The sequence below is a fragment of the Undibacterium paludis genome, assembly GCF_022568815.1.
In the GTDB taxonomy this organism is placed as follows: Bacteria; Pseudomonadota; Gammaproteobacteria; order Burkholderiales; family Burkholderiaceae_D; genus Undibacterium.
The window spans coordinates 1-57671 of the sequence record NZ_JAKZHX010000018.1; the positions used below are offsets into that span (position 1 = coordinate 1).

The 57671-nt window shown below is 53.9% G+C and carries 50 protein-coding genes (1 of these 50 running past the window's edge); 31 read left to right on the plus strand and 19 right to left on the minus strand.

Annotated elements, in window-relative coordinates:
* Positions 1 to 390: 390 nt before the first annotated feature.
* Together LZ463_RS24840 and LZ463_RS24845 are read right to left on the minus strand one after the other, a co-directional pair.
* Positions 391 to 969 (minus strand): NAD(P)H-dependent oxidoreductase, encoded by a 579-nt coding sequence (locus LZ463_RS24840; protein WP_241459003.1) that lies wholly within the window; start codon positions 967 to 969, stop codon positions 391 to 393.
* A gap of 71 nt (positions 970 to 1040) precedes the next feature.
* The gene (locus LZ463_RS24845) at positions 1041 to 1592 is read right to left on the minus strand and encodes a Crp/Fnr family transcriptional regulator (protein WP_241459004.1); all 552 of its coding nucleotides are present in this window, start codon (positions 1590 to 1592) and stop codon (positions 1041 to 1043) included.
* Between the two features lie 217 nt (positions 1593 to 1809).
* Here LZ463_RS24845 and LZ463_RS24850 point away from each other — a divergent pair, with 217 nt between their 5' ends.
* Genes LZ463_RS24850 through LZ463_RS24860 form a run of 3 tightly spaced genes read left to right on the plus strand, consistent with a single transcriptional unit; the run spans position 1810 to position 3035 of the window.
* Positions 1810 to 2316 (plus strand): hypothetical protein, encoded by a 507-nt coding sequence (locus LZ463_RS24850; protein WP_241459005.1) that lies wholly within the window; start codon positions 1810 to 1812, stop codon positions 2314 to 2316.
* 37 nt (positions 2317 to 2353) lie between these two features.
* Positions 2354 to 2677 (plus strand): hypothetical protein, encoded by a 324-nt coding sequence (locus LZ463_RS24855; RefSeq protein ID WP_241459006.1) that lies wholly within the window; start codon positions 2354 to 2356, stop codon positions 2675 to 2677.
* On the plus strand, positions 2637 to 3035 hold the full coding sequence (locus tag LZ463_RS24860) for a hypothetical protein (RefSeq protein ID WP_241459007.1): 399 nt from the start codon (positions 2637 to 2639) through the stop codon (positions 3033 to 3035). Before LZ463_RS24855 ends, LZ463_RS24860 begins: the two co-directional genes overlap by 41 nt.
* A gap of 18 nt (positions 3036 to 3053) precedes the next feature.
* On the opposite strand, the gene LZ463_RS24865 is transcribed toward LZ463_RS24860, so the two are convergent.
* Positions 3054 to 3938 carry a LysR family transcriptional regulator gene (locus LZ463_RS24865; RefSeq protein ID WP_241459008.1) on the minus strand — a complete coding sequence of 295 codons (885 nt, stop codon included), beginning with the start codon at positions 3936 to 3938 and terminating at the stop codon, positions 3054 to 3056.
* Positions 3939 to 4093: 155 nt separating this feature from the next.
* Here LZ463_RS24865 and LZ463_RS24870 point away from each other — a divergent pair, with 155 nt between their 5' ends.
* The 3 genes from LZ463_RS24870 to LZ463_RS24880 all read left to right on the plus strand — a co-directional run bounded on the left by LZ463_RS24870 (position 4094) and on the right by LZ463_RS24880 (position 5959).
* Entirely contained in the window at positions 4094 to 4381 is a 288-nt protein-coding gene (locus tag LZ463_RS24870; RefSeq protein ID WP_241459009.1) for a DUF1330 domain-containing protein, read from the plus strand.
* Positions 4382 to 4666: 285 nt separating this feature from the next.
* Positions 4667 to 5362, plus strand: coding sequence for an ATP-dependent Clp protease proteolytic subunit (locus LZ463_RS24875; protein WP_241459010.1), 696 nt, complete (start codon positions 4667 to 4669; stop codon positions 5360 to 5362).
* 48 nt (positions 5363 to 5410) lie between these two features.
* Positions 5411 to 5959: an STM3941 family protein gene (locus tag LZ463_RS24880; protein WP_241459011.1), complete on the plus strand. Its 549-nt coding sequence runs from the start codon at positions 5411 to 5413 to the stop codon at positions 5957 to 5959.
* Between the two features lie 9 nt (positions 5960 to 5968).
* On the opposite strand, the gene LZ463_RS24885 is transcribed toward LZ463_RS24880, so the two are convergent.
* The 3 genes from LZ463_RS24885 to LZ463_RS24895 form a co-directional block, all read right to left on the minus strand.
* A complete protein-coding gene (locus LZ463_RS24885) occupies positions 5969 to 6685 on the minus strand; it encodes a phosphodiester glycosidase family protein (protein WP_241459012.1) in 717 nt (238 codons plus the stop codon).
* Between the two features lie 122 nt (positions 6686 to 6807).
* Positions 6808 to 8718, minus strand: a complete 1911-nt coding sequence (locus LZ463_RS24890; RefSeq protein ID WP_241459013.1) for an ABC transporter substrate-binding protein — start codon at positions 8716 to 8718, stop codon at positions 6808 to 6810.
* Positions 8719 to 9041: 323 nt separating this feature from the next.
* Positions 9042 to 12023 carry a hypothetical protein gene (locus LZ463_RS24895; RefSeq protein ID WP_241459014.1) on the minus strand — a complete coding sequence of 994 codons (2982 nt, stop codon included), beginning with the start codon at positions 12021 to 12023 and terminating at the stop codon, positions 9042 to 9044.
* Positions 12024 to 12154: 131 nt separating this feature from the next.
* On the opposite strand from LZ463_RS24895, the gene LZ463_RS24900 reads away from it, so the two are divergent.
* The 3 genes from LZ463_RS24900 (at position 12155) to LZ463_RS24910 (ending at position 16822) form a co-directional block, all read left to right on the plus strand.
* Positions 12155 to 12838 (plus strand): hypothetical protein, encoded by a 684-nt coding sequence (locus tag LZ463_RS24900; RefSeq protein ID WP_241459015.1) that lies wholly within the window; start codon positions 12155 to 12157, stop codon positions 12836 to 12838.
* 456 nt (positions 12839 to 13294) lie between these two features.
* On the plus strand, positions 13295 to 15697 hold the full coding sequence (locus LZ463_RS24905; protein WP_241459016.1) for a TonB-dependent receptor: 2403 nt from the start codon (positions 13295 to 13297) through the stop codon (positions 15695 to 15697).
* Between the two features lie 12 nt (positions 15698 to 15709).
* Positions 15710 to 16822 carry a glycerophosphodiester phosphodiesterase gene (locus LZ463_RS24910; protein ID WP_489686152.1) on the plus strand — a complete coding sequence of 371 codons (1113 nt, stop codon included), beginning with the start codon at positions 15710 to 15712 and terminating at the stop codon, positions 16820 to 16822.
* A 220-nt stretch (positions 16823 to 17042) separates the two neighbouring features.
* Here the strand turns inward: LZ463_RS24910 and LZ463_RS24915 are convergent, their stop codons facing one another.
* Positions 17043 to 17432 (minus strand): RidA family protein, encoded by a 390-nt coding sequence (locus tag LZ463_RS24915; RefSeq protein ID WP_241459018.1) that lies wholly within the window; start codon positions 17430 to 17432, stop codon positions 17043 to 17045.
* 108 nt (positions 17433 to 17540) lie between these two features.
* Between LZ463_RS24915 and LZ463_RS24920 the strand changes: the two genes are divergently transcribed.
* Both LZ463_RS24920 and sodC read left to right on the plus strand, forming a co-directional pair.
* Positions 17541 to 18320, plus strand: coding sequence for an ArsR/SmtB family transcription factor (locus tag LZ463_RS24920; RefSeq protein ID WP_241459019.1), 780 nt, complete (start codon positions 17541 to 17543; stop codon positions 18318 to 18320).
* A gap of 93 nt (positions 18321 to 18413) precedes the next feature.
* Positions 18414 to 18926: a superoxide dismutase [Cu-Zn] SodC gene (gene sodC / locus LZ463_RS24925; protein ID WP_241459020.1), complete on the plus strand. Its 513-nt coding sequence runs from the start codon at positions 18414 to 18416 to the stop codon at positions 18924 to 18926.
* A gap of 66 nt (positions 18927 to 18992) precedes the next feature.
* On the opposite strand, the gene LZ463_RS24930 is transcribed toward sodC, so the two are convergent.
* The gene (locus tag LZ463_RS24930) at positions 18993 to 20303 is read right to left on the minus strand and encodes a GNAT family N-acetyltransferase (protein ID WP_241459021.1); all 1311 of its coding nucleotides are present in this window, start codon (positions 20301 to 20303) and stop codon (positions 18993 to 18995) included.
* Positions 20304 to 20434: 131 nt separating this feature from the next.
* On the opposite strand from LZ463_RS24930, the gene LZ463_RS24935 reads away from it, so the two are divergent.
* A complete protein-coding gene (locus tag LZ463_RS24935) occupies positions 20435 to 21406 on the plus strand; it encodes a ribonuclease Z (protein ID WP_241459022.1) in 972 nt (323 codons plus the stop codon).
* A gap of 126 nt (positions 21407 to 21532) precedes the next feature.
* Positions 21533 to 21892, plus strand: a complete 360-nt coding sequence (locus LZ463_RS24940) for a hypothetical protein (protein ID WP_241459023.1) — start codon at positions 21533 to 21535, stop codon at positions 21890 to 21892.
* 34 nt (positions 21893 to 21926) lie between these two features.
* Here LZ463_RS24940 and LZ463_RS24945 read toward each other — a convergent pair whose 3' ends face one another.
* From LZ463_RS24945 to LZ463_RS24955, 3 genes are all read right to left on the minus strand, one after another.
* Positions 21927 to 23090, minus strand: coding sequence for a serine hydrolase domain-containing protein (locus LZ463_RS24945; protein ID WP_241459024.1), 1164 nt, complete (start codon positions 23088 to 23090; stop codon positions 21927 to 21929).
* A 242-nt stretch (positions 23091 to 23332) separates the two neighbouring features.
* Positions 23333 to 23785 (minus strand): GNAT family N-acetyltransferase, encoded by a 453-nt coding sequence (locus LZ463_RS24950; protein ID WP_241459025.1) that lies wholly within the window; start codon positions 23783 to 23785, stop codon positions 23333 to 23335.
* 145 nt (positions 23786 to 23930) lie between these two features.
* Positions 23931 to 24488: a hypothetical protein gene (locus LZ463_RS24955; RefSeq protein ID WP_241459026.1), complete on the minus strand. Its 558-nt coding sequence runs from the start codon at positions 24486 to 24488 to the stop codon at positions 23931 to 23933.
* A gap of 103 nt (positions 24489 to 24591) precedes the next feature.
* Between LZ463_RS24955 and LZ463_RS24960 the strand changes: the two genes are divergently transcribed.
* The 5 genes from LZ463_RS24960 (at position 24592) to LZ463_RS24980 (ending at position 34566) form a co-directional block, all read left to right on the plus strand.
* Positions 24592 to 28824, plus strand: coding sequence for a hypothetical protein (locus LZ463_RS24960; protein WP_241459027.1), 4233 nt, complete (start codon positions 24592 to 24594; stop codon positions 28822 to 28824).
* 148 nt (positions 28825 to 28972) lie between these two features.
* A complete protein-coding gene (locus tag LZ463_RS24965) occupies positions 28973 to 29752 on the plus strand; it encodes a hypothetical protein (protein ID WP_241459028.1) in 780 nt (259 codons plus the stop codon).
* A gap of 99 nt (positions 29753 to 29851) precedes the next feature.
* The gene (locus LZ463_RS24970; RefSeq protein WP_241459029.1) at positions 29852 to 30373 is read left to right on the plus strand and encodes an alpha-ketoglutarate-dependent dioxygenase AlkB; all 522 of its coding nucleotides are present in this window, start codon (positions 29852 to 29854) and stop codon (positions 30371 to 30373) included.
* Between the two features lie 419 nt (positions 30374 to 30792).
* Positions 30793 to 32574 (plus strand): RICIN domain-containing protein, encoded by a 1782-nt coding sequence (locus LZ463_RS24975; RefSeq protein ID WP_241459030.1) that lies wholly within the window; start codon positions 30793 to 30795, stop codon positions 32572 to 32574.
* A gap of 486 nt (positions 32575 to 33060) precedes the next feature.
* Positions 33061 to 34566: an FAD-binding oxidoreductase gene (locus tag LZ463_RS24980; protein ID WP_241459031.1), complete on the plus strand. Its 1506-nt coding sequence runs from the start codon at positions 33061 to 33063 to the stop codon at positions 34564 to 34566.
* Between the two features lie 82 nt (positions 34567 to 34648).
* On the opposite strand, the gene LZ463_RS24985 is transcribed toward LZ463_RS24980, so the two are convergent.
* The 4 genes from LZ463_RS24985 to kynB all read right to left on the minus strand — a co-directional run bounded on the left by LZ463_RS24985 (position 34649) and on the right by kynB (position 38173).
* Positions 34649 to 34867: an adenine nucleotide alpha hydrolase family protein gene (locus LZ463_RS24985; RefSeq protein ID WP_241459032.1), complete on the minus strand. Its 219-nt coding sequence runs from the start codon at positions 34865 to 34867 to the stop codon at positions 34649 to 34651.
* A gap of 372 nt (positions 34868 to 35239) precedes the next feature.
* Positions 35240 to 36091 carry a tryptophan 2,3-dioxygenase gene (gene kynA, locus LZ463_RS24990; protein ID WP_241459033.1) on the minus strand — a complete coding sequence of 284 codons (852 nt, stop codon included), beginning with the start codon at positions 36089 to 36091 and terminating at the stop codon, positions 35240 to 35242.
* Positions 36092 to 36276: 185 nt separating this feature from the next.
* Entirely contained in the window at positions 36277 to 37518 is a 1242-nt protein-coding gene (gene kynU, locus LZ463_RS24995) for a kynureninase (RefSeq protein WP_489686153.1), read from the minus strand.
* 19 nt (positions 37519 to 37537) lie between these two features.
* Positions 37538 to 38173, minus strand: coding sequence for an arylformamidase (kynB, locus tag LZ463_RS25000; protein ID WP_241459035.1), 636 nt, complete (start codon positions 38171 to 38173; stop codon positions 37538 to 37540).
* Positions 38174 to 38439: 266 nt separating this feature from the next.
* Between kynB and LZ463_RS25005 the strand changes: the two genes are divergently transcribed.
* From LZ463_RS25005 to LZ463_RS25015, 3 genes are all read left to right on the plus strand, one after another.
* Positions 38440 to 38922, plus strand: a complete 483-nt coding sequence (locus tag LZ463_RS25005) for an Lrp/AsnC family transcriptional regulator (RefSeq protein ID WP_241459036.1) — start codon at positions 38440 to 38442, stop codon at positions 38920 to 38922.
* A gap of 28 nt (positions 38923 to 38950) precedes the next feature.
* Positions 38951 to 39427 (plus strand): NUDIX hydrolase, encoded by a 477-nt coding sequence (locus tag LZ463_RS25010; protein WP_241459037.1) that lies wholly within the window; start codon positions 38951 to 38953, stop codon positions 39425 to 39427.
* A 65-nt stretch (positions 39428 to 39492) separates the two neighbouring features.
* Positions 39493 to 40461, plus strand: coding sequence for an MBL fold metallo-hydrolase (locus tag LZ463_RS25015; protein ID WP_241459038.1), 969 nt, complete (start codon positions 39493 to 39495; stop codon positions 40459 to 40461).
* 43 nt (positions 40462 to 40504) lie between these two features.
* Here the strand turns inward: LZ463_RS25015 and LZ463_RS25020 are convergent, their stop codons facing one another.
* Positions 40505 to 41506 (minus strand): type II secretion system F family protein, encoded by a 1002-nt coding sequence (locus tag LZ463_RS25020; RefSeq protein WP_241459039.1) that lies wholly within the window; start codon positions 41504 to 41506, stop codon positions 40505 to 40507.
* 57 nt (positions 41507 to 41563) lie between these two features.
* On the opposite strand from LZ463_RS25020, the gene LZ463_RS25025 reads away from it, so the two are divergent.
* From LZ463_RS25025 to LZ463_RS25035, 3 genes are all read left to right on the plus strand, one after another.
* Positions 41564 to 42079 (plus strand): hypothetical protein, encoded by a 516-nt coding sequence (locus tag LZ463_RS25025; RefSeq protein ID WP_241459040.1) that lies wholly within the window; start codon positions 41564 to 41566, stop codon positions 42077 to 42079.
* 56 nt (positions 42080 to 42135) lie between these two features.
* Positions 42136 to 42813 (plus strand): hypothetical protein, encoded by a 678-nt coding sequence (locus tag LZ463_RS25030; RefSeq protein WP_241459041.1) that lies wholly within the window; start codon positions 42136 to 42138, stop codon positions 42811 to 42813.
* Positions 42814 to 42930: 117 nt separating this feature from the next.
* Positions 42931 to 43512 (plus strand): glycine zipper 2TM domain-containing protein, encoded by a 582-nt coding sequence (locus tag LZ463_RS25035; RefSeq protein ID WP_241459042.1) that lies wholly within the window; start codon positions 42931 to 42933, stop codon positions 43510 to 43512.
* Between the two features lie 217 nt (positions 43513 to 43729).
* Here the strand turns inward: LZ463_RS25035 and LZ463_RS25040 are convergent, their stop codons facing one another.
* Entirely contained in the window at positions 43730 to 44806 is a 1077-nt protein-coding gene (locus LZ463_RS25040) for a serine hydrolase domain-containing protein (protein ID WP_241459043.1), read from the minus strand.
* Between the two features lie 101 nt (positions 44807 to 44907).
* Here LZ463_RS25040 and murJ point away from each other — a divergent pair, with 101 nt between their 5' ends.
* From murJ to LZ463_RS25070, 6 genes are all read left to right on the plus strand, one after another.
* Positions 44908 to 46461: a murein biosynthesis integral membrane protein MurJ gene (murJ, locus tag LZ463_RS25045; protein ID WP_241459044.1), complete on the plus strand. Its 1554-nt coding sequence runs from the start codon at positions 44908 to 44910 to the stop codon at positions 46459 to 46461.
* A gap of 776 nt (positions 46462 to 47237) precedes the next feature.
* Positions 47238 to 48029, plus strand: a complete 792-nt coding sequence (locus tag LZ463_RS25050; RefSeq protein ID WP_241459109.1) for an ABC transporter permease — start codon at positions 47238 to 47240, stop codon at positions 48027 to 48029.
* A complete protein-coding gene (locus tag LZ463_RS25055) occupies positions 48019 to 49467 on the plus strand; it encodes an ABC transporter ATP-binding protein (protein ID WP_241459045.1) in 1449 nt (482 codons plus the stop codon). Before LZ463_RS25050 ends, LZ463_RS25055 begins: the two co-directional genes overlap by 11 nt.
* Entirely contained in the window at positions 49467 to 52670 is a 3204-nt protein-coding gene (locus LZ463_RS25060) for a glycosyltransferase (RefSeq protein ID WP_241459046.1), read from the plus strand. Before LZ463_RS25055 ends, LZ463_RS25060 begins: the two co-directional genes overlap by 1 nt.
* On the plus strand, positions 52667 to 53707 hold the full coding sequence (locus LZ463_RS25065) for an acyltransferase family protein (protein WP_241459047.1): 1041 nt from the start codon (positions 52667 to 52669) through the stop codon (positions 53705 to 53707). The genes LZ463_RS25060 and LZ463_RS25065 overlap by 4 nt, the downstream gene beginning before the upstream one ends.
* Positions 53704 to 54660 (plus strand): glycosyltransferase family 2 protein, encoded by a 957-nt coding sequence (locus tag LZ463_RS25070; protein ID WP_241459048.1) that lies wholly within the window; start codon positions 53704 to 53706, stop codon positions 54658 to 54660. The genes LZ463_RS25065 and LZ463_RS25070 overlap by 4 nt, the downstream gene beginning before the upstream one ends.
* A gap of 34 nt (positions 54661 to 54694) precedes the next feature.
* Here LZ463_RS25070 and LZ463_RS25075 read toward each other — a convergent pair whose 3' ends face one another.
* Positions 54695 to 55102 carry a tautomerase family protein gene (locus LZ463_RS25075; protein WP_241459049.1) on the minus strand — a complete coding sequence of 136 codons (408 nt, stop codon included), beginning with the start codon at positions 55100 to 55102 and terminating at the stop codon, positions 54695 to 54697.
* Between the two features lie 122 nt (positions 55103 to 55224).
* Here LZ463_RS25075 and LZ463_RS25080 point away from each other — a divergent pair, with 122 nt between their 5' ends.
* Positions 55225 to 56124, plus strand: a complete 900-nt coding sequence (locus LZ463_RS25080) for a LysR substrate-binding domain-containing protein (RefSeq protein WP_241459050.1) — start codon at positions 55225 to 55227, stop codon at positions 56122 to 56124.
* Between the two features lie 331 nt (positions 56125 to 56455).
* Here the strand turns inward: LZ463_RS25080 and LZ463_RS25085 are convergent, their stop codons facing one another.
* Positions 56456 to 57671, minus strand: partial view of a DUF4382 domain-containing protein gene (locus LZ463_RS25085; RefSeq protein WP_241459051.1) — the 3' portion only. The gene runs 50 nt beyond the window's last position; 1216 of the gene's 1266 nt are visible here — the last part of the coding sequence; its start codon lies off the right edge, out of view; its stop codon occupies positions 56456 to 56458.

Sequence of the window (57671 nt, forward strand, 5' to 3'; positions counted from 1 at the left end):
TAGGCTGTATGTATTCAGCATCATTCAATCGCCCCGTTAAACCTTCTTTCACTAAGCTCATTTAGCCAGACTTCATAGATCGGTAAACATCTCGCCCAAAAGTCGCGTCTCGTCATACGGAATCTCAGCTTCACTTGCCACAACCCTGTCCTGTAACCCATATTGCTACCTCGTGCGATACAGGCTACTTGGCCATAGAAACCTACTTCCAACCCGTTCTGTCTGCCCTTGCTTTGAGGTGGGCATTGACGCTCAGTTTGCTGAACATGCTGACTTTTTACTTTTTTGCTCGGGATATTTCTGCGTAGCTCGTGCGGTGCGTGGGGCGTGCCGTTTTGGCTTCGCCGTCGCCGAGTCTGGAAAAACAGTGGGGATATAAAAGAACCATCGTCACTCTGAAAACATCGCCCCCACCTGGTCCAGCCAGGTTTTGCGCTTGGCATCAGTGGCGTGGCTGACGGGTGACAGGGCTAGCCACTTTACCTTGCGTACGCCGCACTTGAGCAACGTGCCACGTACCAGTGCTCGTTGAACGGCGTTGCCATACAGCCAGCGATAAGCCCATTTGGGGGTGTTCATGGTTGTCACGATGACTGCCCGCTGGATATGGGTCAGGTGCCCCTTTAAACCTATCCTGGCTGGCTCGTAGGCCCAGCCCTTGGTGAATACCTTGTCGATAAAACCCTTGAGCAGGGCTGGCATGACTTCCCACCAGATGGGGAAAATGAATACCAGTTGCTGGGCAGCGTCGATGCGGGCCTGGTAGGCTGCAACGGCCGGGTCTGCGCTTTTTCCGCCAGCGTATACGGCCAGGTCGTGGCCGCGCATGATGGGGTCAAAATCTTCCTTATCCAGATGCAGACGGTCCACGGTATGGCCTGCTTGTTCGAGTTGCTGTACTACGCGGTCGTACAGGGCATGGCAATAACTCCTGGAATAGGGGTGGGCCAGAATGACTAATGTTTGCATGTTTTCGCTCCTTCAAAATTTGTGATGGAGCGATGATGTATCCCGGGGGACACATCGTCATTAACATATGTTCAGGCGGTGCTGTCAGGCGGTATATTTTTTAGCTTGCGGCGGATTCGGCTCAGGTGTACGGCGCTCACGCCCAAATAAGAGGCAAGAATGTGTTGGGGGATGCGTTCCAGCTGGTGTGAGTGCGTAGCCTGTAGGTTGAGGTAGCGCTGGGTGGGGGAATCTGCAATGGCGCTGGTGTAGAGCTTGACGTAATGAAAAAGCCGCTGCTGTGTCAATGCCAGCAGGTCGGCTTGCAGGGTTGACTCATTCTTGATGCGCGCCTTAATGATGCTTCCCTCCAGTACGTGCACATGACAGGCTTCCATGGTGATCAGGTGCATGGCACTGGGATTGCCGGACATCAGACTTTCCAGTGAACTGACGACATCACCTTCAAAGAAGAATTGTGTCGTGGTCTCGCGCCCTTGTGAATCAATGACGTAGAGCCGCGCGGCGCCTTGTTCTATCAGGTATAGTCGCTGCGCCACTTCACCGGCGCGTAACAGTAGCTGTTGCGCCTCGTAATGACGACGCGTGCCAAGTTCAAGGAAGCAGGTTTGCAGGGCATTCATGGTGAATCACCGCATTATTTTTAGCGGTGTGAGGTTGATTGGACAGATTTATGACCGGATAGATAATGATAATATAAGGTAAAAATCAATTGTTTTTCCAGCTTCGCAGTTCATGGTCATTTCTGGTCTTTTTCACGATCAGTTGAATCGCGCAAAGCTGATTGCTCAGGGTCATTATTCTCATTAATAAACCAATGCGCTCAGGCGCTGTCAATTTATGTCTATCATATTTCATGGACCACTGAAGGTCCATTTCGGTCAGTTCTATGTCTTGCCTACGGGTTCATGTGGTGTGGAACTGGATGATGCGTTTCGCGGGCAAGCCAATGGATTGTGCGGCGCGGCTGTGCCGGGGTCACTTTTTCTCATCACGGGGCTGCATACCGGTGAAGTCGAGTTTACCCTAGAAGTCCTGGATGCTGAGCCGCCTATTGACGACAGATGGGAAGAAATTGTCGAAGTATCTCTGGATGTTGCTGAACTGCCGGTGCTATTGGAGAGTTGGGGTGGTGATGTGATATGTGAGACTCCTGTTGGCAAGGGATGTTATCGCGTACGCTACTGTGCTCTTGCTATGGATGAAGGCCATGAATCACTGGGCGAGGATGGAATCGTCGATTTTTATCGCTTGTCCGTCTGGCCATCCCCAAAAACCGGTGATGTCGTCGTGAAGCAGACATCGCAGAGTGCCCGTTACTGGCATGAGACTGTGCGTAGTTTTTAGGTGCTGCAATGGATTTATTCTGGTCTGCTTGAGTGTCATGGATGTAAAGAAGCAGCAGCCGATTCTTACTTTTTATGGAATACATGAAACGACTTCACATCAGTACTCCCATCAGCGTGGATGCGCTCAATCAGATGGTGCCGAATTTGACGGCTTCTCTCCATACGTATCTGATGGTACGCAAGCGACCTTTATCTGCAAAAACTATCCATCTCCTTTGCATACTGATCAGGGTATGTTGCATACTTGGTTTGCTCTTGTCTTCGCTTCTTTTATATTGGGGTCAGCCTTTTCGCCCCATTTCGATTCAATTTGGAGTAATGATCTCTTTTCTCGTGCTGCTTTTGCTGTTTTGGGATAGCAATAAAGCGCAGCAAGGGCGGCTTGCTTTTCGCTCTTCTGTCCTGCATTGGTCCGCAAGAACGAGGGCAAGCGGTATATTGAAGACGGCAAAGAAAAGTGCGCCTTTCCATGCAGAGTATGATTTTCGTGGTGATACCGTGGTTTACCACAGGGCTGGTGCAGAGAAAGCAAGTTTTGTCTGGAGCAGAAAACTGACAGGGTTTCTATTGGTTGGGCATGGTTATACGCTGCTTTTCAAAAAAGAAAAATCCCTGAATCCCTATGCCATCTTTCTGCATGAGGCCGATGACGGTTTGCTGCCATATCTGGAAGAGCTGGGAATAAAGAAGCTCGCCATTGCCGCTGGCAATGCCTGAATGGGCGGCTGATAAAACCTACCCCAGCCGTTCCAGCACAAAATCCACAAAACTGCGCACCTTGGCGCTGGGTCTTTTTTCTGGCCGGCGTACGATGTGCAGCGGGCGCGTTGGCAGTTCCCAGTCGGGCATGAGTGTGGTCAACTGACCTGATGCGATGTGTTCTTCCAGCAGGCTGTCTGCCTGGGCGATGATGCCCAGGCCGTTCAGGGCGGCGGTGAGCAGGGCCTGGCCGTTGTTGCAGACGAATGCGCCTTGTACGGGGACGGTGATGCTGTCTTCAGCTTGCGTAAAGCGCCACGCGTGATTGGGTCCCCAGTCGCCAAATGCCAGGCAGTTGTGTTGGGCCAGTTCGGAGGGATGTGCCGGTGTGCCATGGCGCATCAGGTAGGCCGGGCTGGCGACGGCCAGCATGCGGGCAGGGCGCAGGGAGCGGGCGATCAGGTCGGTGTCATGCAATGCGCCTGAGCGAATGGCGACATCGACGGCTTCTTCAGCCAGGTCAACGACGCGGTTGTTGAGGGTCAGGTCTATCTTGACCTGTGGGCAGGCGAGGGCATAGGCGCTGATGACCGGTACCAGTCTTTGTACGCCATAAGAAACCGGCGCGCTGACGCGCAGCAGGCCCTGCGGTACGGCGCGCAGGTTTTCGGCAACCTGGTCGGCCATTTCCACGCTGGCGATGACGTCGCGGCAGCGCTCCAGGTAGTTGATGCCTATCTCGGTCAGGGCGTGCTTGCGGGTGGTGCGTTCCAGCAGGCTGGCGCCGAGTTGTTGTTCCAGCGCACGCACATGCTTGCCGACCATGACAGCGGACATGTCCAGTATCTGTGCGGCGGCGGCAAAGCTGTCTGAAGTGGCGGCCACGATGAAAACTTCCATGCTGCGCAATTTATCGCTCATCGTCTGTGATTCCATTCAAAACAAAAAGTTACGAATGTCGTAATGGTAGCAGTATTGAGTCTGATTCGTGCTTGTTCAATAATTAATCCATGACAGACGCAAGTGCATTGAGGCAGTTGCGTTGACTGTCAGTTTTATGGATAGAGGAGAGCAACATGGCAGCTTATGCAATTGGTTCTATGACAGTGAACAATACCGACTGGCAAAAAGAGTACGGTGAAAAAATGCCGGCGCTGATACAAAGACATGGCGGGCGCGTCCTGGCCAGGGCGCCTGCAACACAGCTTGAGGGCAGTGCTGCTTTGCCTACGGTCGTGGTGATGATCGAGTTTCCATCTACAGCGCAGGCACAGGCCTGGTACGATGATCCTGAGCATCAGCCCCTGAAGCAACTGCGCGGCACCGGCGCCAACCTGGAAATGCTGCTGGTGAACGGTCTGTAAGCGCAGGTTGCTGACGTATTGTCCTGCTGTGCGAACTTGTCTTGGCGGGGCAGGGGAGGTGGGCTGTGACAGTCCACCCGTCCGCAGTTTTCGTCATGCACGGAAACTAAGATATCATTCTGAACATAGTTGCGTAGGTGTCATCACGAAGGTGCCACAAACGCATCGCGATTCGGACAGGTCAGCAAAAGCATATTCAGGCAGTCTGCTGGCTGACATTGCTGGCACCGTGAACGGTAGCTGGTTCGAATCGCATTTTGTTTAAAAAATCATGAATGATATCCAATGAAATCCAGATTGAAAAAATTGTCCCTGCTGTTGGCGGCTACTGCCACCTTGTTCAGTACCCAGGCTTCTGCAATGGGCATGTTGAGGTCCAACGACACCCTGATCATGTATGGTCATGTTGAACCTGCCGATAGTGAGCGGTTTCGCCAGCAAATGGCCAAGGGCGACATCAGGCAGATCGTGCTCAGCGAAAGCCCTGGCGGTGACATGCGCGCCGCCTATACGATTGCCGACCTGATCACCAAAAACAATATACATACTGCGGTGCAGGGCAACTGCTATTCTGCCTGCGCCATGATCTTCATGGCGGGTACAGAGCGGCAGATGGTGGCGGGCAAGAAGCTGGCGAGTACCCGCCTGGGCTTCCATGGCCCGCATAACAAGCAGACCCATGAGGTTGCCAGGGCAGCCATTCCGCATTTGCGTGAATGGCTGTTGAAGGCAACCAATGGCAAGTTCCCGGAAGAGATACTCGACCGTGCCATGAACATAGACCGCGCCGGTGACATGATGATTTTCTACTACCCTGGCGAGGGCATGTACAATGACATCCGTTTTTGTACAGAAGGGTCTTTGCGCTGCGAGAGTGTCAAAGGCCATAACGTCGTCAGTGTAGGCGTATTGACGACGGCAGAGCTGCTTGATCTTGAGAAGCTGTCACCCAAAACGGCGGAAGAGAAAAAGCCGGAGTAAGTACAGTTTGCGTCTCTGATTTTCTGGTCTGCATCTGAACGGGGGAGTATGTCTGGTCCTGATGAAACAGTCATTGAGCTGAGCAAGTCCAAATTGCGCGGTGTGGTCGCGGGCGCGCTGGTTTTTGTGGCAGCCAGTATCTGGATGGTGCAGATGGATGCGGCACAGGTGGCCGAAAAGGGTTTGGTCAATGATGTCGTGATCATGCACGGCATAGGCTGGGCGGGGCTGGTGTTTTTCGGCCTTTGTGGTTTTGCCGGTTTGCTGAAAATCATTGACCGCAAGCCTGGCCTGGTGCTCAGCCAGGCAGGCATACACGATAACAGCAGCTATCTTGCTGCCGGCCTGATACCGTGGTCTGACATTACCGGGTTATCTGTGTTTGAAGTGTCTGGCCAGCGTGTGATGGTGGTCAATGTCCGCGACCCTGAGCGCTATATCAGTCTTGGCAGCCTGCCCAAGCGGGCCTTGAAGCGCATCAATCACCGGCTATGCGGCAGCCCAGTCGGTATCGCCTCCAACTCACTGAAACTGGGGTTTGAAGAGCTGCTCGATACAACGGGCCGCTACCTGCAAAAATATGGCGGCCGCTATTGAGGCTTGCCGCTATTTTGCATCCGTGGTTGCCTGCACGACGGCAATGATGGGGCCAAGGTCAACGGTGGCATCGTTCCTGTTCAGTTCAGTTGAATAGATGCCTGAGATGTTGCCGTCGAGGTAAAGCGCATCCTGGCAATGCAGTTCATCGCGAAAGAATTGCGCCATTTCATACAGGTTGACCGGCTGCTCGGTGATTACAAACAGGGCCTTGTTGCCGACCACGCCAACGCCATTGCGCTTGAGGCGTGAAGTAGAATTCTCTTTGAATGCCGGATGGATCACGCCTTTGCGCAGCAGCAGGGGGCCGGACTGTGTCGCCAGTATGGTCTTAGCCGCCAGTGGTGGGTATTCTGATGATTCAACCACCATCGGGCCGGATTGGGTCAGCAAAAAGACGCCATTGGGCTTCAGGAAAAAATTGCCGTAAGCATCGCCAAGATTGAGTGGTGTGAGCTGCTGGCCCTGTTGCACATACAGTCCTACAGGTGAGTAGTCGGCATGATACATGCCGGCATTCATGGCAAAGCGCAATTCTTTGCCCTGGCCCGCCAGCCAGGTTTTGAGGCGGTCAAACTGCTTGAAGCCACGGTCCTTGTCATCGCGCAGGTACAGTTGTAATTCTTCTGTCGTGGTGTCGACGGGGATGACGGTGAAACGCGGGTCGGCAGCCTGGCATGTCAGGCTGAAGAGCAGGCAAAGCAGGGAGGTGGTGATCAATCTCAAAGCGTTCCCCGTTTTCAGGTAAGCAGCATCATCCCGGCCATTCCGGGGGCTGCCTGCATTTTACCCGCACAGTGTCTTTTTCAGGATAGAACTTGATGGCTTGTTTTTTTGGATTTTCTTGCTTAGCGCATTGCTGTCGATGATAGCTGCATCTGATTATTTTTATAGGTATACAGGGTGATGGCAGCTTGCCGTAAATCGCCGTTTGAATCAAAAGAAATGCGGCTGGTTATACCGTCAAAGCTGATGATCCGCAAATAGCCAAGATAAGCGGATGGTTCTACCGAATCGGCCTTTATCATGGCGTAGATCAGACTGGTGGTGGCGTCATAAGCATAAGGGGCGTAGGTAATCCAGTTTTTGCCAAAACGCTTTTTAAAGTTCTGTTCGAATGAATCAATCAAAGCTATCTTGTCTGGATATGTTGCGCCAGGGACGCTGCAAAATACTTTATCATCCTGGATACTGTAGTACGCCAGTTTTCCTAGTTCACGAGAACATATCTTTTCCGTGCCGACGAATTTCGGGAACATGCCTTGTTTCGCCAGTTGCGACAGCAATGGCCCGGCCTGTTCGTCCCGGCCGGTAAAAAAGATCAGATCGGGATTGGCGGTTTTGAGGGCTGCGATCTCATTATCGAAACTGACGGCATCGAGGGACACGGTTTGCGTGCTGACCAGGGTATTACCATTTTTTTCGGCGACGTCTCTGAAAAGATTACCTGCGCTCATAGCATAGGAACTGCCGTCACGAATGATAGCGATTTTTTTTGCAGGCAGATTACGGGTCGTTTCTTTGGCCAGCAGGACAAGCGCAGTTTGTTCGTCCGTGATTGTTCTGAAGGCGGTAGAAAATCCCTGGCGGGTGTATCTGGCGCTTCTGGTTGCAGGTGAAATTTGTGGCACGACCGCTTCAAAATATACTTTGGACGCCTCAAGGGATGCATTATTGCCGAGATGCCCGACTACACCCTTGACGCCACGAGCCAGCAGACGTCTGGCTGCGAGTGGTGCTTCCTCAGCATCACCTTTGTCATCCTCAGTGACCAGCTCAAACTTGACCGGGCGCCCCTTGATCACAATATTGGTTGCGTTGGCATATTCGATGGCTAGACGGGCACCGTTTTCGCTATCGAGTCCCGATTCAGCATATTTGCCAGTTGTTGGCGCTACATGGCCTATGCGTACCACCAGAGGAGCTTGTGAGCCAGAGTCTGGTGTGGCTGTCTGTGGCGTGCCGGTTTGCTGGGGTTTTCTTTCTGTGTCTGCCCTTTGTGTAGTGGCTGGGCGGCTTTTTTTCTCTCCTCCCTCACCATAAATCAGATAGACAGCATTTTCTGCCATCTCTGCAATGTCTTCCCTGGATTTGACGGTTTTTGCCGGCGCCTGGGGTAACAGGTCCCTGACGGCCTTGGTACTTGATACCATCGCCAGCAGGTATTGAACTTTTACAGCAAAGTTGACGTTTTGTGCAATCGAGCCTTTCTGCATCATGTATTCGTCACTGAGCTTGGAGGTGATGACGCCGATGACTGCGCCATGATTATCCAGTAAAGGCCCGCCAGAATTCCCGGACTGTATGGGCGTACTGATCTGCAGGAAACGAATATCGCCGCCCAGGCCGCTTTCTGCCGTGATGGTGCCATTGGTAAATTTTGATTCCGGCCCCTGTACATCGATATTGGGGAAACCCAGTGTCGAGACATCTGATCCTTTGCGTGTACGTGGCGAATTGTCCAGGTACAGCGGTGTTGTTTTTTCGTTGATATTGAGGATGGCCAGATCATTGTAGGGATCAACTGCCACAATCTCGGCACGATGTGGTTTCTTGTACTGATCAAAGGCAAAGATTTTGTCAAGGTTCCGCACGACATGGTAATTGGTGACCAGGTGCCCGCTCCTGGTGATGGCAAAAGCAGTTCCCGAAGAAGCGAACTCAGCTTCTTCGGCATGTGCCGGGGAATTGAATACAGTGCTGAAAACGAACAGGCAGAGAAAAACAATGACGCTATTTTTTTTAAAAAGAGAAGGCATGTCCAGGTCGTCTTTTAACAATGAGGTGAAGAAAGGATAAAAGGCAGGCGGCAAGTTACAGCCAGTATTGCGTAAAACGGATATGGCAACAAGTATACTTGAGATGACGTGGATTGGTTTTAACCTGCAACAGATATCTTTGCAGATTCTCAGGAGGATTGGTCGTTATCTGTATATGCTTTCCGCGTGTGTAACGGGCAAGCATGGCAGGGCTCGCTTCGATAGCGTTGACCTGGCAATCCTGATGTCACAACAGCTGCTCTTGAGTACAGTTCAGGTAATGGAGAGAAGACTGTCTGAACACGGATTCGTGCACTGCCAGATCAGGAGCTGGCCCTGGTTCTTGCCTTGCATCGGGTTTCTCTTTGCTCTATGTTGAGCAAGGTTTGCTGGAAAGGATTTTTCCAGTCGTTGCCATAGAGGGGCGTTCTGCATAGCTGCTCGTCGCTGACGGGTCTGCCAGCTTTGGCTGCAGCGGTTTTGGCTTTGCGCTGTGTTTCTTGCAAACGCTCACTGAGCTTGCTGGCTTCGGTCTGTTCGCCCAGGGCGCGCAGACTTTCTATCAGCATCAGGTCAGCCTGGTAATTGCTGATGGGTTGATTGCGCGACAGGAAAAAATCAATCCACCAGGTTCCTGTACCTGGCGCTTTGACGTTTTGCAGCGCGACAGCTTCGGCCCTCGCCTGAACAAAATCTTTTTGCTGCAAGGCCATCATCCATCTGATCTGATGACTGGTGCGAACCAATTCTTCATTCTGGATGCCAGGTTTATTTCTTTTGGCCGTCCCCTTGGCTGGGGCGTCAGTTGTGGCATTGATTGCCTGTGCCAGCAGTTTGCCAGCTTCATCAAATTTCTTTTTGCCTGCCAGTATCCAGGCCATGTCCGTGTTTGCGGTCTGACAAAAGAAATTATTGGCGAGTTTGCCGGCACATTCATAGTCATTGTAAGCGGCCTGCAATTCATGCTCGGCTTCTTCAATGCTGCCAGAACGATAGTAGCCACGGGCCAGCATCTGATGCGCGCCGAAAAGTTGGGTATCACCGGGGTGTTTGTCTTTGGCGAACAACTTGACGACTTCCTGTTTGAGCGCCAGTTGTGACGGGTTGTCGGGATCATAGTCACGCGCCTGCAAGACTTCGGCCAGCAGGCGGGCGTCATTTTTATCGCCGCCACTGTTGTTCAGGCGGGTGCGTAAAATGGCCTCTGCCTCTTGCAGGTAGTTGGCGATGTCTGCCTGGTTTTTCTTCTCGTTTTCCGGCTCGTCCTCACCAGCCCAATTGCCCAGTGCATGGGCCATGGATAAGGCGGCATCGGCATGCTGGTATGTCGCCTGTACCGAATTATTGTTTTCTGCGTAGTAGATTCTGGCAATGCGCAGGGCGTCTTCCGGGTCGCTGTCCGAGGCTTCTTCGATTGCCGCCTTGATGGTGGCGACACGTGCTTCACCTTGTGCGGCGTTGAGTTTTTCTGCACGGGCCTGGCGCATGCTGTTCTTTTCTTCTTCCCATGAAGCGGCGCCGGTCTTTGACTGGTCGACAGGAATATCAGGCAGGGCCTGACCTGAAGTCGTCGCCAGCAAGCTTGAGCCGCCTTGTGCCGCCAGGCTCAGCGTCGGGCCTGGTGACAGTATCAGCAGGGCGATAATGGCAGCAATGGGTAGCATGATACTGGCCAGGTAGATACCAAGGCCGGTTGCGCTTTCTTTCCAGCCGGGCAGGCGTCCAAGGTAGCGTGGCAGCAGGGCCTGACCAATTGCCAGTTTGCTGGTGAAGCTCCATTTGATGAACTGGGGCTGCTCAAGAAAATCAAATAATTCCGCGACGGCGACAGCAAACTTTCTGTCTTGTTGTGGCGCTACATTCTGCTTTTGCAGTAGCGAAGCTGTTCTGGCCAGTTTGTACTGAAACTGCGCAGCGATCAGCATCAGTATGCCGATGGCAGGCAAAACGCGGTCATTGATGTACAAGCCGTAGGCCAGGATCGCCATGCCGCTTGCCAATGAAAATGCAAAACGCAACCAGGGCAGGCGGGCGATCAGCAATAAGTCAATGACGCGGCCACCATCAAGTGGCAGCACAGGCAGCAGATTGAAGCCATTGACCAGCAAGGCAGCCATGATGGCCATGCTCAGATAGGGGCCGGTTGTACTTGTGAGCAGGTCCGGTTGCCAGACCACCAGCGCGGCTGCTGCCAGCGCCAGCATAATGCCGGGCATGGGTCCGGCCAGGTAGACCAGCATATGTGTCAACGGCCTGGCTTCATGTTTCTCGCCACTGGTGACACCGCCCATGCCAGGTACAAAAAATACCTGCACGTCACGAAAGCCGGACAACTTCATTGCTGCCCAGTGGCCCGCTTCATGCAGGGCAATGATGGCGGCAATCACCAGCGCACCTGTCAGTCCCCAGAGGTAACTACCCAGCGCCATGAAAAATACGGCGGATACAAACAGCATCGATAGCTGATACCAGCGCGGCGCCGACATGGAACGTAGTGCGCATAGGGTACGCACAAAAGAATAACGGTCGCGCGCCTGACGGACTGCCTGCACATCGGCTGCACTCATACTACTGGCTGAACCCATGCCGGTTTTGCTCTTGCGCCAGCCACCCTTGCGCAAACTCCAGACCATCTTTAGTGCAGGCCAGAAGCGAAAGCCATAAACCGGTTCGTCACCGCGCTGTCCACGCTGATAAACCTTGCCTTCTCTTTCCAGCCGCACCAGCCAGCGTTCTGCCAGGTTCTGTGCAATCTCCGGCGCATCGACCGGATCTGTACGCTGCACAGTAATCAGTTCGCGTACATGCAGATGGGTTGCCAGTTGCCCTGCGAAATCACTGCTCTTGTCATTGATGACAGTGACACGGCCAGGGTAGGGCACGACGGTATTGAGAGTACCGTTCAAGGTCAGCAGGGCACGGCCATCGATATAGGTATTCCACAAATAAACTGTGTAGAGGCGTTGTTCGTAAGGCGATTCGCTGGGATAGACTTCAGCATGAACATCCTGTGCAAGATGATGATACACGTCACAATAGCTGGCCGGGACATCGCCAGCAGCAGTCACTGCACGTTCACGCCAGCTATGCATGTAGCGAAAACCAGCCTGCTCCATTTCGGCACGTGCGGCTTCGAGCACAGTCCGCATATCGCCAGTGGCATGACGCAGGCAAGGCGTTTTGCGTGGCGTCCATAATTGCAATTTCAGCAAACGGTTGACGCCTATCATCAGGCTCACGACTTGCAAAAATACGATAACGGCAACAAAACTCAAGCCTATCGTCCACAATAAATCCACGCTCATTCCCACCAACATCTCCAGCATCAAGGTATCGCTAGCATTGTCAGCTAATTGACCAGAAATTGCGAGCGCAAGACCCGCTTTAGAGGGTGACTTCTGTAGAAAGTAAAATTTATTTGCAGAGGTCTTGTCATTTGTATAGCGATCAGGCGGGCTTTGATATTAATTTACAAATGTTTGGGTATGCAGGTATTTTTGTTCAAGGCAAAGCTTTAGTGGATTTGTTGGACTGGAGCTTCATCAGTCTCACACTGTGTCTGAAGATTACCTTGCACAGCCTCGTAGGTTGGGCTAGGGTTTCATCAGCCCAACACTCGATCTCAAAATTGCCTTGTTTGGCGTGGTGCTTATACATTCTTTTTTTACCTGCATTCGTTGATGTGAGTGTAAAGGCCGGGGGTAGCCCGGCGGCTACTCACTTTTCTTGTCTCGCCAAGAAAAGTAAGCCAAAGAAGGCGACCGAGGCGTCGCTGCCCCCTGCGGGGGTACCCTTTGCAGCAAGTCAAAAAATGGGAAGGCTCGAAAACTCGCTGGCGCTCAAACATCGATCCTTCTTCTTCCATTTTCTGCCTTGCAGCAAAGGCATCGACACATCGGAACAGCAAAGATCAAAAACAACCTCAAAGTCAAAAACAACGACACTACAGCGGCGATTCAAATTACCTTGGATAAGGTTAATCAACGAGACTTTGCTGTTGCTGTTGCTGTTGCTGTTGCTGTTGCTGTTGCTGTTGCTGTTGTCTTTGACTTTCGCTGTTCCCATGTGTAGACGCCGGTTGTGCGGTACAGAAAATGGATCAAGAAGAGCCGATGTTTGAGCGAAGCGAGTTTTCGGATCTTCCCATTTTTTGTACCGCACAACCGGGAACCCCGCAGGGGCGGCTACGCCTGGGTCGCCTTCTTTGGCTTACTTTTCTTGGCGAGACAAGAAAAGTGAGTAGCTGTCGGGCTACCCCCGACCTGTAGTCGTCAATGAGCGTATGCAGATTAAAAGAGCGCATAAGCAGCATACCGCATGATCTAACCTGATCAGCCCACCTATCTTTCCCCACAGAAAACACTGTCACTGCAAGGTCATAAAACACCACTACACTTCGGCGGCTCGTTTGATGTTCCATTCCGTTTTTTCAGCATCCTGAACTAATTTTTCAAGGCATTTTTGCACTGACCCGGTCGCTGCGTGGCGGACAGGGCGGGGAAGTATTTGCGTATTTTTTTGTGAATACCCCTCATGCAGATGTCGTGTTTACTAAAACAGAAATACAGAGAAACCTATGAAATCAACTCACCCAAAAAAAACCGGCATATCAACCTCTGCCTTTCCATCAACGCCCCTGCTGCGCATGTCTGCTGCCTGCCTGATGGCCTTTGCTCAATTGGCGAACGCGCAAAATACGGCGAACAAGGACGATAACAAAAACGATAAAGCTGATGGGGGCATTGCCACGGTAGAGATTTCATCACAGACGACTCGTTCTGCGGTATCCCTGCGCGGGGCTGAATTGCAAAAGATTTTACCTGGCACCAACCCGGTCAAGGGTTTGCAGACTTTGCCTGGCGTGACCTTTGCCACGGCTGATCCCTGGGGCAACAATGAACAGAACCTGAGCCTGTTCGTGCATGGTTTCAATGGTCAGCAGCTTGGTTATACGCTTGATGGTGTGCCGCTCGGTGACCAGAACTATGGCAATTACAACGGCTTGTCGCCGCAGCGCGCGGTCATCAGCGAAAACGTGCGCAATGTGATCCTGTCTTCCGGTGCCGGTAACCTGGCGACGGCTTCAACCAGCAACCTGGGTGGCACGATAGAAGTGTTTTCCAGCGACCCGCTGGCAGTGCAAAGAACCAGCCTGGAACAGACCTTTGGCAGCTACCGTACTTCACGCACGTTTGCCCGTTTTGATACCGGCAATTTTGGAGATGGCAACGCCGCTTATATTGCGGTCATGCGTCAGGACGCACGCGCCTGGGACTTTGACGGCAAGCAGGGCGGCAAGCAGCTAAATGCCAAATACACCAATACGCAAAACAGCGGCAAGTTCACTTTCTATTTCAACTACAACGACAAGATAGAACCGAATGAAGATGCCACTGTGCATGTGACTGGCGAAACCAGTGCGCCTTATACGCGGCCGTTTCTCTATCCTGATTTTGCGACTGCCTTGAGCTATCTGTCGCCGACCGGTGCGACACCAGCGGCAGAAGGTTCCAACTACCGCAATTACTATAGCGATGCGCAGCGCAAAGACGTGCTGACTTATGCCAAACATGACTGGAATATCGGTAACGATACGGTCTGGTCCAATCAAGCCTATTTCCATCGTGATGATGGCGTGGGTGTGGTGGCTGGCCCCATCGGTGCGGCGGGTTTGCCGGCCTTGTTCAGCGTCTACTTCCCCAACCAGAACCTGAAGCAAGTGTTCGGCAATTCTGGCTACGCAACACGGACGACGGAATATGATATCCATCGTTCCGGCCTGATCTCCAACCTGCGCACCAGCTGGGGCGATCACCAGATCGAATTCGGTGGTTGGTGGGAGCATAATGAATCGTCAGCCTATCGCCGCTGGTATGCGCTCGACGTCAATAACCCCAGTTCACCTTATGACAGGCCAAGCAAACCACTGATTACTCAGTATGGCAGTGAGATACGCAATAACGTCATTCAGTTGCATCTGCAGGATGAATGGAAGGTGCGCCCGGACCTGAGTTTGCAGGCCGGCTTCAAGTCCAGCCTGCAATATGCCAGGGGGGATTTCCCTGTACAGCCTTTGCCCGGCGCCATTTCTGGCGGTTCACTGGCCTTGCCTGTGGGTGAGATCGATACCAAGAAGTGGTTCTTGCCACAACTGGGTTTGCTGTGGGATTTAAGTCCGCGCGATCAGGTGTTTGTCAATGCGCAGAAAAATATGCGTCAGTTCATGACCTATGGTGGTGGCGGTGCGTCGCCCTGGAGCCTGGCCAGCCAGTCTGCGTTTGATCTGTTCAAGAATACTGCGCAGCCAGAAACTTCGGTGACTTACGAACTGGGCTGGCGCGGCAAGCGCAATCTTGATCTTGGCATGCTGAACAAATTTGATGCCCAGGTCAATGTCTACCACGTGGACTTCAGCAATCGCCTGTTGCAGATCAGCCCGACGCCGGTGATTACTTCCATCGTCGGTGGCAACCCCATCCTGGCCAACGTCGGCAGCGTCAGCACTGATGGTATCGATATCGCCGGAACGCTGTACTTTGGCAAAAACTTCAGTTTCTACAACGCCCTGTCGTATAACCGTTCTGTGTATGCTGATGACTATAGCAATGGCAAGGCTGTGGTCAATACCGCAGGCAAGCGTGTTCCTGGCAGCCCGGAATGGATGAACAAGTTCGTTGCCACGGCCACATTTGGCGACTTTGAAGCGCAACTGACGGGTGATTATGTGGGCAAGCGCTATGCCACCTATACCAATGACCTGGCTGTTGACAGTTACTTCATGCTCAACCTCGGCCTGTCTGCAAAAATACCGCTGGAACCCAGGGGCTTTTTGAAAAATGCTAAAGTACGCATGAATGTCACCAATCTCAACCAGGTCACTGGGGCTTCCGTCGTGGTGGTTGGTGCGGCCAGTGGCACCTACAATACTTTCCCTATCGCCCCGCGTCAGGTTTTTGTGACATTTGGTGCGAGTTTTTAAGGAGCATGCATGATGGATAGCCGTCGCGACTTTATCAAGACAGCAGCAGTGAGCGCAGTAACAATGATGTCGGCCATGCTGACTGCACCCTTGTCAGCCCTGGCGGACAATCCACGCAAGGTAGAGTTGTTTGCCCATCGCGGTGCCTCGGCACTGCGGCCAGAGCATACGCTGGCTGCGTATGCCAAGGCGATTGCCGATGGTGCTGACTATGTCGAGCCTGATCTGGTCATCACCAAAGACGGTGTGCTGGTTGCGCGTCATGAAGCTTTTCTGGCTGAAACGACTGACGTTGCCAGCAGGCTGGAATTTGCCGGCAAGCACACCATCAAAACCATAGACGGCAGGAGGCAGGATGGCTGGTTTGTCGAAGACTTTACCCTGGCAGAATTAAAGACCCTGCGCGCCGTTGAACGCCTGCCCAGGGTGCGCCCACAGAACACGGCCTATGATGGCATGTTCCAGATATTGACCTGGGATGAAATCATCGACTTTACCGCCGCCCATGCCGCCACGACAGGGCGGGTGATCGGTCTGGTGCCCGAGCTCAAGCATTCTACTTACTTCAAGAGCATAGGCTTGCCGCTGGAAGACCGTTTTCTCGCCACCATCGCCGCGCATGAATACACACGCCGCTGTCCGCTGGAGATACAGTCGTTTGAAGTTGCCAACCTCAAGTACATACGCAGTGTGATCGGCAAGCAAAAAAATGTGCGCCTGATGCAACTGGTGGAACGTGGCGACATACGTCCGGCTGACGTGGTGGTTGCTGGCGGTGAACTGACGTTTGGCAAAATGTGCAGCAAACAGGGTTTGCGTGACATCGCCAGTTATGCTGACGTGGTGGCGCCGCCAACCCGTGCACTGATCCCGTTGCAGGCAGACGGCAAACTCGGCCAGCCGACCAGCCTGATCGCCGATGCGCATGACGCAGGCTTGCTGGTGCATACCTGGACTTTCCGGCCAGAGAACCGTTTTCTGCCCGCTGATTACCGTGACAATCAAGGCGAAGATGCCCGCAATGAAAAAGGTTCTGTCGCCGAAATGCAGACCTATATTGCTGCGGGCATCGATGGCTTTTTTTCTGACGACAGTGCACTGGGGCGCAGGGCCATTGGTGGTTGAATTGTTTTTGTAGTGATGTTGAAGCGCGATATCAGGGGCCGTTGCATGCTGCAAGCTGCCCTTAATGCGCAGGCAGAAATCTAGAGGTACTGCTGTAGCGTATGTCAACGGTACGGCAGACCGGCGATGAATACCCGCCTTCGCGGGTATGACGGAGTTGAGGGCTGACTCATGTTTTGCGTCGTTCGCCAGCAGTAAAGGGCAGCGTTGACAGGAAGCGTCAAGAATCTGCTCGCGCCGCAATCACCTCTATTTCCACCAGAAACTCCGGTTTTACCAGTGCAGGTATCACCATCAGCATGGACGCGGGCCGGGCGTCGCCGATGAAACGGCTGCGCACCTTGACGTAGTCGGCGATGTCACTTTCGCGTGTCAGGTAGTGGGTGATCTTGACGATATCGGTCATGCCCATCTGTGCTGCTTCCAGCATTTGCATAATATGACGCCAGGCCAGTTCTGCCTGACTGCTGATGTCAGCGGGCAGATGGCCGTTGACGTCCAGACCCGGCGTGCCGGCGGTGTATAACCAGCGGCTGTTGGCGGGGACGGCAACGGCGTCACTGTATTTGCCGATCTGGCTGGCGATGCCAATATTGTGTGCGGTATTCATTTTTTGCTCCTGAGCATGATGAAGTGGTGGATGGAACTGCTGATTTGATGGACAACTGCTGCGATTATCGGCAAGATGCAGGCACAATATTTCACGCTAGGATGAACTATGGATGAGTCTGCCAGCATCACCCGCATTCCCCACGTTGCCGCCTTGCTGGCGGACCCGGCGCGTGCCGCGATGCTGTGGGCGCTGATCGATGGCACGACCCGCCCTGCGGGGGAACTGGCCTTTGCCGCCAATGTGTCGGCGCAATCTGCCAGCAACCATCTGGCCAGGCTGGTAGAGGGTGGCCTGTTGCTGTCAGAATCACGTGGGCGGCATCGCTATTTCCGGATAGCGAGCCCTGATGCAGCCAGCCTCATCGAAGCGATGGCTGCGTTTTCTGCAGGGCAACATGCCAATCATCGCCAGCCACCCCGGCCAGCTTTGGCGCGCAGTATGCCCAGTCAGTTCTTGCATGCCAGAACTTGTTATGACCATCTGGCCGGCGAAGTTGCCGTGCAGATACTGGCAACCATGCTGGACAATCACTGGCTGGCATACCAGGAGGATGGCAAGGATTTTCAACTGACTGCACTCGGTGCAGAGAAGCTGGCAGCGCTGGGCATAGCCGGTCCGGACAGTTCATCGACGCAAAAGCAGAACCGCCGTGTCTATGCACGCTGCTGTGTCGATCTGACCCAGCGCAGGCCGCATCTGGCAGGTGTGCTTGGTGCAGCTTTGCTCGACCTGTTCGTCAGGCAAGGCTGGGTCTTGCGCAGCCCCGGCACGCGGACGGTCAGTATTACGCCCAGGGGGCGGCAGGCGATGCAGCAGCACCTGGGGTTGCCGGCCTTTGACCATGTCAGGCCGTTGTCGAGACTGGAGCAGCAGGGGGTGACGTAGTTACTCTGAAATTGCCTGTATCATCATAGTCGCGTATATTGGCATCTATGCGTCAGCTCGCTGCCGCTTTTCATTTTTTAAGAGATATTCATCATGAAAACTAAAGTATTTGCTTGCCTGATTGCCGCTTTTCCGCTGATCGCTGCTGCCGATGTCACCATCAACATGAACCAGGTCAGTGAGGCCGGCGTCGGTGCCAAACTGGGCCAGGTCGTGGTTTCCGAATCCAAATATGGCCTGGTATTTACGCCAGCCCTGACCGGTCTGACACCGGGCCTGCATGGCTTCCATGTACACCAGAACGCTGACTGCGGCGCCAAAGAGAAAGATGGCAAGATGGTTGCCGCTTTGGGCGCCGGTGGTCACTTTGATCCGGAAAACAGCAACAAGCATGGCACCCCATGGGGTGACGGCCACCTGGGCGATTTGCCACCAGTGTATGTGGACGCCAGTGGCAACGCCAACCAGCCGGTATTGGCGCCGCGCCTGAAACTGGCTGATCTCAAAGGCCATGCACTGATGGTGCACGTCGGCGGTGACAATCACTCTGATCATCCGGCAGTATTGGGCGGCGGCGGTGCGCGTCTGGTGTGCGGCACGATGTAATGTGACTGATCACAGGCAGGCGTGGAGCTTGCCTGTAAAGTTCACTGTTACAGTTCACTATTGTTTTTATTTCGCCGCTTTCTCTTTCTTGAACGGATTGCGCTCGGGCGCATCATCATGTTCTATGCCCAGCAGCAGGCGTTTGATCAGTTTGTTCAATACCGGTTGCCTGTGCCTGATGAAGACGCCAAAATTCTGTGGCTTGGCACCGAGGGCGGCCTTGGGTTCCAGGGCTGTGCGGCCAAATGAAACCTGCTTGCAGCCCAGCGTAATGGCGTCGGCAATGCCAGCGTGCAGCAGTCTCAGGTATATCGGCAATTCTTCGGCTGCGACACGGTCAAAACCGATGTGGTAGGCAATGGCTGTATCGCCGTCGGCGACAGAAATCAAAAAGCCCAGCAGTTTGCCTTCACGTTTGATGACGCTGCAAAGAAACCTGTCGGCGGCCACGGCCTGCAAGACCGGGAAGTATTCGGGCAACAGTTCTATAGGGCGAAAATCGGCATTGACCTGTACGGCCTTGTACAGGGCATAGATATCATCAAGTACCGGTGTCAGGTCGTCGAGTTTTTCTACCGTGCAGCCCGCTTCATCAATCGGTTTGAAAACGGCATTGCGTATGCTGCTGCGGTATTTGGAGGCGAGGCTGGCCAGGTAGTCGTCATAGCTCTTCCAGTCTGGCGCCAGGTCCAGCACCATGTTGGGTTCGGTTTCTACATACCGGTAGCTGAGGTTTTCAAGGTGCGCGGCCTGGGAGATATACGGCTCGTGCAAATCCTTGATCATGACAAAATGGGTTTTGCCAGCCAGCTTTTCTGCCTGGCGTACACGGTACAATACCTCGACCACGCCATGCCAGGCCAGTTGCGTATCGACATCTTTGGCGAAGGCAATGCCATGCTGGCCAAAGGTGAGGAAGTTGCCGCAGGTGAGTATGCGCTGGCGCGTCTGCTGGGCCAGTTTGTCGAGTTGTTCCAGTGGCAGCCCCCATTTTTTTGCAGCTGCTTTATTGCCTGTTCTGTCAGCGTTGCCCGCCGGTTTTTCCGGTCTTGCCTGGGCCAGGGTAATATCGGCGATCTGCATGTAGACCGCAGCAATGATTTGCCGTTCGCTGCCTTCTCCGCTGAAAATCAGGGCGTAGCGCGCTGACAGATTCAATGGCAGGACCTGCTCAAGTGCGGACAGGTAGTCATGCGACATGAAAAAACTTGCCTGTGCCGATTGTGTCGTCACCTCGTTCCAGCTGCCGGCGTCGAGCATGCTGATAGAATCGGCAATGGCATAATGCAGGTCGGCAGGGCCGCGCAGGCGTTTGCGTTCTTTCTGGCGTTGTATCAGGGCGCTGGTCAGGTTTTGCAGTGCTGCGGGTAGTTTCATGTGTTTGCCGTCTCCATGGATGGGGTGCCCTGCGGGCTGTCAGGCAAGCATCGTAGCAGAAAATAATTTAGATAATAGAGTCGCGCCTTCAAGTAGGGCAGCAATTTGTAACAAGGTTTTATCAGGATCACATGGACATCTTATTTTTAGGCACTTCAGCAGGCGCACCAAGCCGCCAGCGTAATGTGACCGGCCTGGCGCTCCTGCCTGACCAGGGCAGCAAATGGTACCTGGTTGATTGTGGCGAATCGACCCAGCACCAACTACTCAATACCAGTTTGTCTGTCCATGATCTACAGGCCATCTTCATCACCCATGTGCATGGCGATCATTGTTATGGCTTGCCGGGATTGCTGTCGAGCGCAGCCATGAATGGTCGCAAGACGCCGCTGTACATCGTCGCCCCGGCAGCGATAGAGGGCTGGCTGAAGGCCACCCAGGCAATGAGCGAATCATTCTTGCCGTTTGATGTGCATTACATTGCAGTCGAGCAACTGAACACGCAAAACAATAGCTGGCAGGACCAGGCTGTGCGTGTGGACACGACCTTACTGTCACATCGCGTGCCATCTTATGCGTATCGCTTTACCGAGATCAATGTTGAAGCAGTACTGGACAGCGCCAGATTGCAGGCGGCAGGCATACCGCCAGGCCCGCTGTGGGGACAACTGAAACGTGGGCTTGATATCGTCCATGAAGGCAGGACCATCAGCGCTGTGGACTATCTGCATCATCCTTACCCGCCACGCAGTATCATTGTGGGGGGCGATAATGATCAGCCTGAATTATTGCGCGCAGCCTGCGCATCGGCCCAGGTACTGGTGCATGAGGCGACTTATACGGTAGATGTGGCCGAACGCGTAGGCGACCGGGTGCAGCATAGTTCAGCCGCCGCCGTTGCTGCGTTTGCCGCTTCGGTAAATCTGCCCAATCTGGTGTTGACGCATTTCAGTGCCCGCTACCAGGCTGACCCTGAGCGTTCACCCTGCATCAGCGATATCGAGGCAGAGGCCAGGGCGCATTATCCGGGCCAGCTGTTCCTGGCAGAAGACTTTGCACGCCTGCGCCTGAGCAAGAGCGGGGAGTTAAGCAGGATCGTTTGACGCATGCCGTACTTTGCTTTATGACCGGCATGGCAGTGCTGGCCATGGTTGCCGTGCAGATGCTGGCGCATTGACAGGTACGATACTTACTGACAGGTTCACTGACGGGCAGCGGACGGAAAAAACATGTTCGAATTTATCTTTGAAGTTTTGCTGCAACTGGTGGCCGAAGTGCTGGTGGAAGTATTTTCATGGAATCACACCAGCCGCAAGGAAAATGGCCCGGTCTTGCTGGTCATGGGATATGCTTTTTTGGGACTGCTGGCCGGTGCGGTCAGTGTGTGGATATTCCCTCACGCTTTTATTGCCAGCAGTACCGGCCGTGTTGCCAATCTGGTGTTGACGCCTTTGCTCATGGGGGCATTTGTTGCCGTGTTCAGTGCCTGGCGCACCGGAGAGGATTTGCGTTTCAAACGCTTTGCCTGCGGCTACGCCATGGCGCTGTCACTGGCACTGGTCCGGTTTTTTGCAGCCAGCCATGCCTGAATAGACACTCCGGCATGGCTGGAGTGCATGACGCTTACCTGGGCAGGATGGGGCTGAGCAGCGAGTCAGCAAAATCATCTATTCTGGATGTGGCAGCGGCATCATAGCAATTGCAACTGATGGCAACTGCCACGTTCTTGCTGGGGATGACGCGATTGGTGGCGTAGTAGGTCAGTTCAGTGCCGTTGTGCGTGCTGACATAGCCCAGCTGCGGTACGTTGACCACACCCCAGCCCAGACCGTAGTCATCAACAGGGGTATGCATCAAGGTGAAACTGGCTTTGCTGAGGTAGTTGCTTTGCCCCTGCAAGCCGCGCAGGTGCTCACGCAAAAATATACCGTAGTCAGCCATGTTCAGGTTCATGCCGCCGGCGGCATTGATAAAGAAGGCATAGCGCGGATCAACGACTGGCGGGGTAGCCCTCCATGCGCCACCCCACATCTGGTGTCCGCTATTGTTGTTGATGCTGCTGTCTTCCGGGAAGCCCAGGTAGCCTTTCATACCAAGTGGTGTGAACAGTTCTTTCTGCATCAGGTTTTCATAGGTATCACCGGCAGCCGTTTCCGCCATCAGACCGGCCAGCGCATAGCCTATGTTTGAATACAGCATTTTGCTGTTGGGCGTGTATTCAGGTGCATCCTGCAAGAGCAGGACGGCGAGCGAGCGCCGGTCTTTTTGCAGGTCACCGCTCAGCAAAGGCAGGGCCTTGGCGATGGTTGCGTCGCTGGCTTCACGTGGCAGACCGGAGCGATGACGCAGCAATTGTTCGACCGTGACACCTAAAAATTCTGGTCGTATCTGTGTGCTCCATGCCGGAAAAATTTCTGCCACCGTGCTATCCCAACGTATTTTCTTTTGCTCGACCAGGCGGCCTATCATGGTGGCCGTAGCTGCCTTGGTCAGCGAGCCAAGCTGGAACAGATCCGTCCCCAGCAAGGTCTTGTTGGTATTGATTTCACGCACGCCACTGACGACGGCTTCCACCTTGTCCTGATTGACGATGGTGACTGAAATGCCGGGGTAGCCATTTTCTTTACGGAATTTATCGACTTCTGCTTGCAGGGCTTCGCCGGTCAGAATCGCCGGACTTTGCACGACCACTGCTGGTGCAGTGGCCGTATTGGAGTTGGAACTGCCACCGCAAGCTGCCAGCAAGACCGCGGTGCAGGCCGCAGCCATCAGGGTTTTCAAACGCATTTTTCTCTCTCATCCAGGTTGATGTGGGCGTCACCGGCATCAGCTTCTGCCAGTGCCTGTAGGAAGCCGTTGACGATGCATAATCAGCGTCAGCACGGCGGGCGCAGTATCGCCATTTCTTTTCAAATAAACCATGGAATGATGTGACGTGCAGTTTTGCTGAACTTGCGGTATTGCGGGACGGGACCTGGAGACGGGTACGTCGATAGGGGGAGCAAAAAGTAATCTGTTTAGCCCTGAGTTCAATCATGGAATCTGGATTCGTTGCGACTGGCCAGGTTTGACAGACCCTCTGTCGTCATCCTGTAATGCCACCTGTCCGCAACATGCGCTGCCGCCAGAGAATGATAAAAATCCTGTGCTGCATGATTTGATGAGTTGACGGTCCAGTCCATGCGTGCGCATCCTTTACTGAGGGCATAGCTGGCAATCCACTTCATCAGGGCTTTGCCCAGCCCGCAACTGCGGCAGGACGAGCGTATGTATAGCTCTTTCATGAACAATTGCGTCTCTGTTTGCGACATGGGGTCGGCCAGTGAATGAAACACGGAAATTGCGGCGAAGCTGCGCACAACTATCCCGTTGTCTGACACCACACAAGACGGATGGCAGAATCCTGAGCCAGCAGATTGCCTGTCAGGTGTTGCCTGACGTCGGCCTTGCTGGCTGTGCTGGCGGGGTCGTAATAAAGGCACATTTAAAGGCACATTTCATACAGCAGATCGACCAGTGACTGGTGTGCTGTTTGTCTGTTTTTCGGCGAATTCGATTTGCAATCTGTGTTCTTTCATCTGGGTGAATCTTCAACCGGAATTGATCATGCCAGAAGAGTGCGCCGCATTACTCCCAGCGCAGTGTCTTCAGCATTTGCTTTAACACTATCCTGTCTGCGGCAATTCTGTGGCGGTCGCTGTATAAGTCCAGGCCAATAATGATGCCAGCATCCTTTTCTCGCTTGTGCACAAAAAAAAAAGCCTCGTGCAACAGACCGGCATGACGTTTTGTTGAACATTGATACAGTGCCGTTTTGACGCCGGCCAGGCGAGCCGGACGGGCCGTGTTCCCCTCGCATATTTCCATGCCCAGTCCGGCACTGTTGTCAGCCATGTCCGAGACATCGTAGCGTACGTAGAGTTCTATATATGGCTGCCCGAGCCAGGCATTGTCGGTACAGGATGAGGAGTGGAGCAAGGCGACAAAACCATGATTTGGGGCTGGCGCGGGTGTCGTGCACAGTATCAACGGTCGTGGAAACTGTAATCTATAGCCATAGTCTTCATGGACATAAGCGCCAGCCAGCCTGGCATCGGCAGCCAGGGATGAGGTGCTTGATAAACTTGCGGACAGGCAAAAAGCCAGCGATAAGCAGATAAAGCGCGGTGATACATGAAATTTCATCGGGTAATTTTTGCTTGCAAATTAAATACCGCAAGTGTAGCGCCATTGCAAAATAGTTCACTATAATTGTCAGATACTTTTATTCTGAAACTGCGGGACAGCCATGATAAAAAACCGGATTGCTACTCTTTTGTTGTTATTTGCCAGCATCTTTCTTTTCAACATGGGCAGCCCGGTCAATGCCGCAGAATTTCCCCTCAGTGCAGTACCCGATCCCCTGAAGACCTGGGTGCCCTGGGTGCTGGATGGTGTGCCGCAGGCGGCTTGTCCGCAAACCGGCGAGGACAATGACAACAGGCGCTGTGTCTGGCCCGGTCTGCTCGAATTGAAAGTGACCGCCAAAGGCGCGCAGTTCAGCCAGGAATGGCATGTCTACAGTGAGAGCTGGGTCAGCCTGCCTGGCGATGCTGACCAGTGGCCACAAGATGTGCTGGTCGATGGCAATGCGGTTGCTGTGATAGGGCGAGATCAACAGCCAGTGCTCAAGCTGGGACGTGGCGTACACAAGATCAGCGGGACTTTTGAATGGAACAGCATGCCGGAGTCCCTGCACCTGGCTGCCGACACCGGCCTGTTGAAACTGGAACTGGCGGGCCAGGCGGTTGCACAGCCTGTACGGGACGACGACAATACCCTGTGGCTGCAACGCAAGGTTGATAGTGCCAGCGATGACCAGGTGCAATTGCGTATCTTCAGAAAAGTCATGGACGGTGTGCCGATCAAGGTTGACACCCTGTTGCATCTGGATATTTCGGGCAAGGGGCGTGAAATCAATGTAGCCCGTTTCTTGCTGCCAGAATTCATACCGCAAGACTTGCAATCTGTCTTGCCCGCCACCATCAAACCCGACGGCAGCCTGAGCATACAGGCCCGCGCCGGCAGCTGGGACATCCGCTTGACGGCCAGACATCCCGCCGCTGTCAAAAGCCTGACCCTGGGCAAGCCCGCGACCAGGGATGAGGGCTTGATCGCCGATGAAGAAGTCTGGGTATTTGAAGCACAACCATATATACGCACCACAGCCATTGAGGGGCCTGCATCTGTCGACCCGCAACAGACCCTGCTGCCGGCAGAATGGCGCAGCCTGCCTGCCTACATGATGCAAGCCGACACGGCATTCAATTTCAAGGAAATCCGCCGTGGCGACAGTGACCCAGCGCCCGACAAACTCAGTTTGCAAAGGCGGCTGTGGCTGAGTTTTGATGGCAGCGTGCTCAGTATCAGCGATGCGATCACGGGTGACATCAACCGCAGTTCACGTTTATCCATGAGCGAGATTGCGCAACTGGGCCGTGTCGGCATGGCCGGACAGGATCGTGTCATCACGCGCGGCAATGACAAACTGGCCGGGGTGGAAGTGGGGCGTGGCAGTATCACACTGGATGCTGACAGCACGATTGCACTGCGCAGTCATCAACTGCCTGCCGTCACCTGGCGTCAGGATTTTGACAGGCTGGCAATGGAACTGAACCTGCCTGCCGGCTGGCGTCTGCTTTATGCTGGCGGGGCAGACCGTGCCGACGGCGCCTGGCTGACACGCTGGAACCTGCTCGATTTTTTTGTCGTGCTGATCACGGCGCTGGCTGCCGGCCAGTTGTGGGGGCGCAAATGGGGAGTGCTGGCTTTGCTGACCCTGATCCTGTCATATCATGAATCCGGTGCGCCACGCTATCTGTGGATGACGGTATTTGCTTTTGCCGCCATTGCCCGTGCCTTGCCTGCCGGTGGCTTCAAACTATGGATGAGGCGTTTTGAACGTACCAGTCTGCTGGTGCTGGTGGTGACTTCACTGGTATTCGCCACCAGCCAGGTCAGGTCAGCGCTTTACCCTGTGCTGGAGTCGGATGCGCCCGGTTTTTACAACCTGGTCGATAACAGTGTGATGAGCACCGCCCGCCGTCAGGTTGCACAGCAAGAGTATGACAAGTCGGCAGATGCCGCAGTACCGCCACCGCCGCCGGTTGCAGGCGGACAGAATGCGGCACCTGCTGCGGTTGAACCCGTGCAGATGGCTGAACAGCAGGTCAGGCCGCTTGCCAAAATGGACGCACCAGTTGATAAATACCGTATGAATTCAGTGAAATCCAAGATGGGTGTTCGCTCCAGCAATTACACCAACTTTGACCCCGATGCCAAAGTACAGACCGGCCCCGGCCTGCCAGCCTGGCAATGGCGACGTTATCAACTGGTGTTTGACGGCCCGGTCCGGCAAGACCAGCAGCTCGATTTATGGCTGTTGCCACCGTGGGCAGTCAAGCTGTTGGTGGTGATACGCTTGCTCTTGCTGGGCATCTTGCTGGCTTGCGTGGCGGGCATGTTCAGAAAACCGGATGATGACGACGCTTCGGGCGCTTCCGGGAAAAAAGATCTGCAAGGCTTGCTGGGCATGCGTAAATGGCCGTTGCTGGGCAACAGGACTGCCACTACTGCATCGGTGGTATTGCTGGCCGTATTTGTGGCAGCAGGCCTGATCAGTCAACCGGTACAGGCGCAAACCCCGAGCAATGAGCAGCTCGAAGAGCTGAAAAACAAGCTGACCCGCCCGGCTGACTGCCTGCCATCGTGTGGCGAAATATCTCGCCTGCTGGTGCAGATCAGCGGCAATAGCGTCAGGCTGGGGCTTGAGGTGGATGCCGCTGCCGACACCAGCCTGGCACTGCCCGGTGGTGCAAAAAGCTGGCAACCGGTCGAAGCACGTATTGATGGCAAACCGGCTTTTGTTCATCGTGGCGAACACGGTGACCTGTGGCTGCTGGCGCCAGCGGGCAAACACCGGGTGGAACTGACAGGCAGCCTGCTGCAGGCCGATACCCTGCAACTGCCGTTGCCGCACAAACCGCGCAAGGTTGATGTCAGGGCCGAAGGCTGGGACGTGGCAGGTTTGTCAGATGATTCCGGCGTGGCCGATACCCTGCAATTGAGCCGCAAGGTCAAGACCGGCAAGCAGGCGGAGAAGCCGGCGCTGCCCAGCTTTTTACAGATAGAAAGACGCCTGGTGCTCGACAAGGAATGGCAGGTGTTCACCACCGTGACGCGCCTGTCACCAGCGGGCGTACCGGTGCTGCTGCAAGTCCCTTTGCTGGCAGGGGAGGCGGTCACCACCAGTGGCATGAACATCAAGGATGGCAAGCTGGAAGTCAATCTGGGGCCGCAGGCCAGAAGTGTGGAATGGCGTTCCAGCTTGCCGCAAAGCGCACAGGTAAACCTGCAAGCCAGCCAGCAGAGTGATTGGGTGGAAAGCTGGGTCGTCTCTGCCACCTCAATCTGGCATGTCGGCACCAGTGGTATTCCACCCGCAGCAAGCGACGTTGGCAGCGGGGGCGACCTGCAGTTTTACCCCTGGCCCGGCGAGTCCTTGAAACTGGCAATAGAACGGCCAGTGGCGATTCCCGGCCAGACCATGACCATAGACGACAGCCACCTGATCGTCAGCCCTGGCGCCCGTGCCAGCGATTACCTGTTACGCATCAAGCTGCGCAGCAGCCGGGGTGGTGATTACAGCATCAGCCTGCCGCCTGAGGCCATCTTGCAGAAAGTCAGCATCAACCAGCAGGCAAGGCCGATACGCGCCAATGGCCGCCAGCTGGTGTTGCCAGTGGTGCCTGGTGTACAGCAGATAGAGGTCAGCTGGCGACTTGATCAGGGCATGCACAGCAGCTTTAGTACTGTTGCCGCCAATCTGGGTATGGCCAGTGTCAACAACTGGCTGGAACTGAAGATGCCGCATGACCGCTGGCTATTGATGGCATCCGGCCCTGGTCTGGGGCCTGCCATCCTGTTCTGGGGCAAATTGATTGTCATGCTTGCTGTCGCCTTGTTGCTGGGGCGTTTTGGCGGCTTGCCATTGCGCAGCAGTCAATGGCTTTTGCTGGCATTGGGACTGACCCAGGTTGACTGGTGGGGCGCCGTGCTGGTGATTGCCTGGTTTTATGCCTGCAAGCTGCGCAATGAGCCAGACCATCCTGAGCGGCCAAGATGGCAGTTCAACCTGTATCAGTTGGCCTTTGTTGTGCTGACACTGATCATGCTGTCTGTCCTGCTTGAGTCCGTACGGGCCGGCCTGCTGGGACAGCCGGACATGCAGGTGACAGGTAATGGCTCTTATGCAGAGTTGCTGCGCTGGTATGTTGACCGTGCTGCTGCAGATTTGCAGACTGCCTGGATATTCTCACTGCCCATCCTGGTCTATCGCGGCCTGATGCTGCTGTGGGCCTTGTGGCTGGCCTGGGCATTGCTGGCCTGGCTCAAATCAGGCTGGCAGGCTTTTGCCAGCGGTGGCCTGTGGAAGCGTAAAGTGCAGAAGCCAGTAGTGCAGGAGCAGCAGGCAACTGAATAATTGGGGACGGCATGGCCTGCATGGCGCTGCAATCACAGGGCCATGCAAGTACAGGTGACTGGTGAACTACTGGCTTTTAAATTTGTCATACGGCGCAGACGGGTATCCATACACGACCCGACCCCAGATGACGACAGCAGGTGCCTCAATGACATCAGTACGATCCATATTGCATGGAAGAAGCAATATCCGCATATTGCCATTGATCATCATTGTGGTAATGCACTGCTTGCTGTTTCTGGTTTTATCGCGTAGCAACGTTCTTCACAAAGATGGGGACATATCGGGATTGCCGACGGCATTCCTGATAGCTGTCCCGGTACGTGCGGACCAGGCAATACAGAAGACAGAAGAAAAAAAATCCGGGCATGATAGGCCATTGCCTGCTCCAAAAAAAGAACGCCAGTTGTCACCAACATCGACAGCAGCTCCTGCACCTGCGGAAAAATTGCCAGCGCCCCAGGCAGTGTCAACATCAATTTTTGATGCTGCAGCGGATACCGGAACGGCCACGTCAGCCCAATCTGCCGTCAGCCTTGCCCAGCTTCGTTCCCAGGCAACTTTGCTCGCCAGGGAAGCCGCGCAGGGTGAAGGCAGCCAATCTGCCCATGCCGGTGTTCTCGGCGATTATTACGGCAGCTATAACGGCGCGGATGCCGGTACGTTTTATATTCATGTTGATGGCAGCGGCAATATCTTCGGCTCTGCCGACTCAGGCACGGCCCATAGCAGTTTCACGATTACCGGCAAGGTATCAACCGACGGTGTCGTGCAGATGACGGGAAAAGGTTTGGCCGGTTCCGCCAGTTTTGATGGCAGAATCAACATGAAGACAGGCGCTGTGGCCGGCCACTGGAACCTGACTGGTTTTGGGCGAGGGCAGTTTACCGGACAACGTGCCAGGCTTGCCGGTTCCAAAGGCTTTTGAGTTAATCACAGACATGAGCATGGCGGCTCGTCCGCCATTGCCCATCGGGCAATGCTGCCATTGGAAGAACCAAAGTTGACGAAGAAAGGGCAGAACTGTATGCAGGCACCCGCAATTTATTTAAAACCCGGTTTTTTGCGAACAGCAGAACAACTGTTTCTGCATTTAAAAAACACGATCATCTGGGATGACAGGATGCGTGCCCGTAAAACGGCGAGCTATGGTGTGCCGTATGATTATTCGCAAATCAGCTATCCTGCCACGCCCATGCCTGATGTCCTGCAAGAAATTTGTCAGATGCTGGAGGCCGAACTCAGTTTTATGCCCAACAATTGCCTGCTGAATTTTTATACCGATGGCAGTTCTTCCATGGGCTTTCATTCGGACGCGATTGATGAACTGCCGATAGGAACCGGCGTCGCCATCATCTCACTGGCTTGTTTGCGTCATATCGTATATCGTAGCAAGACTGACAGAGCACAAGAATTCAGCTATCCGCTGACGGCGGGAGCCTTGTTGTATATGTCAGGTGAGATACAGCAGGCCTGGCTGCATGCCATTCCCAAAGAGGAGGGGGCGGGTGAGCGTATCAGCCTGACTTTCAGAAAAATTGATCAATGAAAGACTTGCACTAACAGTTTGAAGTCATCTATGCACTGGATCATACAAAACGATATTTTTTCCAAAACCGGCTGGAACGCTCTGCTCGCCACCGTTGAGCGTTTCTAGCGCAGTCGTTCCATTCATAAGGTTGTGCCCTTGGTCGGCGAACTATTGTCAGAACCGGTGCTGAGTCATCAGAATGTGATTTGCACAGGCTCATACTCGATGCGCCATGTAGCCAAAAAAATGGCTGGATGCCCGGAGTATCAAGTTAAACATGGGTTTCTTGACGACTTCCTTTGTCAGCAGTTTAAAAATTCAACAATCCGGATGCGGTTTGCATAAGTCCGGCACATTGTGTTTTAGAATGGGCAGGCTTCCCCTTTGTCCAATCTATGCGGTCGCCGCAGCGAGCGCATGTTTTTTCTGGAGCCAGTATGTCCTTTAATTTTGAAAGAAACAGAAGTTACTTCATCATCCCCAAGCACAGCGACCGGCCGCTTGGTGTGGAAAAGCATGACAGGCATCGGGGCCTGAAGATAGAGCAGCAGGATGCCTACACGAATAATCCGGGCCAGCAAATCCGTTTTGCCGACAACGGTCACGGCCATCACTATATGGTAATGCGCAATTCAGGTATGTATTGGGATATCAAGGACAAATCTACCGATGCCGGGGCGCAGTTAATCCAATGGGACTGGAGTGATGCGCAAGGGCATGGCGCTAACCAGCGTTTCAGGCTGATGTCGAATGGTGACGGGTATCACTACATCAAATCTGTCCATAGCGGATTAATGCTGGAGGTGAAAGATGGTGGTAAGGCTTGGGAAAATGTGCAGCAAAACAAGCTGAAAGATAAAGTTGAAGAGCGTGGACACCAGTTGTTTCGAGTGATTCCTGCCAGCGACGAATACCTGGCCAGCGACCAGAAATCATTTAAAGAATATAGTGACTTGTTGCGCACAGCGACATTGGCGCTGATCGGCAAGATACCCGAGGCAGGCGGCGCCATACAGGCAGTGCTGGGTTTTTTGTGGCCAGACAAGCATGATCAGGATTTCTGGAACCAGATTACGGCTTATGTCGAGCAACGCATGAAGGACTTGCTGGAAGAAGCCAAGCTCACAGCCATGAAAGAAATACTGGAGGGCACGCGCGATAACCTCAATGAATACCTGAAGTCCGGCGCAGCCAATAAACGCAGCAAGCTCGTTGCCACCATTACTTCTGCCCAGCAAAATGAAAAGCCTTATTTAAAGGCTCAGGCAGGCGTTGCTGTGTTGCCTTTGCTGGTGGCATGGGGAACGCTGATGTTGACTGCGCGTCTGGAAATGGTCAGGTATTACGACGACAAGCTTGCTGGCAAGTCGGACGACAATCCCAACGAAACCCAAAGCGAACTTCAGTTCTTGAAAGAGGCAATCGAACGTTATGGCAATGCGGCAAAGGAATGCCGCGAAAAAGCGATGAAGTGGCGTTTGGGTTTTTTGCACAATGACGTCAAGATAACCAACAGCAGGGAATGGGGACGTATTGAGGATTACTGGGTTGAAGACCGTTTTGATGGCTGGCGCAAGGAGGCGCGCTTCGCCCCAGCGACCCGTGTCAGTGACCCGGAAGCCAAGGACAGAATCAAGAATGCGCGTGATATGCGCGAAGCCCAGATACGCGCCAAATTCGATGCGGAACTTGATGTGGTGATGGCAGCCGAACGTTTGTGGCCTTATTTTGACCCGGAGAAAGCAGGCAAGGCTGCTAAAAAGAAAATCCAGGTTGTTGTTGGTTCGTTTGGTGACCGACCACGTGATAAAAAATTTGATTGTGGTAGCGGAGGCTTGATAGAAATCAAGCTTTGCACTTTTTCTACCGGTCGCCCACATGCTTCTCTCTGTGGTTTGCAACTCAGGTACGCAAATGGTACCCAGTCGTCCTATGGTAACAGCGGCGACAGGCAGGAAACATTGACGCTGACTGCTGGGGAATTCATCACGAATGTGCGGGGTCTGCAACGCAATAGCGTCGAAGGACTGATGATTGAAACCAGTCACGGTCGCTCGGTTCATGCGGGCCAGTTAGGCGAGCACTTCGATAGAAATTATTATTTTGATGCTGGCCTGGATGATATGGTCGGTGCCAGACTTGTGGGAATTTCTGGCAGTTATTCAGATAATTCCTTTCATACACTGAGTTTTCATTGGGAATATGAGCGTACCGAGTAAAGCGCCTGGGTTGGCAGGCATGGCAAATTTCACTCTGGAAGAGTAGGTGGTTTCAGTAGCAAAATTGTCGTGATACTGCGCCCTTATCTGATAGGGCGCAGACAAGCTTGTTCCAGGACGGCTCACGCGTTTGGGAATCCGCCCTTGCAAGGGCGGTTCGTTGCGTCTGAGTCCCCGACTACGGCAGCGACGAAGGCAGTGCTGTAGGAGCTGCAACATCGTTGGGGCGGTTTTGCGTAAATCTTAAACAATATACTATTTAATATGCTATTGTTTTAATATAATAGTAACACTTTCCATTGAACACCGAGGATTTGTTGTGGATGTCCCCAAAAAAAGACGACCACGCGCTGGGGTGTTGCTGCGCAAAAAAACTGGCTTGACGGTATTTACAGATTCCCTCGTTAGATGAATGACGTTATTTGTGGCTTTCGCGGTTCCGTTCCTGAATTCAACGCTTGTTTTGCCCAACCCAAGGAGATGTAAATGGATGCACTATCGACCCTGTCGCGTCGGCGTTTTCTGCAAACATCCACTGCGCTGGCTACTGCCAGTGTGCTGGGTATTCCGGGCGAGGTGGTTGCCGCGCCGGCACTGCATAGCAGGCATAATCTGGCGGCACTGGCGCGCAGTATGGCTGGTCGCCTGATTTTACCTGGCGAGATGGGTTATTCGATGGCGGCTGCACCAAACAATCAGCGCTATGCAGACATCTTGCCTATTGCTGTCGCCATGTGCGCGAACGATAAAGATGTGCAGTTGTGTCTGCGCTGGGCAATAGACAATCGCAAGCCGTTTGCGGTGCGCTCCGGCGGACACAACTATGCAGGCTTTTCTACGACCAGGGGTTTGCTGATTGACGTCAAGGCCATGAATGGCATCACCCTCAATGAAAAAGAAAATACCTGTACCATTTCAGCCGGTGTCAGCAACCAGGATATGGCCAATTTCTTCAGCGGCAGCAGTCTTGCCGTACCTTCGGGCCGTTGCCCGACAGTAGGAGCGTCTGGCCTGGTACTCGGGGGCGGCTGGGGATTTTCTGCAACCCACGCAGGCCTGACTTGCGACAGCCTGAAATCGTCGGAAATCGTTTTGCCCAACGAGCGGCTGGTGATTGCCGATGACAAAGGCCCTTATCAGGATTTATTCTGGGGATTGCGCGGTGGTGGTGGCGGTAATTTCGGCATTAATACCTCGTTCACGTTCAACCTGGTGGATGTCTCGCACAATGTCACCATCTTCAATATCCTCTGGCCTGCCCAGCAACAGATTGAATTGTTCGCCGCCTTGCAGGATCTGCAGCAAAACAATGCCACCACCATTTCCACACGCAGCAAGATTGTGCCGCGCCGCGCCGGTACAAACTATACGATGGCGGACTTGCAGGTAACTACCCTGGGTCAGTTCTTCGGCGGCAAAGAAGCAGCGATGAAGGCTTTGGAGCCGGTACTGAAAATGGTGACTCCTGTTAAAGCCGATATTCGTGAAATGAGTTACTGGCAGGCGCGTGACTACCTGATCACGGATGATCCCAATGGTATGTATGACCTGCGCTCTTCTTACGTGGCAGAAAAAATGTCGCCGGAAGGCATGGAAATGATGGTGCGCTGGATGCTGAAATGGCCCGGCGGCTCACTCGTTCCGGAGAACATGGGCATCTTGTTTGCAATTGGAGGCAAAGTGCGTGATGTGCCAGTGAGTGCTACCGCCTATCCGCACCGGAATGCCAATTACATTTTTGAGATGGAAGCCGCGTGGGCGCCGATAGATAAGATGGATGTGGTACAGCGGCAGCAGCAATGGCTGCGCGAATATTTTGCTGCCATGACCCCGTTTGTGCTGCCGCAAGCCTATGTCAATTTCCCCAACCGCGAACAGCCGAACTGGGCGCGGGCTTACTATGGCCCGAATCTCGAGCGTTTAAAGATCGTCAAGCACAAGTACGATCCGCATAACCATTTCAAGTTCGAACAAAGCATCCCGCAGGCATGAACTGGCCTGGTTGAAAAAACGGCGCGCGCTGTCATGCCCTGGCGGGCAGCGAGCTTGTTTTATGAAAATGAAAGCGGATGCTTCAATCGCGTAGCCGCCGTTTCTCTGGTTGCCCCAGAACGCGTACAGTAATTTGGTTGGGCACGCCTTTGGCTTTCAGGAACTCAAGGGCGCACAGGGTGCCAAGACTGCTTTGCAGATGTAATGCAGTGTCGATATGTTCTGCTGTGCTTTGGTCTGTGCGGGACTGAAACGTCGGGGTGTTGCCCGGCTTGCTGATGGTTGCCTGCAAACTGCTCATGCCTGACTCCTGTTGTAACAACAATGACTACTGTCGGGGAAGCAAAAATCCTGGGCGCATCATGTCTTGATGCATTGATCTATTCAAGCTTGGCTGATGTGGAATCAGTCAAGCTTGAATGCCGCCATATTCTAGACCTGTTACCGGCATCCGGCTTGGTCTTTGTCAGGTAAATTTGTTATAAATCAGGTGTTTGCATGAATTGTTATAAGTCATGCATGCATGGATGATATTTTTGTGGTCATTATGTTACTGACTGCTTGCTATAAAACGTCAGCCTGTTCTTGCATGTCGGGCTGTGGCAAAACCAATCCAAAAAAATGTCTGCGTGCGCAGCAGCGGCTGATTTAAGACTATCAGCCTGTATGCGCATTACAGGGCAGTCCGCAATGCAAACAATTCCGGGAACAGGACCACGTCAAGCATCTTGCGCAAATAGGCTACGCCAGCAGTGCCGCCGGTACCGGTTTTAAAGCCGATGATACGTTCCACCGTCGTTACATGGCGGAAGCGCCAGATGCGGAAGGCGGTTTCCATATCTACCAGTTTTTCTGCCAGCTCATACAGCGACCAATGCTGTTCCGGCGTCTGGTAGACCTTGAGCCAGGCGGCCTTGACGGATTCATTGGCGGTGACACCCTGTGTCCAGTCCTGTTGCAGGCGTTCTGCATCGATGGCAAAACCCTGGCGCGCCATCAGCATGATGGCTTCGTCATAGATGGACGGTGTGGCAAGGGCAGCCTGTAGCGTTGCGTGCACTTCCGGCTTGCTTTCATGTACAGTGATCAGGGCGGCGTTCTTGTTGCCGAGCAGGTATTCCAGTTCACGGTATTGGTGCGACTGGAAGCCGGATGAGGCGCCCAGATAAGGTCGTATGGCGGTGTATTCACTCGGCGTCATGGTGGCAAGCACGTCCCAGGCATGCACCAGTTGATCCATGATGCGAGCAACACGCGACAGCATCTTGAATGCCGGTGGCAAATCATTGTTGCGGATATGGGTGCGCACGGCATGCAGTTCATGCAGCATCAGCTTGATCCACAATTCGCTGGTCTGGTGCTGGACGATGAACAGCATTTCATTATGATTGGGCGAACGCGGATGCTGCGCCGTCAGAATCTGGTCCAGGCCCAGGTAGTCGCCATAGCTCATGGACTCACTAAAATCCATCTGCGCCCCATGCCAGGACATGGGGCATTTGCCAGCTTGTTCTTGATTGCTCATAGTATTCCTTTGTAAAGCTTAATGTAGCTTAATATCTCTCAACACAGGGACACGGAGTCACAGAGGGGGGGGCAGAGAAAATCCTGGAAGATTCAGGATATTGCTTTTCCTCTCTTTTGTTTTTCCTCTGTGTCACTGTGTCACTGTGGTTAATGGGGGCGAGATTTTTAAGATTGTGTCTATTGTTAAGTCACTGCATGACGCTCGGCGTTGGCATCGTAGTCTTTGCTGTCAAGGATGTCGCGCAAACCTTCCGCAGCGTCCCAGACATCGATAAAGCGTGTGTACAGAGGGGTAAAACCAAAACGCATGATGGCCGGTTCGCGGTAGTCGCCGATGATGCCGCGCTGTATCAGCGCCTGTATCACGGCATAAGCATGCGGATGCCTGAAGCTGGCCTGGCTGCCACGTTGCTGGTGATTGCGCGGCGTCACCAGCTCCAGCGGGTGACTGGCGCAACGGCTTTCCACCAGGTTGATGAACAGGTCCGTCAGTGCCAGTGATTTTTTGCGTATCGCCTGCATGTCGGTTTTGCCAAACGTGTCGAGACCGCAGGCCACCATCGCCAGCGAAGTGATGGGCTGGGTGCCGCACAGGGCGCGCCGTATGCCTGGCGTAGGTGTGAAGCCAGGGCTCATGGCAAACGGGTTGGCATGGCCCCACCAGCCGGACAGGGGGTGATGAAATACCGCCTGGTGATGCGCTGGCACCCAGATAAAGGCCGGGGCGCCAGGGCCACCGTTGAGGTATTTATAGGTGCAGCCAACAGCAAAGTCTGCCTTGGCGGCATTGAGTGCAACCGGTACTGCACCGGCAGAGTGGGCCAGGTCCCACAGTATCAAGGCACCGTGCTGGTGGGCGAGGGCGGTGACGGCTGCCATGTCATGCAGGTAGCCGGTACGGTAGTTGACATGGGTCAGCATCACCAGCGCAGTGCTGTCATTGATGACTGTCGGCAGTTCTTCCGGTGTGTCGATCAGCACGATCTGGTAACCACGGTCCAGCCAGCGCGTGATGCCTTCAGCCATATAGATGTCTGTCGGGAAGTTGCTGCGTTCGGTGATGATGGTCTTGCGCTTGCTGTCACCAGACTGCAATTGCAGTGCGGCGGCAATCGCCTTGAACAGGTTGATGGAGGTGGTGTCGGTGACCACGACTTCATTCGCTTCTGCACCGATCAGCGGTGCGAGCTGGTTACCCAGCGTGGATGGCATGTCAAACCAGCCAGCGGTGTTCCAGCTCTTGATCAGGTCTGTGCCCCATTCTCTGGTGATGACTTCCTGCGCTCTTTGCAGTGCTGCTTTGGGACGCGCACCGAGGGAATTGCCGTCGAGGTAGATGACACCGGCCGGCAGGTCAAATTCTTCACGCAAAACGGCCAGTGGGTCTTGCTGGTCGAGTTTTTCACAATCGGCACGGGTAATAATGGTGCTGGTGTTGCTCATGTTACAGGCTCCTTAAAATGGCGCGTACCGGGCTGGCATCAAGCCCGGCAAGTTTGAGTGGCAGGCAGATCAGTTCGTAGTCACCCGTGGCGATTTCATCGAGGACGATGCCTTCGAGTATCGCCATCTGGTGTGCTTTCATGCACAGATGGGCGTCCAGGGTCTTGGATTCTTGCGGGTCCAGCGAGGGGCTGTCTATACCGATCAGGCGTACACCATGCTGTGCCAGCAGCTCTATGGTGGCAGTGGCGACGCTGGGGAAATCGCTGTCCCATTGCATTTGCGGCGCATTGCGGTAGGTGCGAAACAAAACCCGCTGCGGCAATTGCGACAGATAGGGCTGCACATGCTCAGGCAAGACCTGCGCTACACCTATGCAGTGAATGACACGGCAAGGACCGATGTAAGTGTCTATAGCCACTTCGTCTATGGATTTGCCCTCGGCATCATAATGCGAGGGCGCATCGCAATGTGCACCGGTATGGGTGGACATGGTGATCTTGCTGACCTTGACCGGGCAGCCATCGGCAATCTGCCAGGTGGTTTCGGCACTGTAGGCGCTGTCACCTGGCCACACCGGTATGCCGGGTGCGATAGGTGGTGTGATATCCCAGATTCGGGGACTGGCTTGAGACATAAAGGCTCCCATAAGTTGATGCAGAGATTTTATGCCGGATTGCCTGAATTTTTCTTGCAAAGTGCAGCATGAAAATCGCTATTTGTAGAATTTACTGCGAATAAATTTATAGAAATTGATATAAAATGCAGTTATATGTTTGTGCATCGCGCAAAGACACCAAAATATTTATATTTTAGTATCTGATTTGCCAGTCAACATGTTTTATTTACTCCCGCTTTTGTGGTGAGGGGTGTTACTGAAGTGATTTAGCCGGATTTAAACGCATGCAACTGGACGCCACCGATCTGAAAATTCTCCAGCAACTGCAAGCTGATGGTCGCATCAGCAACCAGGAACTGGCCGACAAGGTATTCCTGTCACCTTCATCCTGCCTGCGGCGCGTGCGCATGCTGGAAGAGGCGGGCATCATCCATCATTATTGCGCCGTCATTGATGCGGCTGCCGTAGGTCTGGAAGTCGACGCCTTTGTCCAGGTCACCATGCGCCGTGATGTGGAACAATGGCATGAAAACTTTTCACAGGCCCTGCAGCAATGGCCGGAAGTGGTCGGCTCCTACATCATTACTGGCGACGCCAATTACCTGCTGCGTGTGCGCGCCCGTAATCTCAAGCACTATTCTGCCTTTGTGCTGGAGCGTTTGTACAAGACCACCGGTGTGCTCGATATCCGCTCCAACATTGTCCTGCAGACCTTGAAAGACACCCAGCAAATCGCCACCAGCCTGATGGTGGCTGATGGAGGTTGATGAGGGTTGATGAAACGACAGGGAAACCATGATTTCTTTTGACATAGATAACTACCGCTACAATCTGCGCGCCGCCGCCATCATCCTGCATGAAGACAGGATATTGCTGCATCAGATCGAGGGGGATGAATTCTGGTGCGTACCAGGCGGGCGTATTGATGCGGGTGAACTGGCGGCGCAAACCATCGTGCGCGAAATGCAGGAAGAATTATCAGAGCCAGTAATTTGCGAGAAAATGCTGTGGACGGTAGAGAATTTCTTCAGCTATCGTGAGCAGAAGCATCATGAACTAGGTCTGTATTTCTTGACGCGCCTGCTGCCTGACTCGCGCCTGCTCAACAATGCAGGCCCGTATATGGGTAATGAAGGTAAATTGAGACTGACCTTTGCCTGGTTCAATTGCGCCGACTTGCAGCAGCTTGACATCCGTCCTTCATTTCTGGCGCAGGCATTGACGGAGGAGGGTTTCAACACGCGGCACTGGGTGCATCATGAAACAGCCTGAGCAGATTGAATAGACTGGACTGCTTACCATACTTGAACATTAACTATATCCGTTACGGGGTCAACATGATTGCAAGCCTGCGTTTTACTTCCCTTTGTTGCCTGGCCTTGCTTGCATTGTCAGGCAAAACCCAGGCTGCCACGGCCTGCCAACCCGGCAAGGTCATCGTGCAGGTGCTGGGTTCTGGCGGGCCAGAACTCAATGATCAGCGGGCTTCCACTTCCTACCTGGTCTGGGTCGATGGCAAGGCGCGCCTCCTGGTTGATTTTGGTAGTGGCGCTGCATTGAATTACGAAAAATCCGGTGCGAATCCGGCTGACCTGGATGCCGTGCTGTTTTCCCATTTTCACGTCGATCATACGGCAGATTTTCCGGCCCTGGTCAAGGGTTTGCCATTTGCCGGCTATGACAAGGAGTTGCATGTCTATGGTCCGCCCAAACGTGGCGTTTTCCCTGGTGTTAAAGAATTCGTGCATGCCTTGTTCAATCGCGAGACCGGCGCATATGCTTACCTGGCCGATTATGCCGACCCCGATGTCAGCAGCCAGTTCAAGATGGAAATCGAAGAAATCCCCTTCAAAGAAGCGGGTCAGAGCGAGAAAAACAAGGTAAAGGAAATACAGCGCTACAGCATCGGCGACAGTCTGGCTGTCAGCGCCATCGCCGTCTTGCATGGCCCCGTACCAGCACTGGCCTGGCGGGTGGACAGCCATGGTTGCAGCGTCACTTTCAGTGGTGACACCAGTAATAGCGACCAGGCACTGGACCAGCTGGCGCAGGGCAGTGATGTGCTCGTTGCCCACAATGCCGCCAGGGAGAATGATGCTGACAATGTTGCCCGCCTGCTGCATATGATGCCAACAGAAATTGGCCGCATTGCAGGTACTGCCAAGATTGGAAAACTGGTGCTGTCGCACCGCATGAAACGCACACTGGGTCATGAAATGGAAAGCAGTGCGGCGATACGCAAGAATTATGCAGGAACGATCCTGTTTGCCAACGACATGCAAAAAATTACGGTCGGCGGGAAGTAGGGGCGTTAATGCAGAGATTGATCACTTGTTGCGCCTGCCGGCATCACAAGTCGTGCGGCACTTTCGGCACGGCGCCTCCGCCTCCCTTGATCAGATTGTAGGCAATGAGGGCGCTGATCAGGCCATAGCCTATGCGCGGTATCCATTCAGCGATCTGCTCCTGTTGCAGCGCCAGGCTGGCGTTTTCACCTTTGGCATAGTGTTCCAGCATTTCCGGCAACTGGCCGCTGGCTTCGCCGGTTTTGATCAGGCCCAGCAGCGTTGCATCGCTGATGGCGGGTAGTGCGCGTACGGCTTCAGCCAGTGTTGCCCCTTTTTGCATGCGTGGCAGTATCTTTGCCAGCTCGCGGCGCAGCAAGACATTGCTGCTTGCCTGCAAGCCCAGGGGCAGGGCATCAAACATGGGCAAGCCGGCTTCCAGCATCAACGCCATGCTTTGCCAGAAATCGCAAAGATTGCGGCGCTTGTGCAGTTTGCCAAAAACTGGCAGAGCCAGCAAAACCTGGTCGAGCAGTGAAGTGGGCGCATCAAGTGGGCGCATCTGGAAGCGCCGGTAAGCAAAAATGCCACCGCCAACCAGGCCGACGGCCAGCAAGATGCTGCGTATTGCCTGCCACAAATAGCCCCCCAGGCTCAGGCTGCCAGCCACCAGTTGCGGCAGGGGCGGGATGAATAATGCCGCCAGCGCCATGAAGGCCGGCAGCATCATGCGTGATTTGATGCGGGAAATTTGCTGGGCTTTTTCCTGGTAGAGCTGGGCCAGGTGGCGATAGGTTCTGGTTGGGTCGCCCGCAGCCAGGGCTGCTCCTAACAGACCGGCTTCCAGCGGTGTCCACAGGCCGCTGTGCAGACCGGCCTCTGCCAGGTTCTTGCCTCGTTTGACCAGGTTCAGTGTCTCAGTCATCCTGGTCTGGTAGCGGCCAGGCAGTTTGATCATGGGTAGTGCCTGTAGTGGCCCTATGCCCGCGTGGCTTAGCGCCGCCAGTTGCAAAAGCAGCTCTGCCCGCAGGCTGTAGGGTAGTGCCAGGTGCTGTTTAATTTTCATGCACGGTATTGTGCCATGATCTAAAATAAGTGTGTGCCAGAAAAATATGGGGGAAGCATGTCTGCCATCACCAGTTTGCGCCGCTATGTCTTGGGGTTTCTTGCCAGCCTGGGCCTGGGTTTTGCTGCAACGCCTGTTTTGGCCGCTGCCTGTGACAGTCCACCCATGCATGAATTCGATTTCTGGCTTGGTGAATGGAATGTACATACCACTGACGGCAAGCTGGCCGGTACCAATAGCATCAGGCGCGAATATGACGGCTGTGTCCTGCATGAGCGTTATAAAACCGGTCATGGCTATAGTGGTGAAAGTCTCAATATCTACGACGCGCCGCGTAAAGTCTGGCACCAGAGCTGGGTCGACAACACGGGCCTGCTGTTGTTGCTTGAAGGTGGCTGGCGTGGCGCGAGCATGGTGCTGGAAGGCCAGACTGTTTCACCTGAAGGGCAGGCAATACGTCATAAAATCAGCTGGACACCGAATGCCAACGGAACCGTGCGACAACTATGGGAATCCACGGACGCCAAAGGGCAGTGGATCATCGCTTTTGACGGACTGTATTCAAAACGGTAAAAATTTTTTGGAAAATAGCCGCTTAATCTCGCCGGTCATCAATATCAGGAGCCATCATGTTCATCACCAGAACCTTGAGCGCGTTGTTATTCACATCGATCACGCTCACCCTCACCCTGCCGGTGGCGGCATCAGATATTTATGAACTGCAAAGCTATCATGCCAGTGAAGCACAGGGTGAACGTAAAGGCCCCTGGCTGGGCTTGCAGCAGACGAACAAATCCTGGCGACTAGTGCCGGTCAAGCCCAGGTTCAAAAAAGTGGCCGACCCGATCAGTAATGAAGGGATAGAAGTCAGCGCCAAAGTCGATAATGTGCGCATCATGCTGTCTGACCGCAGCCTGAGGGCCGGCACAGTGATGTTGTCGGATGAGGCCAGGGTCGTCAGCGGATCTCTTGATGAAGAGTTTGAACTGTCATCCCTGCCTCCCTTGGGACAAGAGCGGCTGATGCATTTCATGGGCAGTGAATACCGACTGCAAAACCGGGATGGCAAAATCTACCTGAGCCTGCAGGGGGGCGAGCAATACCTGTTCGACTATACAGAAAATCAGGAGGACAATAATGCCAGACTGATCTGGGTTGGCGACCTTGATCATGATGGCAAGCTCGATTTCATCATCGATACATCCAATCACTATAACGTGACTGAATTACGTCTGTACTTGTCAGGACAGGCTGGCAAGGGCGAATTGCTGAAGCTGGTTGCTAAGCGCAGGTCTACCGGTTGCTAACGAATCTGACGTGCAGCGTCGTTACATTTACTTACGGCCGTAACATTTCCGTGGTCTCCTTTTGAGCGTGCTCCTGCGTTGTAGGCACTAGAGCATTTATTTCACCAGGAGAACACCATGGACCAAGTCACCACCACAACAAAACGCATACACCCTCTGATGGCGGGCGCTGCCTGTTCCGTCATACTGGTCAGCCTGTTGGGCGCTGCCGCCATTACAGGTTTACTGCCAAACTCCAATAGTACGACTGCGCCGGTCAATACAACAGGGCAGGCAGCCATGACTGCTAACCAGGGCATGAATCAGAACTTGCCTAATCAGGCAATGGCGCAGGGTGTCAATCCAGGTGCCAATCAAGGTATGAGTCAGGGTATGGGGCAGAGTATGAGCCAGCCAGTCCAGTCTTCAAACCAGAATGCCTATCCAGGCACTTATCAGGGACAGACAGCAGGCAATTACAACAATGCTCCCGCATCCAGAGTGGCACAGGCCAGCCAGCCGCAACAACGCAGTAACCATAGTTATCATCCGCAACAGCCAGCGGCACAAAACAGCCCGGTCGGCATCGGTGTCGGCGCTGTCATCGGCGGCCTGATAGGCAGCCAGGTAGGTAACGGCAATGGCCGTACACTGGCCACGATTGCCGGTGCAGTAGGTGGCGGTTATGTGGGTAATGAAGTGGCTAAACGGAATCCTTGAACCTGGTACAGATATGACGGGTTCACACGTACTTCACCGCGACAACCCAAGCCCGTCATTCTTGCCAAGGCCGGAATCCAGTGGCTGCAAACCGCTTAGCCTGTTGATCTGACGGCGCGTCAAACATGGATACCCGCCTTGCGCGGGTATGACGAGTTGAATTTCCCAGTGCCCTTGTGTCCGGCCTTTTGGCCCGCATCCGCCAGCACAAGTACTCTTACTGTGTACCCAGCAAAGCCCGCAACATCTCCGCCGCCGGCCCTTTGTTGGCCCAGGTCTGCGACAGGTCCAGGTCGCCATTGGTGCTGACCATGATGAGGATGCTCTGGCTCTGCAGATCGACCAGGTTCAATATCCGCACACCGGCTATCCAGCCCTGGCGTTCAATGATCATCACCTGACTGTGAGCATCTGATGCCCTGAACGGGTATGACCAGACACCGAGTGCGCCACCCACATTATTCGGTTTGACCATTACTTCACGGCTTTTGGCTGGCAGGTATTTGCCCTGTATGAACGCCAGGTCAAAGGCATACAGATCTTTCAGTGTGCCAAAGCTGGAGCCAGCAGGCCCGTAGCTGGCCAGATTGACTTCTGGTTCAGGTTTGCCGCCCAGGGTGCCATGGATATGCTGTTTGGAGTCGGGCAGGGCGGCAGTGTAATAGCTGGCCGTACTCATGCCCGCCGGGGCAAATATGCGTTGCTGCAACAGGCTTAAAAAGCTTTGTTTGTTGATTTTTTCGAGCAGGGCGCCAAGTACGATGTAGTCGCAATTGTTGTAGTCAAACTTGCTGCCCGGTGCTGCTGTGACTGGTCCGGCGCACAGGCCGGTGGCAAACTTCTGTATGTCGTCGCCGCTATTGGCATCCATCATATGCACTGCCGGATTGACCATCTCGTTATACAGACCCGAATAATGGGTCAGCAATTGCCTGATGGTGGCATTGCGTGCCTGGACATTGGGATAGTCGGGCCAGTAAGCACCCAGGGGCTGGTCCAGCTGCAACTTGCCCGCTTCAACTTCCTGCATCACCAGGATGGCAGTCATTTGTTTGGTAATCGATGCAAAACGGAAAGTCTGCTTGCTGTCCTTGATGGCGCCAAAGCTTTTTTCAAGCAAGACCTTATCACCCCGGGCGGCAAATACCAGGCCCTGGAAGCCGGTTTTGCCGAGGTTTTTTGCCGCTTCTTCAAGACTTGGCAGGTTTTTGGGGGCTGCCAGCAGGCTGCCTGAAGCGAGCAGGCCAGCACTGAATATGGTGAAACTGGCAAGATATTTTTTGATGTGGGACATATTTGGGCTCCGTACGGGCGGATTGGATGGCTCAGGCTGCATATTAACAAAAGACAGGCGCAGATGATCAGGGCTTTAGCATCAGGCTATAATGCCGGACCATGAATCTATTAAGAACCCTTGCTTCCATCAGCGGCATGACCATGCTGTCGCGCGTGACCGGTCTGGTACGCGATATTTTGATTGCCACCCTGTTTGGCGCCGACGCGCGCACTGACGTTTTTAATATCGCATTTCGCATCCCCAACCTGCTGCGCAGGCTGTTTGCCGAAGGCGCATTTTCCCAGGCCTTTGTCCCCATCCTGGCTGAATACAAGAATAGCCATGGCGATGTCGCCACAAGGCAATTGATAGATCGTGTCGGCACTGTCATGACCTGGACATTGCTGCTGACCTGTGTGCTGGGCATCATGGGCGCACCGGTGCTGCTGTATTTTTTTGCCGAAGGTTATGTTGGTGACCCGGTGATCTTTGACATGGCTATCGTCATGACCCGCATCATGTTCCCCTACATCGGTTTCATGTCACTGGTGGCCCTGGGTGGCGGCATACTCAATACCTGGCGCGAATTCAAGGTGCCGGCATTCACGCCTGTGCTGTATAACCTGTCGTCGATTGCCTGTTCCTGGCTGCTCGCGCCGCACCTGGCCCAACCTGTATATGCGCTGGCGATAGGTGTGTTCATCGGTGGAGTGCTGCAACTGGGTGTGCAGGTGCCAGCCTTGCTCAGGATAGGCATGTTGCCAAGAATAAGCTGGCATCTTGGCACCAGTTGGCAGGATGAAGGCGTGCGCCGCATCATGCGCAATATGGTGCCGGCTATCCTGGCCGTATCAGCGACGCAGATCAGCATTGCCATCAATTCCAATATTGCTTCCAAGCTGACACCGGGCAGTGTCACCTGGCTGGCCAATGCCGACCGCCTGATGGAATTCCCGACTGCCCTGCTCGGCGTGGCACTAGGCACCATTCTGCTGCCCGGTCTGTCCAAGGCCAATGCCGATGGCGATACGGCAGAATATTCATCGCTGCTGGACTGGGGCCTGCGCCTGACTTTTTTGCTGGCCCTGCCAGCAGCGGTTGGCCTGGCCACCATACCTGAAGCACTGACTTCTACCTTGTTCCATCACAATAAATACAGCGGCCATGCCGTGCAGATGACATCAAATGCGCTGATCGCCTATGGCCTGGGTTTGCTGGGCCTGATCGTGGTCAAAATACTGGCGCCAGGCTTTTATGGCAAACAGGATATACGCACGCCAGTCAAAATTGCCGTTGCCGTCATGCTGGTCACGCAGGGCTTGAATTATATCTTCGTTCCGTATTTTGCCCATGCTGGCCTGGCCCTGTCAGTGGGGCTGGGGGCTTGCGTCAATGCTGTTTTCTTATACACCGGCCTGCGCAGGCGCGGCATTTACCATCCACAAAAAGGCTGGGGCATGTTCCTGCTCAAGCTGTGTGCTGCCCTGTTTCTGATGGCAGGTATAGCGTTGTGGACTTCTGACCAGTTCCACTGGCTGGCGATGCGCAGTACGCCGTTTTTGCGCGTGGGTGCATTGGCGCTGGTGATCTCTGCAAGCGCCGCCACCTACTTCGCTGCGCTGATACTGATGGGTTTCAGGCCCAGGGATTTCAAGAAGGTGACGAAGGTATAAGGCAGCTCGTCCCAAAAAAAACGATTGCGAATGCAACTCATTGTAACGAACCTCGTCAACCGCCAGCATATCTTGTAACTTGCAAAATCCGGAAGAACAAGAATTGCCGTTCATGCCGAACGGCAATTTGTCTGCCTTGGTGTTTTTCAAGTGCACAGCGCTGCAGATGCGGATTCTCTTCCTGTATGAAAAATATGGAGTAATTGCGTAGTACTACGTATGGCTTTTGTTTTTTATTTCATGAGGAAAATTCGCAAAACCTGAATGTGCACATAAATACGGCATTCTTACAAATTGCATACAAATTATAGACAAAATAACTAGTGTTTTGACTTGATCAATCAGGGTTAAATTGTTAAAGTTTGCATCATGTTACAAAGTGTTCACTTTACATTGATCTGACTCACTTACGCATGCAGTAAGTGTTCGTGATCAACCTGTCGCCTGCTTACGATTAGATCATCCCAGATGGGATGCGTCTTCTAACCCTATAGCAATTTCCTGGCGCAGCAATCCTTTTGGATGCTGCGGGGGCTAACTGTTTTCGAAAAAAAATGACGCGATGATTTTGCTCGTCTTGTGAAAACAGCAGCCGAGTTTTTTTGGTTGAAGTTTGAAATGAAGAATTTATTGGTCTCCGTGGTCTCTGTAAGCGTCCCTGCGAGTGTCTGCAGTCAGCGCGTTCATTCTGCTGCTTGCACAGGTATGCGTGGCAATGTCTGCAAGGGAATGTCGACGTGAACCCGCACGCTTCTTACCCGGTTTCGTTGCGTACCATGCTGGGCAGTTTTTTGCATCATCGCCATCTGATAGTGCAGATGACGCAGCGTGAAATCATCGGGCGTTACAAAGGGTCGGTGATGGGACTGGCCTGGTCTTTTTTCCATCCGGCACTGATGCTGACGGTGTACACCTTTGTGTTCTCGGTCGTGTTTAAATCACGCTGGGGCAATAGCGCAGTGGAAAACAAGACCGAATTTGCCTTGCTGCTCTTTGTCGGCATGATCATGCATGGCTTGCTGGCAGAAGTGCTCAACCGCAGCCCTGCGGTAATTCTCTCCAATACCAATTACGTCAAGCGCGTGGTTTTCCCTCTTGAGATTCTGCCTGTCATCAGTCTTTGTGCTGCCCTGTTCCACAGCATGGTCAGTCTGCTGGTCCTGCTGCTTGCCTTTTTTGTTTTCAATCATTATGTCGCCTGGACTGTCATCTTCCTGCCACTGGTACTGATGCCCTTGCTGATACTGGCGCTGGGTGTTGGCTGGTTGCTGGCTTCGCTTGGTGTGTACCTGCGCGACGTCGGCCAGACAGTGGGCGTGCTGTCCATGGTGCTGATGTTCTTGTCGCCGGTGTTTTATCCGGTCGATGCACTGCCGCCGCAGTTCCGTCCATGGCTGCTGGCCAATCCGCTGAGCTTCATTATCGAGCAGGCGCGTGATGTGCTGATCTGGGGTCGCCTTCCGGCGTTTGCCGGTCTGTTGTCTTATACCGTAGTGGCCGTACTGATCGCCTGGACAGGCTATGCCTGGTTCCAGAAAACCAGAAAGGGGTTTGCCGATGTCCTCTGAAGCAATCGCCATCAGCATCAGCCAGCTCGGCAAGAGCTATCAGATTTATGATAATCCGCGTGACCGCCTCAAGCAGTTTGTGCTGCCGCGTTTGCAGCAGGCTGCAGGCCAGCCGCGCAAGCAGTATTACCGTGAATTCAATTCACTGCAAAACGTCAGTTTTGACATCAAACGTGGTGAAACAGTTGGCATCATCGGTCGCAACGGCTCTGGCAAATCAACGCTGCTGCAAATCATTTGCGGAACGCTGTCACCGACTGTCGGCGAAGTGCGCACTTTTGGCCGCATTGCTGCCTTGCTGGAACTGGGTTCCGGCTTCAATCCCGAATTTACCGGGCGTGAAAACGTCTATATGAATGCCGCTGTCCTGGGTTTGAACAAGGAACAGATTGATGCGCGTTTTGACGACATTGCTGCCTTTGCCGATATCGGTGATTTCATTGAACAGGCAGTACGCACTTATTCCAGCGGCATGCTGGTCAGGCTGGCCTTTGCCGTCATCGTCCATGTTGATGCCGACATCCTGGTGATTGATGAAGCACTGGCTGTCGGTGATGCTTTTTTCACCCAGAAGTGCATGCGATTCCTGCGCAACTTCATGAAGACAGGCACGGTCCTGTTTGTCAGCCACGATACAGGTGCAGTCAAGAGCCTGTGCAGCCGCGTGATCTGGCTGGAAAAAGGTGTGGTGCAGGAACAAGGCTCACCCAAAGAGGTGTGTGAACTGTATCTGCAGGCATTTTATGAAGCCCAGCAGGGCAAGAGCAGCAGCACCAGGATGAAGCGCAAACCTGATTCAGCTACAACAGCGGTGACAGCACAAAAAGACCAGCGCCTGGCCTTTGTCAACGCCAGCAATTTGCGCAATGACTTGCAGATGTTTGCCTTTGACCCTGAGTCCAAATCCTTTGGGCAGGGCGGGGCGCAGATCATTGCGGTCGATTTTTATGATCATGAAGGCGCGGCATTGACCTGGGTGGTCGGCGGCGAGCAGGTCAGCCTGCGCATACAGGCGCAGGCCCATGCTGAACTGGATGCGCCCATCATCGGCTTCACCGTCAAGGACGCGCGCGGCCAGGCCCTGTTTGGCGACAACACTTACCTCAGTTACAGCGACACACCGCGCTATTGCGAAGCGGGCGACATGATCGAGGCCGAGTTCAGCTTCCTGATGCCTATCCTGCCTGCCGGTGATTACAGCGTCAGCGTGGCGATTGCCAATGGAACACAACAGAATCATGTCCAGCACCACTGGGTGTACGACGCGGTGGTCTTTAAATCCGAAGCCAGCAGTGTTGCCACAGGTCTGATCGGCATTCCCATGCTGGGCATCACGCTCGACACCCGACGCGATACGCGGCACGATTCTCAGCTCGATTCTCAGCTCGATACACAGTTCGATGATCAGCTCGAAACCCGGCAGGAAGAAACAATATAATGAAATTTACCGGCGAACGTTTCGTGCCTGAAGTGCACGGCAATATAGAAATAGAACATCTGCATCGCTACATGCAGGCCTGCAACCTGGCCAGAGGCAAGCAGGTGCTCGATATCGCCAGCGGCGAAGGTTACGGTTCCGCCATGCTGGCTGAACATGCTGCACAAGTCATCGGTGTCGATATTTCGGTCGAGGCGGTGGAGCATGCACAAGGCCGTTACCGCAAGCCCAATCTTGAATACCGCGTGGGCAGTTGTGCTGCGATACCGCTTGATGACAGCAGCGTCGATCTGGTCGTCAGTTTTGAAACCATAGAACACCATGACCAGCATCAGGAGATGATGCAAGAGATACGCCGGGTCTTGCGGCCTGATGGTGTTTTGCTGATATCAAGCCCGGACAAACTGTATTACTCAGATATCCCTGGTGCGCACAATGAATACCATGTGAAAGAATTGTACCAGGAAGAGTTCCAGCAGTTGCTGGGGCAGTATTTCGGGCATATTTCCCTGTTTGGTCAGCGTGTCCTGTTCGGGTCAGGCATTTTTCCGCATGCGCAAGCCACGGGTTTTGATACTTGCTGGCAGCAGGAGCAGACCCTGCAATCAGCACAGGGCATGGCCAGGCCGGTGTACTGGATAGCACTGGCATCAAACCGGGCTTTGCCACGGCTTGATGCCAGCTTTTTTGAGCAGGCACAGCAAGAATCAGAAATGGTGACCGGTTTGCAAACCGCGCTGGAGCACAGGCAACACGACATCGTCCTGCACAAAGAATGGGAAGCACAGCTGGAACGTGACATCGCTGACCTGAAGCAATGGCAGACGCAACTCGAAACAGACCTGGCCGCGCAAAAGCAAGCACAGGCCAGGCTGGAGTTTGATGTGGTGCAAGAACAGAAAAAATCAGCCGGGTTGCACAGGGATGTGCGGGATGCGGAATTGCAATGCCAGCGCCTGCAGGCAGAATTGTTGCAAAGCGCCAGCAGCCATCAGGAATTGGCCAGACAACTACAGCAGGAGCAGCAAAACGTACAGGACAGTCAGGTACAGCTCAGGCAGTTGATGAACAGGCTTGGTGAATCCGACGCGAGTATCGCATCACTGCGCCAAGAGCGTGATGTCGTCCTTGCCAGCATCGCAGAAATCCGCGCCAGCCGTTCCTGGCGTTATAGTGCGCCGCTACGTTGCCTGGGCCACATCCGTCGTGGCAATTTCGCTTTTGTCGGCCATGCCGCCAGGGCAGTGAAGAACCGCTGCAAACAACTGCTGCCTGCGCCCGTCATAAAGATGATGCAGGCAATACGCGGCAAGATACTGAACATCACTGCCATCATGCCGCATTCAAGCATGAATCATGCAGCGATCGCCGATATGGTGGCCGAGCGTCATGCGGCCCTGCAATGGCCAATCAGCAGTTTTGTACCGCCCATGCTGGCGGCAGCACAGTGCCCGTCTATAGACATCAGTGTGGTGACTTACAACAGCGGCCGCTGGATCACAGGCTTTGTCACATCCCTGCTGGGCCTGAATTATCCCAAAGACAGGCTGAGTATCTATTTTGTCGACAACAGTTCCACCGATAATACGGTTGAGCAATTGCAGGCAGCCTCGCGCGTGCTGCGCTCTCATGGCATGCATGTTGAGATTATCTATCAGCCCAACAATGGCTTTGGTGCAGGACATAATGCCGGTATCCGCGCAGGCAAAGCGCCGTTCTGTCTGATCACCAATCTTGACCTGACTTTTGAAGCGCAGACCCTGCTGCAAGTGGTGTCGGCGGCCGTGGCCGATAGTGCACAGGCTGCTGCATGGGAAATGCGTCAGAAACCGTATGAGCATCCCAAATATTATGACCCCGTCACCGGTAGCACCAACTGGAATTCTTACGCCTGTGTGCTGTTGCGCCGTTCAGCACTGGATAAAGTGGGCGGCTTTGATGAAACCCTGTTCATGTATGGCGAAGACGTGGAATTGTCGTATCGCCTGCGCCGCGCCGGTTTTGTCTTGCGCTATTGCCCGCAGGCGGTGGTATGGCACTTCACTTACGAGAGTGAAGCCCAGGTCAAGCCCTTGCAATACACGGGCAGCACTTTCGCCAACCTGTATCTGCGCCTGAAGTACGGCAATCGCTGGGATGCACTTGCCGTACCGTTGCTGGGCCTGCGCCTGTTGCTGGCGCATGAGGCTTACCCTGGCTCACGCAAGGCAGTGTTTCGCAATCTCTTGCGCCTGGTCGCGCTGACACCGGCAGCTTTGCTGGCGCGCAGGAGCAGCAAGGTGAATTTCCCCTTCCGTGAGTGGGATTATGAAATGATACGTGACGGCGCTTTCATCGCCGCACAAGGTTTGCCGGCAACGCCGCCACTGGTCAGCATCATCACCCGTACCTATCAGGGACGCAGCCGCTATCTGCGCGAGGCCATCTTATCCGTGGCAAGACAGACTTACCCGAATATAGAACACCTCATCGTTGAAGATGGCGGCACCAGCATGCAAGCCCTGGTTGATGAAATGCGCCCGTATCTGAAGAATGCGATTTCTCATCACGGCCTTGATAAATGCGGACGTTCCGTCACCGGCAATCTGGGTTTGGCGCAGGCAAAGGGACGCTGGTGCCTGTTCCTTGATGATGATGACCTGCTATTTGCCGACCATGTTGAAGTACTGGTCCAGGCGCTGTTGCAAAACCATGGTCAGCAGCCAGGCTACCGGGCCGCTTATTCACTGGCCTGGGAAGTGCCGACCAATAACAGTCGTATCGCCCAGGGCGAATACGATGAAACCACCTACATGGTGCCGTCAGCCTTGCGCCAGGAATACGATTACGAGGTGCTGCGCCATCATAATTTCATGCCCATACAGTCAGTGCTGTTTGAACGCAGCCTGTACACCGAACGTGGCGGTTTTGAAGAAGACATGGAGGCCCTGGAAGACTGGACACTCTGGGTGCGCTATGCCCATGGCAACCAGTTTATCCATGTGCCCAAGCTGACGTCGCTGTACCGTACGCCGGCGGACCAGGACCAGATACGCCAGCGCGCAGAAGTTTTTGCCGCTGCCTATGCACTGGCGCTGACACGCAATATCACCCGCACCCAGCTTATCGATGCGCAGGAGGCAGCTGCAAGAGCGCGCAACAGCATGAAGCAGGAATCTGCTGTGCAAGAGATAACACAAATGCTGGCACAGGCTGAGTCATGAAGAGCAAGACGCTGAACAATCTCAATACCTTGCGCCTGGCTGCCGCCGGACTGGTCTTGTATGGTCACAGCTTTGTTTTTCTTGGTTTGCCTGAACCGGTGTTCCTGTCCTGGCTGCCGCTTGGTACTCTGGGCGTGTATATCTTTTTTGCCATCAGTGGTTATCTGGTCACGCAAAGCTGGCAGCAAGACCCGCATCTGCTGCGTTTTTTCCAGCGTCGCGCCTTGCGTATATTCCCGGCATTGATTGTTTGTACCTTGCTGAGCATGCTGCTGCTTGGCCCTTTGCTCAGTACGCTGCCGCTGGACCAGTATTTCAGCCATGCGGCAACCTGGCATTACCTGAAAAACATTGCCCTGTACATTACTTACTATCTGCCAGGTGTATTTGAACATCTGCGTGTGCCGAATGCCGTCAATGGCTCACTGTGGAGCCTGCCTGTAGAATTTTTCATGTACATCATGGTGGCCTTGCTGGGCATGCTGTCTGGCAGGCTGTGGCTGTCCGTGCTGATCTTTGCTGCATCGGCAGCAGCGAGTTTTTTCTGGGCACAGGCTACGACGCAAATGCTGGTCGTCTACGCGACCGACCTGCGCCAGGTGTTCATCTGTGGCACCTATTTCTGGGCTGGCGCATTGTTTTACCAGCTTGATATCAAACGCTATTTCAGCCTGACGACATTTGCCGTAGCAGCCGTGGCGATGTTATGCCTGGAAACTTTTCCGACCTCCATGCATCTGGCTTCGTGGGTGTTGTTGCCCTTTGTGGTGCTGGCTTTTGGCCTGTCCGACAATTCCTGGGTGGGCAAGCTGACTGCCAGCGGTGACTACTCTTACGGTTTTTATATTTATGCGTTTCCTGTACAGCAGGCAATTGTTTTTCTCTATCCCGGTATGGCCTTGCCCAGTTATCTGCTGCTGAGCACGGCACTGACTTTCACACTGGCCATGTTGTCATGGCATGGGATAGAACAACCCATGTTGCGTCTGAAGCCGTTCAATCCACGCAACCCGACATACAAAGGGGCACTGACATGAAAGATGTGACCGTCGTTATCGTCAACTGGAATAGTGGCAAACTGCTGGCAAAATGCCTGCGACACCTGGCAATGCAGACTGTCAGGCCGAACAAGATCGTGGTGGTGGACAATTGCAGCTCGGATGAGTCCATCCCCATGGTGGAACAGATCGACGGTGTCGATATCCTGCGCATGCAATCCAATCTTGGTTTTGCAGCAGGCAATAATTACCTGCTCAAGCAATGCGATACCGAATTCATCGCACTGCTTAATCCGGATGCCTTCCCGGCGCCTACCTGGCTGGAAAAACTGCTGGCAGCGGCAGAGCAGTTCCCTGATGCTGCTTCGTTTGGCTCACGTCAAATATGTCATGGCAATACCGACATACTTGATGGTACTGGCGACAGTTATCACATGAGCGGCCTGGTCTGGCGCATGGGCTATGGCGCCCCCAATCGTGCCCACTCCACCAAGCCGTATGAGATATTCTCACCCTGTGCTGCGGCAGCACTGTACCGCACCCGTATCGTGCAGGAACTGGGTGGTTTTGACGATGATTTTTTCTGCTATGTGGAAGATGTCGACATGGGTTTTCGCCTGCGTCTTGCAGGGCACACCTGTTATAGCGTGCCAGAGGCCGTAGTGCGCCATGTCGGTTCTGCCACTACCGGCGGTTCACGCAGTGATTTTTCTGTGTATTTTGGTCATCGCAACCTGGTCTGGGCCTACGTCAAGAACATGCCCGGCGTGCTGTTCTGGCTCTTGCTGCCGTTGCACCTGGCATTGAACCTGTTGAGTATCGCCATCTTCGCCATGCGCGGCCAGGGCAAACTTATCCTGCGGGCAAAACGTGACTCCCTGTATGGCCTGCGCCAGGCCTGGGCCAAGCGCAAGCTGATACAGTCACAACGCGTGGCGCGCACCTGGTCCATCTGGCTGAGCCTGGACAAGCAATTGATACCAAGACGTTAGTGGACTGTCGCAGCCCACTGGTTTAGCTCATGCATTAAACATCATTTCCTACTTGTTGCACCAGCGCCATGGCAAACTTGCCGTTGCCGACTGACCAGTCCGAATAATCATTTTCATGCACGAAAATGAACACATCCTTGCCTGACACCTGGGCGTTTTTTTCAAGATTAGCCGCGATGCTGGCGTACAGGGCACGTTTCATCGCATCACTGCGGCCGCGACGCATGGTAATTTCTACGACAACCAGGTGATCTGATCTCGCTATGCTGTTAAAGCTGCGACTGAACCAGAATTGCTGCGGGCTGTACTCGGTCAGCATATTGAACAGCTCATCTTCCGGCATGCCTATGCTGTCGACCAGGGCCTGGTGTATGCCTTCAACGATGGCCTGTTTTTGCTGCGGGCTGGTGTCCTGATGGACATTGGTGCGTATGAACGGCATGTGAGTTTTTCTCCTTATCATGGTTGCCGGGCAGGTTTGCCTGACTGCCGGTATTATGTCAATCAGGCGGGTAGGAAGAAAAACGATTATTATTAACCCACTATGTGCGAAAAACTCACAATATGAAACGCCGCCTGCCACCCCTGAACGCCTTGCGCGCCTTTGAGGCAGCCGCCCGCCTGGGCAGAATGACTGCCGCTGCCGATGAGCTTGCCGTGACGCCGGGCGCCATCAGTCGTCAGGTGCTGCAACTGGAGCAGGCGCTTGGTGTGCGCCTGTTCGAGGGTTCAAAGAACAAGCCACAGACCACGGCAGCAGCAAAGATATTGTTGCCGGCACTGACAGCTGCATTCGACCAGATCGAAGTCGCCGTACGTGCCGTCAGCGATGACGAGCAGGGCACGCTTGATGTCGCCTGCTTCAGTACCTTCATCGTCAAGTGGCTGATACCGCGCCTTTATCAATTCAATGCCCTGTATCCTGATATTGAAGTCAGGCTCAGTGCTTCACAATCGAGTGCTGACCTGCAACGTCACCGTTATGACCTGGTCATTGAAGTGGATGAATCGGCGGGCACCAGCCAGGATCTGATCCTGCCATTATTCCCAGAGCGCCTGGGCCCCGTGCTGGCACCGGCCCTGGCTGCCCGCCTGAAGCTGCGCAAGCCAGCCGAGCTGAAAGGCAAGCCGCTGCTGCATACCAAATCTCGGCTGGACGCCTGGCAGATGTGGGCAGATGCGTCTGGTTGTGTCTTGCCAAGGCAGGCAGGTGCAGAGTTTGAACATTATTACTTTACCCTGGAAGCCGCCATCAACGGCCTGGGCATAGCCGTTGCTCCCTGGCACCTGGTCGCTGACGACATCGAGGCGGGCCGCCTGCTAGCGCCATTTGGCTTTCAGGAAAGCGACTATCAATACATCGCCAGAAGGCGTGAACAAAAAAACAGGAAGCTGGATAAATTCTGTGATTGGTTGCAGGAGCAAGCCCAGGCAATGCCTGGACCATTGGCAAGGAATGAATAATTTATTTTATGTTGATGAATGCGTTGCGAAGGACTTTTTCTGTCGTGATTGATGGTGTTTGATGTGGCCTGCTTTCAGTTGGTGACGATCAACTGCTCTTCGTAGACCTTTGTCACGATCTGCTGACCACATGCCATTGGAATTTTGTACTGCATGACTATTGACCGGCATCGCGTGATGCGGAAAAGCTGCGTGACCTGCGCCGTGGACATTGGCTGACGTGACAACGAGCGCAGTCCCTGTCAGTAGAGTGAGGATAAACCGTTTCATTTTTTCTCCCTGTCTTTTTGAAAAAACGCCATTCACTGCTTGAATGGAGCTCCCGATAACATCAGGGCACTAGCACAAAGTTGATGTCGGTTTTATTTCCCGTACTGATATCAACGTTACTTACCGCAGCAGTCTTGTATCCGTTGGCGCTGGCTTGTACCGTATACTTCCCTGCACCGGGCAAGACAGCCTTGTCACTCGTGAAAACAAGGGGGAGAACAGCGGTATATTGCGCCAGCAGTGGGGCGACTGTTGGCAGGTTATGCAGATTGTAGGCAGCGGTAAGCGCATCTGCATTGACATATTTCATTGTGAAGCCTGGGCCACCCGTAAAGCTTTGCCTGGCTGACACGAGTGGGACTTCGGTCACGCTGATGGGTGACAGCCCTGCTGTCCCGCTAATGTCGGCCGGGTAGCTGACGGCAGATGGCAGATTCAGCGGTGTTGCCGGATTCGACAGCAAGGTGACACTGGTGCTGTTCATCACCGGAACGTTGGCGATGACGGCAGGGGTTTGATTGTCTGCCGTAATGACGACATCATAATTGCCTGGCGGCAGGCGCCCAAGAAAAAATTCACCCGTGCTGACGTTCGGGACGGTGGCACTGACGACCTCACCGTTTTGCTGGGCGCTGACAAACACATGGTAACCGAGCAGGGCCAGATTCATGTAACCGTCTATACCATTCAATACGGAAGGGACCACCTTGACAACGGGTTTCAATCCATATTTTCCATTACCTTTGGTGACGATGGATTTGCATGCATCAAAATCGATGACGACATCCGCTCTCTGCCCGGCAGCGACATCAAATTCATTGACAAGCTTGATGCCGTTGACTACTGCGCTTGGTGTGTCCAGGGGGACCTCTGCCGTGGTGCCGCTTGCCACGATGGAATTGGCGATGCCGTTACCAGGATTGGGATCAAGCACCAGCCGTATCTGTGAGTAATGGCCAGGTGTCAGGGGTGTTTGCCCCAGAGGTAAAAGAGTGCCGTTGTTTAAATTGAGTAAATTGATTTTCTGGGCGGGGTTGAGTACGATATCTGTCCAGCCAGCATCATTTTCATTTGCGCTGGAGCTTTGGTTTACCCGGATTTTATTGACTGTAATATTAACGGCGTCAAAGCCGCATGAGGGGGCATCGGTCAGTGACACATACAAGACGCCATTTCCAGGTGTCACAGTGACACCGCTCCCGGTGACATTCACATTTCCATTGACACTGACGTTGTTGCCGTCATAACCGCCCCCACCGCCACAAGCTGCCAGCAGA

What these genes read in the sequence shown, in the direction of transcription:
- LZ463_RS25065 (WP_241459047.1), top strand. Translation starts at nt 52,667, where the DNA reads ATGAAGAGCAAGACGCTGAACAATCTCAATACCTTGCGCCTGGCTGCC.
- LZ463_RS25080 (WP_241459050.1), top strand. Translation starts at nt 55,225, where the DNA reads ATGAAACGCCGCCTGCCACCCCTGAACGCCTTGCGCGCCTTTGAGGCA.
- kynA (WP_241459033.1), bottom strand. Translation starts at nt 36,091, where the DNA reads ATGAGCAATCAAGAACAAGCTGGCAAATGCCCCATGTCCTGGCATGGG.
- LZ463_RS25060 (WP_241459046.1), top strand. Translation starts at nt 49,467, where the DNA reads ATGAAATTTACCGGCGAACGTTTCGTGCCTGAAGTGCACGGCAATATA.
- LZ463_RS24965 (WP_241459028.1), top strand. Translation starts at nt 28,973, where the DNA reads ATGACATCAGTACGATCCATATTGCATGGAAGAAGCAATATCCGCATA.
- LZ463_RS24880 (WP_241459011.1), top strand. Translation starts at nt 5,411, where the DNA reads ATGTCTGGTCCTGATGAAACAGTCATTGAGCTGAGCAAGTCCAAATTG.
- LZ463_RS25015 (WP_241459038.1), top strand. Translation starts at nt 39,493, where the DNA reads ATGATTGCAAGCCTGCGTTTTACTTCCCTTTGTTGCCTGGCCTTGCTT.
- LZ463_RS25040 (WP_241459043.1), bottom strand. Translation starts at nt 44,806, where the DNA reads ATGTCCCACATCAAAAAATATCTTGCCAGTTTCACCATATTCAGTGCT.
- LZ463_RS24960 (WP_241459027.1), top strand. Translation starts at nt 24,592, where the DNA reads ATGATAAAAAACCGGATTGCTACTCTTTTGTTGTTATTTGCCAGCATC.
- LZ463_RS24855 (WP_241459006.1), top strand. Translation starts at nt 2,354, where the DNA reads ATGGATGTAAAGAAGCAGCAGCCGATTCTTACTTTTTATGGAATACAT.
- LZ463_RS25070 (WP_241459048.1), top strand. Translation starts at nt 53,704, where the DNA reads ATGAAAGATGTGACCGTCGTTATCGTCAACTGGAATAGTGGCAAACTG.
- LZ463_RS24865 (WP_241459008.1), bottom strand. Translation starts at nt 3,938, where the DNA reads ATGAGCGATAAATTGCGCAGCATGGAAGTTTTCATCGTGGCCGCCACT.
- LZ463_RS25055 (WP_241459045.1), top strand. Translation starts at nt 48,019, where the DNA reads ATGTCCTCTGAAGCAATCGCCATCAGCATCAGCCAGCTCGGCAAGAGC.
- LZ463_RS24870 (WP_241459009.1), top strand. Translation starts at nt 4,094, where the DNA reads ATGGCAGCTTATGCAATTGGTTCTATGACAGTGAACAATACCGACTGG.
- LZ463_RS24895 (WP_241459014.1), bottom strand. Translation starts at nt 12,023, where the DNA reads ATGAGCGTGGATTTATTGTGGACGATAGGCTTGAGTTTTGTTGCCGTT.
- LZ463_RS24915 (WP_241459018.1), bottom strand. Translation starts at nt 17,432, where the DNA reads ATGAATACCGCACACAATATTGGCATCGCCAGCCAGATCGGCAAATAC.
- LZ463_RS25050 (WP_241459109.1), top strand. Translation starts at nt 47,238, where the DNA reads ATGCTGGGCAGTTTTTTGCATCATCGCCATCTGATAGTGCAGATGACG.
- LZ463_RS24850 (WP_241459005.1), top strand. Translation starts at nt 1,810, where the DNA reads ATGTCTATCATATTTCATGGACCACTGAAGGTCCATTTCGGTCAGTTC.
- LZ463_RS24930 (WP_241459021.1), bottom strand. Translation starts at nt 20,303, where the DNA reads ATGAAACTACCCGCAGCACTGCAAAACCTGACCAGCGCCCTGATACAA.
- LZ463_RS24945 (WP_241459024.1), bottom strand. Translation starts at nt 23,090, where the DNA reads ATGCGTTTGAAAACCCTGATGGCTGCGGCCTGCACCGCGGTCTTGCTG.
- LZ463_RS25030 (WP_241459041.1), top strand. Translation starts at nt 42,136, where the DNA reads ATGTTCATCACCAGAACCTTGAGCGCGTTGTTATTCACATCGATCACG.
- LZ463_RS25010 (WP_241459037.1), top strand. Translation starts at nt 38,951, where the DNA reads ATGATTTCTTTTGACATAGATAACTACCGCTACAATCTGCGCGCCGCC.
- LZ463_RS25025 (WP_241459040.1), top strand. Translation starts at nt 41,564, where the DNA reads ATGTCTGCCATCACCAGTTTGCGCCGCTATGTCTTGGGGTTTCTTGCC.
- LZ463_RS24970 (WP_241459029.1), top strand. Translation starts at nt 29,852, where the DNA reads ATGCAGGCACCCGCAATTTATTTAAAACCCGGTTTTTTGCGAACAGCA.
- murJ (WP_241459044.1), top strand. Translation starts at nt 44,908, where the DNA reads ATGAATCTATTAAGAACCCTTGCTTCCATCAGCGGCATGACCATGCTG.
- LZ463_RS24910 (WP_489686152.1), top strand. Translation starts at nt 15,710, where the DNA reads ATGGATAGCCGTCGCGACTTTATCAAGACAGCAGCAGTGAGCGCAGTA.
- LZ463_RS24955 (WP_241459026.1), bottom strand. Translation starts at nt 24,488, where the DNA reads ATGAAATTTCATGTATCACCGCGCTTTATCTGCTTATCGCTGGCTTTT.
- LZ463_RS24985 (WP_241459032.1), bottom strand. Translation starts at nt 34,867, where the DNA reads ATGAGCAGTTTGCAGGCAACCATCAGCAAGCCGGGCAACACCCCGACG.
- LZ463_RS24840 (WP_241459003.1), bottom strand. Translation starts at nt 969, where the DNA reads ATGCAAACATTAGTCATTCTGGCCCACCCCTATTCCAGGAGTTATTGC.
- LZ463_RS24905 (WP_241459016.1), top strand. Translation starts at nt 13,295, where the DNA reads ATGAAATCAACTCACCCAAAAAAAACCGGCATATCAACCTCTGCCTTT.
- LZ463_RS24975 (WP_241459030.1), top strand. Translation starts at nt 30,793, where the DNA reads ATGTCCTTTAATTTTGAAAGAAACAGAAGTTACTTCATCATCCCCAAG.
- LZ463_RS25075 (WP_241459049.1), bottom strand. Translation starts at nt 55,102, where the DNA reads ATGCCGTTCATACGCACCAATGTCCATCAGGACACCAGCCCGCAGCAA.
- LZ463_RS24980 (WP_241459031.1), top strand. Translation starts at nt 33,061, where the DNA reads ATGGATGCACTATCGACCCTGTCGCGTCGGCGTTTTCTGCAAACATCC.
- LZ463_RS25020 (WP_241459039.1), bottom strand. Translation starts at nt 41,506, where the DNA reads ATGAAAATTAAACAGCACCTGGCACTACCCTACAGCCTGCGGGCAGAG.
- LZ463_RS24935 (WP_241459022.1), top strand. Translation starts at nt 20,435, where the DNA reads ATGGACATCTTATTTTTAGGCACTTCAGCAGGCGCACCAAGCCGCCAG.
- LZ463_RS24940 (WP_241459023.1), top strand. Translation starts at nt 21,533, where the DNA reads ATGTTCGAATTTATCTTTGAAGTTTTGCTGCAACTGGTGGCCGAAGTG.
- LZ463_RS24860 (WP_241459007.1), top strand. Translation starts at nt 2,637, where the DNA reads ATGATCTCTTTTCTCGTGCTGCTTTTGCTGTTTTGGGATAGCAATAAA.
- kynB (WP_241459035.1), bottom strand. Translation starts at nt 38,173, where the DNA reads ATGTCTCAAGCCAGTCCCCGAATCTGGGATATCACACCACCTATCGCA.
- sodC (WP_241459020.1), top strand. Translation starts at nt 18,414, where the DNA reads ATGAAAACTAAAGTATTTGCTTGCCTGATTGCCGCTTTTCCGCTGATC.
- LZ463_RS24890 (WP_241459013.1), bottom strand. Translation starts at nt 8,718, where the DNA reads ATGCCTTCTCTTTTTAAAAAAAATAGCGTCATTGTTTTTCTCTGCCTG.
- LZ463_RS25035 (WP_241459042.1), top strand. Translation starts at nt 42,931, where the DNA reads ATGGACCAAGTCACCACCACAACAAAACGCATACACCCTCTGATGGCG.
- LZ463_RS24875 (WP_241459010.1), top strand. Translation starts at nt 4,667, where the DNA reads ATGAAATCCAGATTGAAAAAATTGTCCCTGCTGTTGGCGGCTACTGCC.
- LZ463_RS25005 (WP_241459036.1), top strand. Translation starts at nt 38,440, where the DNA reads ATGCAACTGGACGCCACCGATCTGAAAATTCTCCAGCAACTGCAAGCT.
- LZ463_RS24845 (WP_241459004.1), bottom strand. Translation starts at nt 1,592, where the DNA reads ATGAATGCCCTGCAAACCTGCTTCCTTGAACTTGGCACGCGTCGTCAT.
- LZ463_RS24920 (WP_241459019.1), top strand. Translation starts at nt 17,541, where the DNA reads ATGGATGAGTCTGCCAGCATCACCCGCATTCCCCACGTTGCCGCCTTG.